The sequence below is a fragment of the Serinicoccus profundi genome (assembly GCF_008001015.1).
Lineage (GTDB): Bacteria > Actinomycetota > Actinomycetes > Actinomycetales > Dermatophilaceae > Ornithinicoccus > Ornithinicoccus profundi.
Genome location: NZ_CP042862.1, coordinates 2670405 through 2724840, shown reverse-complemented (window position 1 = coordinate 2724840; position 54436 = coordinate 2670405). Strand labels below are relative to the sequence as shown.

Below are 54436 nucleotides of genomic sequence, written 5' to 3'. Positions count from 1 at the left end.
TGCTCGGGGGCGTAGACGCGGGCCAGGGCGGTCTTGAGGGCCTTGTCCTTGAAGTCGTTGCTGACCGAGGCGTAGATGGCGGTGGTCGAGGCGTAGGCGTGCCCGACCTGTTCCTGGACGAACCGTTCGGGGTAGCCGAACTCGATCAGGTGCGTCACGTAGGAGTGGCGCAGGCAGTGCAGCGACAGCGCAGGGTCCAGGCCCACCTCGTGGCGCACTGCGGCGAAGCGGGCGTCGAAGTGGCGCAGCGAGACCCGGGTGTGCCGTTCGGTGACCCACAGCGCTTGATGGTCGTCCGCGCGGAACCGTGGCCGTGCCTGCTCCACCCACTGCCTCATCCCCTCGATGGCCCAGTCGAACTCGGGGACGGCCAGGACGGTGCGGCGGCGCGGGGTGCCGCCGCGCACGGACTTGCCGTAGCGCACGTGGATCGACCCGTAGGTGCCCCATCGGGGCACGTGCGGGTTGGGCCGCAGGTCGGCCAGATCGAGGCGGCACAGCTCGTTGCGTCGTAGCCCGAAGGCGTAGGCGGTCTTGAAGACCTGCGCGTCGCGCAGCGCGCTCAGCGCGCCTTTGCGGCCCGAGGACGCGGCCCGTTCGACCTGGGCGTCGAGGTGGTCGAAGAGGTCCTGCAGCTCCCCGTAGGTGAGCGGACGCCGTGCGGGTCGGCCCTCGTACTCGTTCAGGTGCGCCACCGTGTTCCACTCGTGGCAGACCTGCGTGGGGACCGAGGCGAACCGGTCGCGGCACTGCGTGGTCCACCCGTAGCGGGCGTCGGTGAGGTAGTCGCAGAACATCCGCAGCCCGAGGTGGTAGCCGCGGATCGTCGAGGGCGAGCGACGAGCCTGCCCGGTGGCCAGGGAGACGGTGAAGTCCTCCACGTCGCCAGGGCCCCAGGCCCACGGGTAGGAGCCGGCGAACTCGGTGAAGCGGCGTACCAGCCGCACCCTGTCGGTGATGGTCTTCTCACCCAGCAAGCGCGACTGCTGCTGGCGTCCCCACCCGGTGAGCATCGCCTCGAAGACGGCGCCCTCCTCGTCCAGGTGGGCCACCCCGGCGACGAGGACCAGTCCGGCCGAACCCGGCACTTCGACCATCAGGACCGCCGATCTGTCGTTGCCGTAGAGGCTTGGATGTTGCGCCTGATGTTACACCCAACCGCGCGTCCCTGGTCAAGAACCACACCTGGGGGCTTGCGGGCGTCTACTAATCCGCAGACCACCCCCCCCCGTGTGACTTCTGACGCGATAATGCCCGCTTGGCCCGGCAATGCAAGAGGTGTGTGGGACATGAGCGGGGCGGATTTGGTCAGCTTCAGGATCGCTGAGCTCGCGTGGAACGGGCTCGGCTCAAGATCGATGAGTCTGCGCGAGGCGTGCTGGGCACGTGAGCGTCGGGGAGGGTCGAGTCGGCGCGGGCGGTGAGTCCCTGGGGCAGGGGCATCCGCTTCAGGTGTGCAGAAGGTGCCGAGTAAGTCGATGAGGAGGTCCGCGGTGCAGAAGCAGGCGCGCAGGCAGCAGGCGCGGCTCCGGGCTCGGCAGGCTCGAGCGAAGGCGCGCGAGGAGCAGGCCGAGAAGGAGCGGCGGCTGGCCCGGTTGGGCGCGGCGGTGGTCGCGGCTCTGGCCGAGCGTGACGCTGCGGTAGCCGAGTACGAGCAGCGAGCAGGGCGAGCTCTTCGGTCGTTGACCGCGGAAGAGGGACTGCAGACGCAAGTGGCGCTGGCATGGTGCGGTTCCGAGAAGCTAACGCTACGAGAGGTTCGCCGGCTCATCCGAGGGGCGGTCGACGGCGCCGAGGGCGACCACCTAAGCCAGGACGAGCACCCGCACCCGGACATCGGTAACCCGGGCTGATCGCACGGAGCCTGAGCCGGCGGGGTGAGCTCGCTACTCAAGGCTCCCGTCGAGAGTTGGCGCGGATCACGTAGGCCCCTGATGTGTAAAGAGCGACGCGCAGAAGCCTGCATGTGAGCCAATGGCTAGGCTGGCGACCAGTGAATACCGGTAATGACGACCCGAGGCTGGCGGCGGAGCAGCGTGCGCGCGTGCTCATCGATCGCCAGCTCGATGATGCCGGTTGGTCGGTGCAGGACAGGAAGGCACTCAACCTTTTCGCCTCCGAGGGCGTCGCCTGCCGCGAGGTCGTGATGAAGCAGGGGCATGGCAGGGCCGACTACCTGCTGTATGTCGACAAGCAGGTCGTCGGTGTCATCGAAGCCAAGCCGGCGGGTATGACCCTGTCTGGGGTGGAGTGGCAGTCTGCGATGTATGCGTCAGGCCTCCCAGCCGAGACACGTTTGCGCGCGGTGACGGTCGACGAGCGTCTGCCGTTCGTCTTCGAGGCCAGCGGGACCGAGACGCACTTCACCAATGGCTATGACCCTGAGCCGCGGGCCCGGCGCCTCTTCAATTTTCCCAAGCCTTCCACGCTGGCCCAGATCGTCCGTGATGCCGAGGCCGACCCGGACAAGCCCACTTGGCGAGCCAAGGTCCACCATCTCCCACTTCTGGACGAGCGCCCGCTTCGACCTGCGCAGATCACTGCGATCAAAGGCATCGAGAAGAGCTTGGCTGACCAGCACTTCGACCGGTCGCTTGTCCAGATGGCCACCGGTGCAGGCAAGACCTTCACGGCTGTCACCACGGCGTACCGGCTCCTGAAGTTCGGAGGTTTCCGCCGCGTCCTCTTCCTTGTGGACCGCAACAACCTGGCCGAGCAGACTATCGCCGAGTTCCAAAACTACCGCACGCCGGGCGACGGACGACGCTTCACCGAGCTCTACAACGTGGACAAGCTCACCAGCGCGGGGATGCTCGGCTCGTCGGATGTCGTGGTCTCGACCATCCAACGTGTCTACTCGGTTCTCGGTGGGAAGGACGTCACGGAGGGTGACGATCAGAACCTGGACGACTTCGTCCCGGATGCTCCGGTCTCCGTCACCTACTCGGCGGCGTTGCCGCCGGAGGCGTTCGACCTGGTCATCGTCGATGAGGCGCACCGCTCGATCTACGGGGTATGGCGAGGCGTACTGGAGTATTTCGACGCCCACGTCGTCGGGCTCACCGCAACTCCTGGCAAGCAGACCTTCGCGTTCTTCCGGCAGAACCTAGTGTCGGAGTACACCTACCCGCAGTCCGTCGCCGACCGCGTCAACGTCGACTTCGACCTTTACCGGATCCGCACGCAGATCAGCGAGCAGGGCGGCAAGATCGAGGCGGGAACCATCGTCCCCAAGGTGGATCGGCGCACCCGTAAGCAGCGGCTCGAGGCGATCGAGGAGGACTTCGAGTACACACACAAGCAGCTCGACCGCGCGGTGACCGCGAAGAACCAAATCCGGCTCGTCTTGGAGACCTTCCGCGACAGGCTCTTCACCGAGATCTTCCCAGGCCGTTCCACCGTCCCCAAGACGCTGATCTTCGCTAAGGACGACCCCCACGCGGAGGAGATCGTCACCACCGTGCGCGAGGTCTTCGGAAAGGGCAACGACTTCGCCGCCAAGATCACCTACACCGCCCGTGACCCCAAGAGGCAACTACAGGCGTTTCGCACCTCGCCGTCTCTGCGGATCGCGGTGACGGTGGACATGATCGCAACAGGTACCGATGTGAAGCCGCTGGAGTGCGTGATGTTCATGCGGGACGTCCGCTCGGCTCAGTACTTCGAGCAGATGAAGGGCCGTGGTGCCCGCACTATCGCTCCAGCAGACTTTCAGTCCGTCACCCCTGACGCGTCGGCCAAGACCCGCTTCGTCATCGTCGACGCGGTCGGGGTCACTGAGCATGACTTTGTGGATCCGCCGCTGAACCGCGAGAAGGGCGTGTCGCTGAAGAAGCTGCTCGACAAGGCCGCCACGCTCACGCTCACCGAGGACGAGACCGCCACTTTGGCCTCGCGCTTGACCAAGCTGGAGCTCCAGCTCACACCGGAAGAGCGGGAGGAGTTGGACGAGGTCGCTGGCGGCTCCGTGCGAGCCATCGTCCGCGGGCTCGTGGACGCGGTGGATCCGGACACCCAGGCCAAGGTGCTGGAGGGCGCCGCTGACCCAGAGTCCGCACGCCGGGAACTGATCGAGCGTGCTGTCGAGCCAGTTGCCGCGAACCCCGAGCTACGCAACCGCATCCTGGAGCTACGCGCCACGCACGACCGACTGATCGACGAGGGCATCGACGTGCTCCTCGATGCACATGGAGTCGTCGACCCGAGCCGAGCGAAGTCCGTTGTGGAGTCCTGGATGCAGTACCTGCTCGACCACCGCGACGAGATCACCGCGATCCAGCTCGCCACCGAGGCGAAGGAGCGCCGGATAGCCTTCGCCGACATCCAGGAACTGGCCGACCGCATCGCTCGCCCCCCGCACAACTGGACACCCGACATCATCTGGCACGCCTACGAGGCCGTCGACGCAGACCGGGTGCGACGCAGCGACCGGCACACCCTCACCGACCTGGTGTCACTGCTCCGCTATACCGTCGGCCTCGACAACGAGCTGGTCCCGTATGCTGCCCGCGTCCAAGAGCGGTATGCCGCATGGCTGGCTCAGCAGGAGCAGGCAGGTACCGAGTTCTCGCCCTTGGAGAGGTGGTGGCTGGACCGTATGGTTGGCGTGATTGCGTCGTCTGCCGGTATCTCCGTGGACGACCTCGACCGGACGCCCTTCACTGACAGGGGAGGCCTCGACGGTGCCATCCGCGACCTCGGAAACCGCGCTGGCGATCTTCTCGACGAGTTGAACTCGGAGCTCACCGCGTGACTGTTGCACCACCTGAGTGGGAGACGTCTTCCATCGGGGACGTCACAACTAAACCGCTGAAGTGCGAGCCGGCGAACACCGGTAGAGAGACTGTCCAGTATGTCGACATTGGTCTGCTCGACGGACCAACGGAATGCCTCACCCAGGCTCCCGAGGTCCGTATTGAGTCGGCCCCGAGCAGGTGCCGTCAAGTTATAGCAGTCGAAGACACCCTGTACTCGACAGTCAGGCCGTACCTACGCAAGATCGCTTTCGTGCACGGGGGTCTCGACGGTGAGTTCGCTTCCACCGGCTACTGTGTTCTGAGGCCCTCTCAGAAAATTCATCCGCGCTTTCTGTATTACTTTACCCTCTCGAAGCAGTTCGAGGACCAGATCCTTCCACTTCAGAAAGGCGTGAGTTACCCAGCAGTCTTGGACCGCGAGGTTCGCGCCCAACGGATCTGGTACCCCGGTTTGGCCGAGCAACGGCAGATCGTCGAGATCGTTCAAGAGCACCTCTCCCATCTGAACAGGGCCGAAGCCGCTCTAGCCCAGTCACGCCAGCGTTCCCGTTCGATGGTGGCCTCCGCAAGGCGGCGGCTAGTCGACCAGGCGCGTGAGGGGTCCAAGACCTGGAGGATCGGGGACGTCGCAGCGGTTAGCACTGGGACGACACCATCGCGAGCGCAGGCGCGCTATTACGAAGGCGGGACGATTCCGTGGATAACCAGTGGTGACCTGGCCTCCGGGTTCGTCCAAGAGGCCAGCCAGTTCGTGACCAGCGCTGCGCTGACCGAGACGAGCCTCAAGCTGTATCCCCCAGGAACCTTACTCGTCGCGATGTATGGCGAGGGCAAGACGCGGGGCACGGTCGCAGAGTTGGGCCTCGCTGCAACGACAAACCAGGCGTGTGCAGCGGTACAGGTGCGTAATCCGGAGCTTCGTTCGTGGGTGCGGATGCTTCTGGAGGCGAATTACATAGCGATGCGACGGCTTGCTGCCGGCGGCGTGCAACCGAATCTGAACCTCGGGCTCATCCGGAACATCGAGGTGCCGGTGCCCGAGGAAGCTACTCGTTTGCGTCTTATGGGTGAAGTGGAAGCTGTACTAAAGGCGGCGCGGGCGCTGGCTCTCGAGACGGACGGGGCCGTCGCGCGCTTGACTGCCTTGCGCAAGACGGTCCTGAAAGCAGCGTTCCAGGGGAAGCTGACCGGTCGCCATACGGACGCAGATGTGATCGAGGAAATGGCCCATGTCTGACCTGAAGTTGTTCCGCATCGTTGAGGGGTTGGCGACCGAGCTGCCCAGCGCGTCCGTCGCGCTGGAGAAATCCCTGCAGCACGTCATCGAACACAACATGGAGACTCTGTTCGGTGTGCGTCTGCTCGCGTCGGAGTACTCGACCGGCACCAAGCACGGCGGACGGATGGACTCATTAGGGCTCGACGAGAACTACAGCCCAGTCATCTTTGAGTACAAGCGCGCTACAAACGAGAACGTCATCAACCAAGGGCTCTTCTACCTTGATTGGCTGATGGATCATCGCGGTGACTTCAAGATGCTAGTTCTAGACCGGATGGGTCAAGAAGCAGCCGCTTCGATCGACTGGCGCAATCCGCGGTTGATCTGCGTCGCTAGTGGCTTCACCCGCTACGACGAGCACGCCGTCCAGCAGATGCACCGCAGCATCGAGCTTGTCAGGTACCGCGACTTCGGCGGAGTATTGCTCGCGTTGGAACTCGTCAGCGGCACCAGGGTGGAGGCCTCCACGTCGTATGACGCCCCAACGACGCCAGGTCCCAGCGGGACGAGCGCAGGTGGCGCAACATCGAAGACGGTGAGTGAGTACCTGGAGCAGGCCTCCCCTGAGCTGAGTGATCTCTACAGCGAGTTGGAGGCCTTCTGTGAAGCGCTCGGAGATGACGTCACCAAGAAGACTCTAAAGAACTACTTTGCCTTCCGCAGGCTCAAGAACTTCGCGTGCGTGGAGGTGCACCCACAGACGAAGAACCTGCTCGTCTACCTCAAGGTGAACCCGGAGACAGTGACGTTGGAGGAGGGGTTCAGTCGAGACGTTCGCACGATCGGACACTTTGGCACCGGCGACTTGGAACTTCGGGTGCGGTCCCGGGCTGATGTACAGAGGGCTCTGCCGCTGATCGAACGCTCCTACGAGGTGAGCTGATGGGGACAGTGCCTGTGAGGGGCGGTATGACGACTGACTCCCGACGTCTGGTCGACAAGCTCTGGTCCTACTGCGACGTCCTCCGGGACGACGGCGTGGGTGTCCTGGAGTACACAGAGCAGCTGACCTACCTCCTCTTCCTCAAGATGGCGCACGAACGGGCGACCAGGCCGCTGAAGCCCCAGCAGATCGTGCCCGAGGAGTACTCGTGGCAGCGGCTGCTAGACGCTCAGGGCACCCAGCTCGAGATCGAGTACACCAAGATCCTCGTCGGCTTGGCTCGACAGCCAGGCGTCATCGGCACCATCTTCCGCAAGGCGCAGAACCGCATCCAGGACCCGGCCAAGCTCAAGCGTCTGGTCGTCGACCTGATCGACAAAGAGCACTGGAGCAGCACGGGCACCGACATCAAGGGTGACGCCTACGAAGAGTTGCTCAGCCGCGGCGCCTCCGACAAGGGATCCGGCGCCGGCCAGTACTTCACGCCCCGTGCCTTGATCCAGGCGATCGTCGACGTCATCCGGCCCACAGTCGAGGACACCGTCGTCGACCCAGCGTGCGGCACAGGTGGTTTCCTCCTAGTTGCCCACGAGCACGCCGAGCAAGGCTCGGAGTCGATGACCCCGACCCAGCGCGCCAAGCTGCAGAACGACCTCGTCCGCGGTTACGAGCTCGTGGACGGCACCGCCCGCCTGGCCGCGATGAACCTTCTGCTCCACGGCATGGGGACCGCCGACGGTGACTCACTGATCGAGGTTCGTGACTCCCTGATCGCCGACCCAGGTGGACGGTGGTCAGTCGTCCTGTCCAACCCACCCTTCGGCAAGAAGTCATCCCTGACGATGGTCGGTGCCGACGGCCGCGAGGTGCGCGAGGACAGGGAGATTGAGCGCCAGGACTTCGTGGCGACGACGAGCAACAAGCAACTCAACTTCGTGCAGCACATCATGACGATCCTGGACACCAACGGTCGAGCTGCGGTGATCCTGCCTGACAACGTCCTCTTTGAGGGAGGCGCCGGCGAGACGATCCGCCACAAGCTCCTGACCGACTTCGAACTGCACACCATGCTGCGCCTTCCTACAGGCATCTTCTATGCGCCGGGCGTCAAGGCCAACGTGCTCTTCTTCGACAAGAAGGTCGCCCGCCCAGGCCAGCCCTGGACCGAGCGCCTCTGGGTCTACGACCTTCGGACGAACAAGCACTTCACCCTCAAGCAGAATCCGCTGCGACGCTCAGACCTCGACGACTTCGTCACCGCCTTTAAGGCAGGGAACCGTGACGCACGGGAGGGGGGCGAGCGGTGGAGATCCTTCACCTACGACGAACTCGTCGCCCGCGACAAGGCCAATCTCGACATCACCTGGCTGTGCGACGAATCGCTCGAGGACCTGGACAACCTGCCGTCCCCTGACGTCCTCGCGCGCGAGATCGTGGAGGATCTTGCCGCGGCCCTCGCCGAGTTCGAGGTGGTGGCCACCGCCCTCGAAGAGCAGCTCGGCCAGGACCCTCACTGAACCCGCTGGCGTCACGGCGCCACTTGTGCGCTCATGGCACGAGGGGGCAGAACGGGTCACGAAGGGGCAGGCCTGATGCACGTATGTTGCACGGAACGGCCCAGACGACTCTGTTACGTGCGATATCCGCAGGTCAGCGCGTTCCACCCGGGTGTCTTGTAAACAGGTCGTCGAGGGTGGGGCCTCTGTCGCGGGGATCATCGGAGCCCTCCGAGCGCGGCAAGCTACGCGGGTAGCGCAGTCGCCCCCGAGCCAAGGTCACCCAGTCCCGTGACGAGGATGTCGGACAGGAGCCGCGCATAGTCCTCGTCTGGATCCAGGTCGGGGTCGAAGCAGGCGACCTCCGCGCCGAGCGCTCCGGGGGCCACGGTGGCGAGGAGGGTGGTGAATTCGTCGGGGCTCAGGCCTCCTGGACTGGGGCTGTCGACGGCTGGCATGAAGGTGGGGTCGAGGACGTCGACGTCGATGTGCAGCCAGTAGCCGGCCACGCCGGGGCGTGAGACGACGTCGAGTGCACGCTGGGCCGCGGCGCACGGTCCGAGGGCGTGCAGTTCTGCGGCGGTGATGACGGACGCGACCACGTCGCGCACCTCGTCCAGCTGCTCGTCGTCGTCCCGACATCCGATGTGGACCACGTCCTGAGGGGCGATGTAGGGCCCCATGCCGTCGACGTCGGCGATCGACGGCCAGTGCATCCCGACGGCGGCGGCCAGGTCCTCACCGGCCAGGCTTGCGCAGGACGTGCTGTTGCCGGGGTGCCGGAAGTCGGTGTGACCGTCGATGTGGACCAGACCGTGCCGGCCCCGAAGGGAGAGAGCGAGCCCGGTCCCGGTCAGCAGGCTGCAGTCGCCGCCGATGACCAGTGGGGAGTGGCCTGCTGCCAAGGCCTGCTCGATCCTGACGGCGAGGCGCTGGCTGTGGTCCAGGATGGCCTCCTGGTTTCTCAACCTGCCGGCGGGCAGGTCCGGGTCGGCGACGTAGCGCCCTGCCAGGACCGTGCCCAGCTCGACGCCCCCTGCGTCCACCAGTCGGCGGTTCAGCCCGGCTTCACGCAGCGCCTTGGGAGCCTTGGAGGTCCCGGGTGTGCCGCCCGGGACCGGGGGTCGCAGACCCAGATTGGTCGGAGCGCTGATCAGGCCGATCATGAGTCACCGGCGCCGCTGCTCGTCGGTGGTGAACCCCTCGCGTTGCGACCTCTCCTGAAGACTCTCCAGCTCCTGGAAGAAGGTCACCTGCCACCCGGCGGGGCCCTGCACGCGCGCGTTGATCGTCCGGAAGGGTGTTTCGGTGGCCGGCGCGATCGACGCGGCGCCAGTGGCTGCGGCCTCCTCCACGGCCTCCTGCGTGCTGTCGACCTCGAGGGCCAGACGGAGGACGGGGCCGTCGGAGGGTGGCGCTGCCTCCACCTGGTCGATGGCGCGGGCGTGCTCAGGGGTGGTCAGCTCGATCGTGGCCAGGCCCGCGTGCAGGATCGCGACCCGGTCGTCCCCTTCGGTGGCGAAGGCGGGCTGCTCGGGCATACCGAGTGCGTCCCGATAGAAGGTCAAGGCCTCATCGAAGGCGTCGGTCTCGATGATCAGTCGGAGCTGGCGGGGCGGGTTCGTCATCGTCATGGGAGGCATCATGTGCCCTGACATGCACGTGAGGTGCAACCCCGAGCCGGGTGCCCACCCGCTCGAGCTGCTCGAGCTCCCGCTCGATGAGACGAAGCTCACGGCGCAGTCGGGCCTGCGCCTCACCGAGGTGTGCGCCCAGTCTCACCTGATCACGCTCCCGCGGGTCCAGGACCCCGGGGAGGATCTCCCGGATGACCGTGCTGCAGAACCCCGCCGAGTAGAGCTCCTGGATGGCCAGCACCCTCTCGACGTCCACCGCGTCGAACCGCCGATGACCGGAGGCGTCACGGCAGGGGTGGAGCAGGCCCTGGGTCTCGTAGTAGCGCAGCGAGCGCACGCTCACGCCCGACCGGGACGCGAGGTCACCGATCTTCATTGTGGGCGTGTCCGGAATCACGGTGCACCACCCTCAGGTGCCGCAGTAGGTCTGGTAGCGCCCGAAGTCCGTCGGCGCGGGCTCGGCATACCGCTCGAGGCCGGGGCGCTCACGGTAGGGGTCGGTGACGGCGTCCAGGAGCCGAGCCACAGGATCCAGGTCGCCGTCGCTGCCGGCTGCCAGGGCCTCCTCGACCAGGTGGTTGCGAGGGATGTAGACGGGGTTGACCCGGTCCATCAGCTCGGGCTGCGGGCCCAGGGCGAGCCACCGTCGGACCCAGGCGTCGAAACCTGCCAGGTCCATGAAGAGACCCCGGGTCGGCTCGGCGTCGCCGCGGGCCGCGTCGCTGAGGCGGCGGTAGAAGGAGGTGTGGTCGACGCGGTTGTCCTGCAGGAGGGTGGACAGCTCGCCGACCAGGGGGTCGACGAGATCCGTGCTCACCGTGTCCGCCAGCCCGAGCTTGGCCCTCATGCCGACGGTCCAGGCCGACGCGAACTGTGCGGAGAAGGTGCCGAGGGAGTCCACCGCCAGCGCGACGGCCTGCTCCTCCTCGGTGTGCAGCAGGGGAAGGAGTGCCTCGGCGAGGCGAGCGAGGTTCCACTGGGCGACGCCCGGCTGGTTGCCGTAGGCATACCGTCCGCCGGTGTCGATCGAGCTGTAGACCGTCGCCGGGTCGAAGGCCTCCATGAAGGCGCACGGGCCGTAGTCGATGGTCTCGCCGGAGATCGTCATGTTGTCCGTGTTCATCACGCCGTGGACGAAGCCGACCAGCATCCACCGGGCGACGAGCTCGGCCTGGCCGGAGATCACCGCCTCGAACAGCGCGAGGTAGCGGTTGTCGGCCTCGGCCACCTCGGGGTGGTGGCGGCTGATCGCGTGGTCGGCGAGGCGGCGCAGGAGGTCGATGTCGCCCGTGGCGCGGGCGTACTGGAAGCTGCCGACGCGCAGGTGGCTGGAGGCGACCCGCGTGAGGACGGCTCCGGGCAGCGGCGTCTCGCGCTGCACCGACCGTCCGGTGTCCACCACCGCCAGCGAACGGGTGGTCGGTATGCCGAGGGCGTGCATCGCCTCGCTGATGAGGTATTCCCGCAGCATCGGACCGACCGCGGCCAGGCCGTCACCACCGCGGGCGAAGGGTGTGCGACCGGAGCCCTTGAGGTGGAGGTCCAGCCGGTTGCCTGACGTGTCGGTGATCTCGCCCAGCAGCAGCGCGCGCCCGTCGCCCAGACGAGGGGAGTACCCGCCGAACTGGTGCCCCGCGTAGGCCTGCGCCACCGGGGTGGCGCCCTCCGGGACGTTGCGCCCGACCAACATGCGCACGCCCTCGGGACCGCGGAGCCAGGACCGCTCGAGGTCCAGCTCGGCAGCCAGGGACTCGTTGAGCAGCAGCAGCCGGGGGTCGGGTGCCTCCTCGGCCTGCCACGGGACGGCGAGCTCCTCCAGCTCTCGGGCGAACTGGTTGTCGAGGGACACAGTCTGCCGGGGCGCGACACTCACCCACCGAGCGTAGACGAGCCGGGTGGGGGAGGGAGTGCGGCGTGGCGCCCGCCCGGGGGTCGGGCTGCTCGGCGTGCAAGATTGCTTGGCGAAGCGGGAGCACGTGTCCTGCCTGTGCCCGCCCCCCCGGTGACCGAGATCGGTGGAAGTGCTTGATCACAGACGCCGACAGCAGATAGGGATAGACACCTAGATGTCTCCACGAAGGAGTAGACCCTTGCCCCGGACGTCGTACGCATCGGCGGGAAGGGCTCGCGGAGAGGGGCGGGCCCACATCCACGGACTCACCCCTCAGGGTCGACTCGTGGAGCCCGCTGGGGTCGCAGAGGCGGCTCGTCTCCTCCTTCGTCGGCGATGTGTACGCCTATGACGTCGAACTCACCTGACGGCTGAGCCACGCGGCTCCAGCCACTCGTCCCCAACGTAGGAGTGACCCCATGACCTCGACGACCGAGTCACCGATCCCCGCCACCATGCGGGCCGCCGTCTCACGAGAGGCGGCGGGGCCGCTGGTGCTGGAGACCATCGCCACCCCGCAACCCCTCGAGGGCGAGGTCCTCGTGCGGGTCGGGGCCTGCGGCGTCTGCCACAGCGACCTGCACGTCCTGGACGACGCCATCCCCTTCCCACGCCCGACGGTGCTGGGCCACGAGATCTCGGGGACCATCGCCGCCTTCGGCCCGGGCGCGAACCGGCGTGGACTCGCCATCGGGCAGCGCGTGGCCGGCGCCTTCCTCATGCCGTGCGGCCACTGTGAGCACTGCGTCAGGGGGCGCGACGACCTGTGCCTGCCCTTCTTCGAGCAGAACCGCCTCCGGGGGCAGCTCTACGACGGGACGAGCCGGCTCCACGACCTCGACGGCACCACGCTGGCGATGTACTCGATGGGTGGGCTGGCCGAGTATGCCGTCCTCCCGGTGACCTCGGTCGCGCCGATCCCCGACAGTATGGACGCCGTGCCCGCCGCGATCCTCGGGTGCGCAGGGCTCACGGCATACGGGGCGGTGCGCCGTGCGGCGGACCTCCGCCAGGGGGAGACGGTCGCGGTCATCGCGGTGGGGGGAGTCGGGTCGAACCTCGTGCAGATCGCGCGGGCCCTCGGTGCGGCCCAGGTCATCGCCATCGACGTCGAGGACGGCAAGCTCGCGGCCGCGGAGCGACTCGGTGCCACGATGAGCATCAACTCCGCGACGGTCGACGTGCGGGACGCCGTCATGAGCGCCACCGGGGGCAGGGGTGTCGACGTCGCCTTCGAGGCCCTGGGCCTTCCGCAGACCTTCGAGACCGCACTGTCGGTGCTGGCCCCCGGAGGGCGCATGGTGCCGGTGGGTCTCGGATCGGCCGGGTCGACCGCCGCGGTCGAGATCAACCTCATGGTGCGTCGGAGCCTGCGGATCATCGGCAACTACGGAGCACGCACCCGGGCCGACCTGCCCGCGGTCATCAGGCTCGCCGACGAGGGCGCCCTGCGCTATCGCGACGTGGTGACCAAGGTCTTCGCGTTCGACGAGGTCGGCGTGGCCTTCGACGAGCTGCGCAAGGGCGCCATCACCGGTCGCGCCGTCGTCTCCATCGGCTGAGGAACCCTCGCGGGGACGGAGCCCCGCGCCGTGTCCGGGTGCAGGCCGTGACGGCTCGGGTTGCCGGGAGAGGCCAGGTGCCCAAGTCTCGACACGTGGATGACGACACCCAGCCCTCAGCCCTGCCAGACCGTGCGCTCCTGCAGATCTACCTCGAGGACCACCTCACCGGGGCGACGGGGATCGTGCAGCGGCTGACGATGATGCGCGACTCCTACCAGGACCTGCCGATCGCCGCGGAGCTCACCCAGCTGCTGCAGGAGATCACGGAGGACCGCCAGACCCTGGTGGAGGTGATCCGCTCACTCGGTCTGCGACCCCACCCGGCCAAGCTCCTGCTCGCCAGGGGCGGCGAGCTGGTCGGCCGGCTCAAGCTCAACGGACGTCTGCGACAGCGCTCCCCGCTGACACCGCTCCTCGAGCTCGAGGTCCTCCAGGCGGGGATCAACGGGAAGTCCGGTCTGTGGCGGTCGTTGACCGTGCACGCCGACGCCCTCGGGCTGGACCCCGAGCAGTTCCGCGGCCTCGAGGAGCGGGCCCGGCGCCAGCAGGGCGACGTCGTCGCCGCGCACCGGCGGCTCGTGCGCGGGGCGTTCGGGTAGGGCACGGGTGGGCCCGCACATGTCACGAGTTCCTGCACATGCGTGGATCGGACGGCACAGGCCCGGGCGCGGCCTCAGCCAGGTGGGGGCGAGGCCGGACGAGCTGGGCCAGCACGGCGAGGACGGGCAACTCGACGAGGGGGCCGATGACGAGGGCGACGGCGATGAGGGGGCGGTCGGGGAAGGCGGCGACGGCGATCGCCAGGGCCAGCGGCGAGTTCCGGGCGGTGGTCGTCATGGTCAGCGTAACCCGCTGGTCGGGTGGCAGGTGCAGCAGCCGGGCGGTGGCGGTGGCGGCCAGGGGAGCGAGGACGAAGAAGACCCCGAGGGGGAGCAGCAGGAGCGCGAGCTCGTCGAGGTGGGCCACGACCGTGCGGGACTGCCAGGCGAACATCGCGAGGACCGCCAGGCACAGGAGCGGCAGCACCGAGCGCGCGAGCGGGTCGAGCACGACGCGCTCACGCCATACCTCACCGCCGTGCCGTCGCGCGGCCCAGCGCACGAGGACGGCGAGCGCGAGCGGCAGGGCGAGCACGAGCAGGACGGCCTCCGCCAGGGTCGAGACCCCCACCGTCGCGGCCGGGCCGCCGAGCAGCAGCACGTAGACGGGCAGGAGCACCAGCTGCAGGACGAGGTTGACGGGCAGCAGCGCGGCGGCGATGCCGGTGTGGCCGCGGGCCATGGCGGTGAAGACGAGGTACCAGTCGGTGCACGGAGTCACGAGGAGCAGCAGGAGGCCGACCCGCAGGTCCGGCGACCCGCCGAGCAGCCCGGCCCCGAGGACCCACGCCAGAGCGGGGGTGAGCACGAAGTTGAGCACCAGGCTCGCCGCGACCAGGGCGCGCGCCCCACGCACCTGCGCGACCTGCGCCGCGTCCATCTGCGCGAAGACGGCCACGAGCATGAGCATCAGGGCCGGGAGGACGACGTGCTCGGCCGCGGCACCCACCGGCCAGGCGAGACCGACCGCCAGACCGACCCCTGCCGAGGCGGCGACGAGCACGCCCTGCAGGCGCTCCCACGACGTCATGCGGTCAGATCATCCGCGCGGTGGACGGCTGGATCAGCGACAGGGTCGATCGCGGGGTCACTCACGCGCGGCGATCACGGGGTCTGGGGGCCGGCCTCGTCGTGCAGGTCGGTGATGGTGATCGTCAGGTCGGCGTCGGCGTCGGCATCGAAGGAGGGCAGTGGGCCGAGCTGCTCGGTGAGGATCCGGGCGGCCTCGCCGCGCGCCCAGGCTCCGACCTCGCGCAGGTCCTGCGCGTAGGTCGCCACGAGGTCCAGGTCGAGGTGGACGAGGTGGTCCTCCTCCACCTTCAGGTCGATGGAGACCGGCTCCACGGCGCCCGTCGTCAGCGCCTGGCGGAGGGCGTCACGCACGACCCGGCTGGACACGAAGGTCCGCGACCCCTGGGCGTCACGCTCCGCCTGCCCGTCCGGGTCGACCGCGAGGATGCGCGTCGCGGGCCAGGAGATGCCCCGCACGCGGGTCATGATCGCCTCGGAGAGCTCGAGCCACTGATGGCGCTCGGCGTCACGACGCAGCGCACTCGTCGCCCGCTCCAGCGGGTCTGACGGTTCTAGCGCCATCGCGACATCCTCTCGGCCAGCGTGGTTCGTCCTCGGTGCAGGTGACCCCTCACGCTACCGACCGGGAGACCGAGCGTGTCCGCGATCTCCTGGTACTGCATACCCTCCACCTCGCGGAGCAACCAGCAGGCGCGCTGCATCTCGGGCAGCTCGGCGAGGGCGCGGCGCAGGTCGGTGAGCATCTCCTGCCCCTCCGCCTGCCGCACCGGGTCGCCCGAGGCATCCGCGAGCAGGTCGGCGAAGGCCTCGTCCTCGACCGGGACCGGCCGACGCCGACGGTGGTGGTCCATGGCGCGGCGGTGGACGAGGCGGTAGAGCCAGGTCTTGAGCGAGGAGTCGCCGCGGAAGGTCGGCAGCCCCTTCCACGCCGACACGAAGGCCTCCTGCACCACGTCCCCGGCGTCCTGCTCGTGCCCGACGAGGGTGCGGGCATACGGGAACATGCCGGGGCCATACCGGTCCACGATCTACCGGTATGCGCCCTGGTCGCCGAGTCGCGCAGCGCGGACGAGCGAGCCGTCCGTCGGCGGGTGATCCGTCGGCGGACCGCCCTGCTCGGGATCGGCGGATCTGTGCACCCGCTCATCATGCGCCGTCGACCTGGATGGGGCCGACCGGGAGGAGGTGATGCAGGTCACAGCGCGAGCGCGTGACTCCTCGGGGCCCGGGCACGACTACACCCATGACAGATCAACCACACGAGAGGTTCACCATGACCGAGCAGAAGCAGTCCACCACCAACGAGGTCGCCCGCACGCAGGCCGACGGCCCCCTGGTCACGGACCAGGGCCGCACCTCCATCGCCGACACCGTGGTCGCCAAGATCGCCGGCATTGCCACCCGCGAGGTCAGCGGGGTCTACGACCTCGGCGGCGGCACCGCCCGCGCGGTCGGCGCCGTCCGTGACCGCATCCCCGGCTCGCGCACCAAGATGAGCCAGGGTGTCGCGGTCGAGGTCGGCGAGCGCCAGACGGCCATCGACATCGACCTGGTCACCGAGTACGGCGTCTCCATCGCCGACCTGGCCGCGGGCGTGCGCAGCAACGTCACCTCCTCGGTCGAGCGGATGACCGGCCTGGAGGTCAGCGAGGTCAACATCAGCGTCCACGACGTCCACCTCCCCGGCGACGACCAGGACGCCGAGCCGCAGGGGAGCCGTGTCGAGTGACGCGACCAAGCCGGTACTGGCCGAGCTGGTGTCCGAGCGTGTCCTCACGGTGCCCGGGGTGCACGAGCTGCACCCCGGGGTGATGGGCGAGGTCGGCACCTACCTGCCCGGCCGCCGGGTGCCCGGGGTCCGCCTCACCCAGGACGGGTGCGAGGTGCACGTCGTCCTCGACTGGGCGGCCCCGGTCGCGGGCACCACCGACGCCGTGCGCACCGCGGTGCGCACGCTCGTCGACGGCCCCGTCGACGTCGTCGTCGAGGACGTCGCCGGTCCGGCGGATGTCTGACCCGCTCAAGCAGCAGCGGCGCGAGGCGCGCCGTCGCATCGCCCGCGAGCACCACCCCGACCGGGGTGGCTCGGTGGACACCTACCTGCGGCTCCTGCGCCAGGTGGACGAGGCGCACACCGCGTCCCCGTCCGGCGGTGCGCCCACCCTCCGGCGCACGGCCTCAGGTCGGGTGTCCGGCTGGCTCCGCCGGGTCGGCGCTGGCACCCGTCGTCTGCGTTCTTCCCTGCCCACCCAGCTACCCGGTTCCCGTCGCTTCAGGAGCCTGTCATGAAGGAGATTCCCATGAACACTGCCACTCTCGGCCTTCTCATCGGCCTGCTGCTCGCCCTCACCGGCATCCTCGGCGGCCTCGGCGGCTTCCTGCTCGCCCTGGTCCTGGGTGGTGCGGGGTATGCCGTCGCCGGCCAGCTCTCCGGTGAGGTCGATCTCACCGCAGCCCTGCGCGGACGCCGTGGCTGAGGCTGCCGCGGCGACCCGCACCGAGCAGGACCGGGTCGCCGGCACGCTGACCGTCGCCCACAAGGTGGTCCGCAAGGTCGTCGAGGAGACGGCCCGCCAGGTGCCCGGCGTCACGTCGCGCTCCGGCGCCCTGGACTCGCTGCGGGGTGCGGGCAGCCCGCACGCCGACGTCCGGATGACCGGTCGCAGCGCCACCGTCCAGCTCTCGGTCGACGCCACCTGGCCCTGCGCGCTCGCCGACGTGGCGGCCGAGGTCAGGGACACCGTGCGCGCCGAGGCGTCCCGCCTGACCGGCGTGGACGTGCATACCGTCGACGTCGAGATCCGCGCCGTCGCTCCTGATGCGGACGCGCGGGAGAGGAGGGTGTCATGAGGACGCCTCGCCGCCGCCCCGCCGTGATCTGGCCGGCGCTGCTGCTGGCCCTGGCCTTCGTCACGCTGAGCGTGCTTGCCGTGCGCGAGCTGCTCGTGGCGCAGTCCTGGATCGAGGGCTCGCCGCGGCTCACCCCGCTGCTTACCGCATCGGGCACCGTCACCGCCGAACAGCAGACGGTTGCCGCAGGCGCCATCGCCCTGCTGCTCGGCCTGCTCCTCCTCGTCCTGGCGTTGCGGCCGGGATCGAAGACCCATCGCCGCGCCCCCGGTGAGGTCGACGTCTGGGCGACGCCCGACGCGCTCGGCCACCTGGCCCGGGACGCCGCGGAGCGCACCAACGGGGTCTCCGCCGTCGAGGAGGTACGCGCAACCCGCTCGAAGGTGCGCCTCGCGGTCCGCGCCCCCCTGGCGGGAGCCCGTGACCACCTCGTCGAGGAGGTCACCCGATCGGTGACCGAGCGCCTCGACGGCGTGGCCGACCCGCAGATCCACGTCACCGTCAAGGAGCCCGTCCGATGAGCCGCCGACTTGCCGCACTGGACCGCACCGTGGTCCTCCTGCTCGCCGTGGCCCTGCTGGCCGCCGGGCTGCTCGCCCTCGAGTGGCGCTTCCGGCTGGTCTCCAGCGACTACCCCGACCAGATCGAGCTCGGCGGAGCCGGTGCCCTCGCGGAGGCGCCGTGGTGGCCGTGGGCCGTGGCCGCCGTCGGTCTGCTCCTGGGCCTGCTCGGCCTCGTCTGGCTGGTCAAGCACCTCGACCGGCCCTCGGTGCCCGAGGTGGGTCTGCCGCTGAGCCGGCCCGACGGGCGCCTGCGGGTCGACCTGTCGAGCCTCGGGAGTGCCCTCGCCGACCAGCTCGGCACGCTGGCCCCGGTCGACCACGTCCGGGCCCGCTCGATCGGCACCCAGGACCACCCCGTCCTGCAGCTGCGCGCGGACCTCGCTCCGGGCGCCCGCGGGCGGGACGTCCAGGACGCCGCCGTCCGGTGCGCCGCGGACCTCCGGCGGGCGCTGCCCGACACCGACGTGCAGCTGCCAGCTGCTGCTGGACGCGCCTGCGCGCCGCCCGCTGCGCCGCACCGCGACGGCGCGGGTGGAGTGAGGGCGCCCGACGACAGCGCCGCTCGACACCGACGCCCCCGACCCCACCGGTCGGGGGCGTCGGTGCGTCCGGGTCAGCCTCGGCACCCCTAGTCTTGGGGCCATGGGACGCGCCGCATGACCTGGACCCGCCACCGGCCCAAGGCCCTCTCCTGGGCGCTGCTCCTCGCCTTCGTGCTGGTCATCGGTGTCACGGTGCACCGCTACACCGCCGGTGGCACGCCACTGACCGACGACCTCCTCGGCCTCGCCGTCCGGCTCGCCGTGCTCGTCCTCATCGCCCTGGCCTACCTCCGCACCGGCGGCAGCACCACTGCCTCCCGCGAGGGACTCGTCGTGCACAACGGCATCCGCGCGACGGAGGTGCCGGCCGCCGCGATCACGGCCGTGCAGGAGGATCCCCGCCGCGGGGGAGTCGTCGCCCTCCTCACCACCGGCCAGGGCGTCGAGCTGCCCGGCGTCCCGCTCACCGACGTCCGCCAGGTGCGGCGCGCGCTGGCGGGGCGCTGAGGCATACCGGCGGGGTAGCCGTTCACCCTGCGCGCCGGTCGGGCGTGCCGCACGATGGAAGACCCGGCGCCCTGGCAGGTCGAGCACCTCGCCCGGTGCGGCGCCCCTCACGAAGGAGACACACATGGCCATCCGCGTCGGCACGACCGTCACGTGGTCGTGGGGCAGCTCCCACGCGCAGGGCACCGTGACGGAGGTCCACCACGAGCGCGTGAGCCGGACCACCAAGGGGAAGAAGGTGACCCGCAACGGCACCGACGACGACCCCGCCTACGTCATCGAGCAGGATGACGACACCGTCGTGCTCAAGCTGCGAAGCGAGGTCGAGCGGGCCTGATCGCCGTCGGCGCGACGCCGGGCCCGGGGGTTCCTACGCTGGACCCGTGACCGGCGCTGACCTGCCCGACCTCCCCATGGAGTGGCTCATGCAGCCGCGCTGGCTGCCGACCCTGCGGGCCTCGATCGGCGTCGCGGTCGTCCTCAGCGCGATCGCGGCCCTCGCGGTGTCCTACCCGTGGCGCGTGCTCGAGGTGCTCCTCGTCACCCTCTGGGCGGGGTATGGCGTGTTCCTCGTCTGGGCGAGCCGCCGGGAGCACAGCAGCACCCGGCTCGAGGAGGACGCGATCGTGGTCACGTCGGGAGCGGAGGTGAGCCGCCTGACCCGGGCCGACATCCTCGACCTGCGCACCGACCAGCCGGGGGAGCGGGCCTGGCGCGTCCAGGCGGTGCGCCGCGACGGCCGGCTCATCACCCTGCTCGGCGTGCCCCCCGGTGAGCTCGACCGGCTGCGGCGCTGGCACGTCTCCGCCCCGCCGGGCAGGCGCTGAGGCCCGACCTCCCGCAGGAGCAGGGACGGTCCCGTGGAAGTGGGCGCATACCCCGACTCTCACGGGACCGACGGGAGGGTCCGGATGGACTGCCTAGGCGACCGGGGTCATCACTTCCACCCGGTTGCCGAAGCCGTCCCGGCAGTGGAAGCGCTCGAAGCCGGTGAAGCTCGTCCGCTCGGCCCAGCTGACCTCGAAGCCTGCCTCCGCGACCCGCGCGGCGAGGGCCTCCAGGGTCGCGACGTCCTCGACGACGATCCCGGGGTGTGCCTTGCGGGCGGGTGTGAACGGGTCCTCGACCCCGAGGTGGATCTCCAGCGTGGTGGCGCCGGTCGACAGGTCACGGAACCAGCAGCCGCCGCGCCCCGCGAGCTCGGCCGGCTTCTCCACCTCGGTCAGGCCGAGTCCCGCGCCGTAGAACCGACGCGCCTCGTCCTCACCTCCGGTCGGGATCGCGATCTGGACGTGGTGCAGGTGCATCGTGCCTCCTCTAGGTGTCTTGACATCAAGATAAATGGAAGCGCGCCCGGTCGCAACGACGGCCTCAGCGGCGTCCGGGTGACGGGGCAGCTACGGCGGGGCAGGATGCGAGGTATGGAGATCACCTCGCGCGTCGTCGTGTTCGACGCCTCCGACCCAGAGCCTGAGGCCGCCTTCTGGGCCGCACTCCTCGGTGGCACGGTCCAGCACGAGGAGGAGGACTGGTGGTCCGTGACCGTCGGGGACGAGGAGCCGGTCTGCGTCCAGCTCGCACCCGATCATCAGCCGCCGCAGTGGCCCCACGGGCTACCCCAGCAGGTGCACCTCGACCTCGTCGTACCGCAGATCGGGCCCGCGCACGAAGAAGCCCTCGCGCTCGGCGCCACCCTGCTGAAGGCCGCGGACACGGGGGCCGAGCACGGCTTCCAGGTCTACGCCGACCCGGCCGGCCACCCCTTCTGCCTGTGCTGGTGAGTCGGGATGATGGACGAGGTGCCAGCGGCGCCGCTGCCTGGCTACGCACAGGCGCAGAGACGGTCACGTGGGAGTCGGTGCATACCCCAACTCTCACGGGACCGACGGGAGACTCGACCCGATCGGTGCAGGGCATGAGCAGCGACGCGGACACTTCACGGGTGTTCCGCGCCAGGGGCAGGGTGTGGACCCGTTTCTGGTGGGCCTACCTCAGCTTCGCCGTGGCCTACCTCGTCGCGGTTCTTCTCATCGACGTCAGCTGGGTCGCCGGGGTGTGCAACCTTCTGGTCGGTCTCGGATGGGTGGTGGAGAGCCGGGGGAGCACCATCGCCGACGCGAGCGGTCTGCGGCTCCGGAGGCTTCGCGAGCGGGTGATCCCCTGGTCCGAGGTGGCCGCGCTGCAAGTCTCCGGCCCCATGCCGGGAGCGTCGGCGGCGGTGCGGCTCCACGACGGTTCGACCGTGCCGCTCGTCGGTGTGCGCCGCAGGGACCTGGACGACCTCGAGCATCTGCGCCGCCGCGCACAGCCGCCCCTCTCCGAGCGGGACCGACCGATGTCGACATAGCCTGACGTGATGTCCGAGCGCACCGCACCTCCGATCTCCACCGCCTTCCTCGACGAGCTCGAGCGACAGACCCAGGCCACCGTCGCCGCCGCCGACCCGCCGAGCAGCCCCTTCGACGGCGCGCCGCAGGCCGACCTCGACCGGCTGACCTCGCTGGTCGAGGCGGGTGCCGAGGACCTGCGCGGCGTTGTCCGGCAGCTGCACGCGGACCCCGAGCTGGCCTACGAGGAGCACCGCTCCGCCGCCCTGCTGGCCGACCTCATCACCCGGCGCACCGGCATACCCGTCGAGGTCGGTGCGCACGGCGTCGAGACCGCGCTGCGCGCCGAGATCGCCACGCCCGGCTTCGACCCCGAGCGGCACCGCACCGTCGCCGTGCTCAGCGAGTACGACGCGCTCCCGGGCATCGGCCACGCCTGCGGCCACAACGTCATCGCCGCGACCGGCGTCGGCGCTTTCATCGCGCTCGCCGGGCTCGTCGCCGACGGCTCGAGCGGGGTGGAGGGCCGCGTCGTCTTCCTCGGCACCCCCGCCGAGGAGGGCCACACCGGCAAGGAGGTCATGGCCCGCGGCGGGGCGTGGGACGGTCTCGACGCCGCGGTGATGACCCACCCGTTCGGGTATGACGTCGTCGACACCCTCTTCCTCGGCCGCCGCCTGCTGCGGGCCACCTTCACCGGCCACCCGGCGCACGCCTCGGCCCAGCCGTTCCAGGGCCGCAACGCCCTCGACGCCGCCGCCCTCGCCTACCAGGGCATCGGGCTGCTCCGCCAGCAGATGCCACCCTCGGACCGCGTGCACGCCGTCATCACCGAGGGGGGCACGCGACCCTCGATCATCACCGGGTCGGCGACGATGCAGCTGTATGTCCGCTCGGCCTACCCCGAGACGCTCGTCGACCTCTCCGGCCGGGTCGAGCGGGTCATGGACGGCGCCGCCCTCATGACCGACACCACGGTCGAGCTGGAGTGGGACCACTACCCGCCCTCCCTGCCGGTGCGCGGCAACGCCGCCCTCGGCGGTCGCTGGGTGCGCAGCCTGGGGGAGCGCGGCCGCCCGGTCCTTCCCGCCCAGCACCGTGCCCGACGTGCTCGCCGGGTCCACCGACTTCGGCAACGTCAGCGTCCGCGTGCCCGGCATCCACCCGATGATCGCGATCGCCGGGCCGGACGCGGCACTGCATACCGAGGAGTTCGCCGCCGCGGCAGCGACCGAGGCCGCCGAGCGGGCGGCCGTCGACGGAGCCGTCGGCCTGGCCCACACCGCCTGGGACTTCCTCGCCGACGACGACCTCGCCGCCGCCGCGCGCGCGGAGTTCGACGCCGCCGGCGGACCCCTCGACCCCGCCACCTACTTCGACTGAGCCCGCCTCGGGACCAGCCCCACGCCTACGGGAGGGACACCATGACCGCCACCACGCAGCAACGCCGAGGCATCGGCGACCGGCTCCTCACCACCATCGAGCGCTGGGGCAACAAGCTGCCCGAGCCGTTCACCCTCTTCCTCATCCTGCTGCTCATCACGGGAGTCATCTCCACCGCGATGGCGCTCGCCGGCGTGGCCGTGACGGTCCCCGGCACCGAGGACGGCCCCATCGAGATCCGCGGGCTGTTCACCGGGGAGGGGCTGGCGTGGTTCACGAGCAACCTCGGCGCCAACTTCATCGGCTTCCCGCCGCTGCAGACCGTCCTGACGATCCTGCTCGCCGTCGGCGTCGCCGAGAAGACGGGCATGCTCGCGGCGGTCGTGCGCAAGTCGTTCGGCTCGGCTCCGCGCTGGATGCTGCCGTATGTCGTGGGCATCGTCGGCGTGACCGGCTCGGTCATGGCCGACTCGGCGTTCATCATCATCCCGCCGCTCGCGGCGCTGGTGTTCAAGGCGGCCGGGCGCCACCCGGTGGCGGGGCTGCTCGGCGGCTTCGCAGCGGTGGGCGCGGGCTACTCCACCGCGCTCGTGCCGACCTCGCTGGACGCGCTCTTCGCCGGGATCACCACCGGCGTGATGGACTCGCTGCCCGGCATCGAGACGACACCGGTCAACCCGGTGTCCAACTACTACTTCAACGTCGTGGCGGCGCTGCTGCTCGGCGTGGTGTGCGGCTTCATCATCGACCGCATCCTCGAGCCGCGGATGGTGCGGCAGGGGGTGACGACCGAGCAGGTGGCGGTCGAGGAGGGCGACACCCCGGCGCACGAGCGCACGTCGCGCACCGAGGGCTCGGACGACGCGGGCGCGGCCCGTGAGGCGCGCGGTGACCAGGCCGTGGACGTCGAGGCGCCCAACGACACGGGCCCGCCCGACGACACCGTCGACCCCGAGCTGTCCGCCGTCGAGACGCGCGGCCTGTGGTTCTCCCTCGCGGCTGCGGCGCTGCTCACCGTCGTGGTGCTCACCGCGCTGCTGCTGCCGGCCTCTCCGTGGCGCAACGAGGAGGGTGGCTTCCTGCCGACCTCGCCGCTGCTCGACTCGATCGTCTTCCTCGTCTTCGCCTACTTCATGACGATGGGCATCGTCTACGGCCGGGTCGTCGGGACGGTGCGGAGCATGACCGACGTCGTGCGGATGATGAGCTCGGCGGTCCGCGACATGATGAGCTTCCTCATCCTGGCCTTCGTCCTCGGCCAGTTCATCGCGCTCTTCAACTGGACCGGCATCGGCGCGTGGATCGCGGTCAACGGTGCCGCCGGGCTCGAGGCGAGCGGGCTGACCGGCTTCCCGGCGGTGCTGGGGTTCATCCTGCTGGCCTCGGTGCTCAACCTCTTCATCGTCTCCGGGTCCTCGATGTGGACGATCATGGCGGCGGTCTTCGTGCCGATGTTCGCCCTCATCGGTCTGGAGCCGGCCTTCACCCAGGCGGCTTTCCGGGTCGGCGACTCCGCGACCCAGGTCATCACCCCGCTCAACCCCTACATGATCGTCATCCTGGGGCTGCTGCGCCGCTACGAGCCGGACGCCGGGCTGGGCACCGTCATCGCCCGGCTCATCGTCTTCGTCGTGCCCTTCTGGGTGTCCTGGGCGACCCTGGTCGGCATCTGGTACTTCTTTGACCTGCCGCTCGGGCCGGGCAACGGGATCTTCCTGCCCTGACAGGTGACGCCACCGGGTGCCGTGGGACGGCCTCGGGTCCGGTGCTGCTGCCTCGGCCGGCTGCGGGAAGCGGGTGCCGCGGTCGTGGTCCGTCGGCGGTGTCGGTGCCTCGGCCTAGGGTGTGCCCATGAACCCAGATCACCTCGCCCGCGCGGTCGGACGGGTGCTCCTCGGGGCCTTCCTGACCTTCGCCGGCACGGGGCACCTGACCTTCGGCCGCGCGGAGTTCCAGGCCCAGGTGCCGGGGTGGGTGCCGTTGGAGGCGGATCTCGTCGTCGTGGCCTCCGGCGGCGTCGAGGTCGCGCTGGGGCTGGCGCTCATCCTGCTCCCGCGCTGGAAGGTCCCGCTTGGCTGGGTCACGGCGGCCTTCTTCGTGGCTGTCTTCCCCGGCAACATCGCGCAGTATGTCGAGGGCCGGGACGCCTTCGGGCTCGACAGCGACACAGCCCGGCTCGTGCGGTTGTTCTTCCAGCCCGTCCTCATCGCCTGGGCGCTGTGGGCGACCGGTGCATGGCGCGACTGGCGGCGAAAACGCCGTGACCCGGTAGGCCGGTGAGCACCCCAGCGCCCGGTCTGGTGTGACGGCTGGGCCGTCGTGCGATCAGCGGCGGTCGATCGCCAGAGCTGCCGTGTTGAGGGCGGCCCAGACCAACGGCACACCGACGAGCTTGGCGCGCTCGGACCCCGGTCCGGTAGCGCCGAGGATGGCGGCGTCGCCCAGGTCGCCGGTGATCCGCAGCACGCCGGCGAGGGGCGCCAGGCCAGGTACGAAGGCCAGGGCGGAGGTGCTGAGGTCGCGCACGGCGTACGTCAGCGCGAGCCGGTCGGTCGCCCGGGCCGCGGCACCGTGCTCGTCGAGCGCGGAGGCCATGTGGCGGGGGCGGACGACGGCGAAGACGGCATACCCGGCGGTCAGCGCGGCCATCGTCTTGGTGAGGGGGTAGCTCATCCCTCGACGATAGGTGGCACACCGGGGCCTCGCGCGGCGGACCGCCGGGCGCGGTCGGTGGCTCGTGGAGGGCTACTTGCCCATGCCGTCGGTCAGGCCCCGGAAGAACTGCCGTTGGCCGAGCAGGAACAGGCCGATCATGGGCACCGCGGCTAGGGTCAGCCCGGCGAACTGCACCGGCCAGTTGGTCAGCAACCTGGACTGCATGTCCATGAGTCCGACGGGCAGCGTCTTGAGATCGCCGTCGCTGAGGAAGACCAGGGCGAAGGCGAACTCGTTCCACGCGAAGAGCGCCTGCAGAAGGGCCGCGGACACCAGGATCGGCCGGCTCATTGGCAGGATGATCAGCCAGAACGTCTGCCAGAGAGAGGCACCGTCGATCCGCGCAGCCTCGTCGACCTGTCGGGGGATGTCGATGAAGTAGGCACGGATGAGAAAGGTGGTGAACGGAATGCGGTAGGCCGTGTAGAGCACGATCAGCCCCCATAACGTGTCGAAGAGGTTGAGTCGCTGCAGGAGGCCGAACAGTGGCACGAGGGCCACGGTCGGTGCGACCATCAGCCCGCCGAGGACCAGGGTCGTGCCCACCCGCTCGAAGGGGAGGTTCGTCCGGGTCAGCCCGTAGGCCGCCCACGCGCTGATGAGGGTCGTGGTGACGATGGAGACCGCGGTGACGAAGACGGAGTTCAGGAAGTAGCGGCCGACGCCGGCGTCGAGGGCGGCTCGGTAGTTCTCGGTCCGCCACTCGCCCGGGAAGCCCCACGGGTTGGCGAAGACCTCGCTGTTGCTCTTGAACCCGCTCAGGACCATCCAGGTGAGCGGGTAGATCACCACGAGGGCGAGGACGGTCAGCAGGAGGTAGACCCCGATCTGCCCCAGCACCGGAACCACGCCGCCACCGCGCATCCTGCGGCGCTCAGGGGCATTGGTGGTTGAGGTGGGCAGGGCGTCCCTCGTGATCATAGTTCTACTCTCCTGCGGCGCGCGTAGGCCAGCTGGATCATGGCCAGGACGAAGGTGATGGCGAAGATGACGGTCGCGATGGCTGAGGCATACCCCATGTCATCGGCCATGAACGCGTTGAAGTACAGCCACGTGCCGAGCACGTGGGTCGAGTTGGCCGGTCCCCCTGCGGTCATGACCATCACCTCGTTGAACACCAAGAAGGCTCCGGAGAACGTGAGGATGATGAGCAGCGTGGTCATCTCGCGGACGAGTGGCACCGTCACGGTGAAGAAGGTCCGCACCGGCCCGGCCCCGTCGATCTTGGCCGCCTCGTAGAACTCACGCGGAATGCGCTGGATGGCTACGATGAACAGGACCGACGTGTAGCCGAAGTTCTGCCACTGGCTCATCGCGATGATGGACCCCATCGCGGTCGACCTGTCGCCGAGCCACGCTCGTTGCCACTCGTCCAGTCCTACGGCGTTGAGCAGTTCGTTGAGGAGGCCGAACTCCGGGTTGTAGATGAAGCTGAACAGGATCCCCGCCACCGTGATCGAGATGACCGCCGGGATGAAGTAGAGCGTGCGCAGGACGCCACGCAGTCGCTGATGCACGGCCTCCTCCAGGATGGCCGCAAGGGCCAGGGCGAAGGCAACCTGGAAGATGAGGGACACGATGGCGAACAGCGTGTTGTTGCCCACCGCTCGCCAGAAGACCGGATCTGCCCAGGCCTCCCTGTAGTTGTCCATCCCGACGAAGGTCGGCGTGGAGGTGAAGGCGTTCCAGCTGTAGGTGCTGAGCTGGAAGTTCTGGATGATGGGGTAGTAGACAAAGGTGCCCAGCAGGACGAGACCTGGCAGCAACCACCACCACCCGGCCCACCGTCGCGCGACTGTTCTCATCCCGGCTCCTGACTCTGGTCTGGGGATTCGGCCCCCGGGCCGTCGCGGTGTGCGCCGACCCGGGGAGGTGCTCACTGCACCTGCTCCTGCGCCTTGGCAGCCGCGTCCTGGACGTCGGAGATGACGTCCTGCGGGGAGGCGGACCCGTCGAGCAGACCCTGCACCCCGGCGAGGTAGGCGGCGGCCACGTCAGCGTCGACCACGGTGTCCAGCCAGATCGCGAACGACTCGGCCTCACCGATGTCCGCCAAGCCCTCCTCCAGCTGTGGGAAGGTCTCGTCGGCCCGCTCGGTGGCTCCCTCGACCGAGGAGAGCCAGCCGATGTCGGTGGTGAGCTTCGTGGCGTTCTGCTCGTTCGTCATGAACTTCAGGAAGTCCAGTGCGAGACCGGCGTTCTCGCTGTTCGCGTTCACCATGAAGCCGTCCGGTGCGCCGGTGAGCATGTCTGCGCTGCCGGAAGCGCCCTCGGCCTGCGGCAACCGGAAGAACGACCAGTTCTCCGTGAAGGAGGGATCGACGTCCTCGCCCATGAGGTTCGGGAACTCGACGATCTCGATGTACTGCATGGCGGCCTGGCCGGACATCAGGTTGGCCTGGGCCACCTCGTGCGACAGTCCGTTGGCGCCGTCGTTGAAGCACGTCTGAGCGAGCTCGTCGAACTGCTCCAGTGCCGCGACATACCCAGGGTCGGTGAACTCCCCGCTGGCGGGGTCGTAGTCCGTGGCCAACGTCTCGGCGGGCACGTTGTAGGCGTTCAGCTGGGTCAGGTAGTGGATCGCTGGCCAGCCGTACTGGTTGCCCATCGAGATCGGGGTGTACCCGGCATCGTCCAGCTTGGTGCAGGCGTCGAGCAGCTCTTCGAAGGTGGCCGGGGGTGTGTCGATCCCGGCCTCCTCGAACGCAGTCGTGTTGTAGGCGAGGTACTTCGCGTCCAGGTTGATCGGCACGCCGTAGGTGGCGCCGTCCAGGGTGAAGGCTTCCAGGGCGGCCGGCGTGAAGGTCGAACCCCACTCCGTGTCCGGCCCGATCTCGGAGCTGAGATCGGCGGCGAGATCGGCACGCACGAACTTGTTGGCGAAGTCGCCGGCCCAGGAGAAGTAGATGTCCGGCAGTTCGTTGGAGGCCGAGAGCACACGGATCTTGTCCTTGTAGGGCTGGTCTCCCACCTGTTGCAGATCGATGTCCACGTCCGGGTTCTCAGCCTCGTATGCCTCGACCACCGACTCGAAGTAGGGCGCGTACTCAGGAGCAGCGAACTTCGTCAGCATGGTGATGGTGCCGGATTTCTCCTCCGGGACGGTCAGGTCGGTCCCTGCATCGGCGTCACCCCCACCCGAGTCCGGGGCGCTCGGAGGCCCGCAGGCGGCGAGGGTTCCGAGGCTCAAGGTGGCGACGATGGTTGCGACGCGGTGTGTTCTCATGCTGTCTCCTTGGGTGTTGCCGGCGTCGTTGCCGGTGTGAGGTGGGGAGTCGAGAGGGCCGTGCGATGTCCGAAGGCGCCGTAGTCGGCACAGGTCGTCGTGGCGTAGCGGGTGGCGGCATCAAGCGCCAGAGGTGGCGCCTCCCCGTCGAGGACGCCAGCCAGGAATCGGGCGGCCAGCGCATCTCCGGCACCCAGCGTGTCGACCACCTGGACGTCCGGGGCAGGGGAGTGGTGGGCCTTCCCGTCGGCGAGGACCAAGGCCCCGTGCTCGCCCTGGGTGACCACCACGATCCGCGGGCCGAGCGCCGCGATCGTCTCAGCGCGGTGGAGGGCGGAGTCGTCATCCGGCATCGAGCAGAAGGCGATGTCGACATGGCCCGCCAGGGATTCGATGTAGTCCCACGGGCGCTCGGAGAAGTCGAAGCTGAGTCGCCTGGCTCGATGCTGCAGCGCCGGCACGTGATCGTCGAGCATGGAGCACTCACCGGTGTGGACGATCTGTGCTCGGGAGAGCAGGTCCAGGTGCTGCGGGGTCGGGTCGAAGCGCGAGACTCCGACGAGACCAGAACCGAAGACCCGGTTGCCCTCGACGACATGGACCACTGCCCGAGCCGTCGGCCCGTCCGCGACGGTCACCGCGCTGGTGCTCACGCCTTCCGCCCTGAGAGCCTCCATGATGCACCGGCCCTCGGCATCGCTTCCGACCACCCCGACATATGCGCCGGGAACCCCGAGCCGCGCGGCGTGGACTGCGACATTGACCGTGTTGCCGCCCGGGTACATCCACCCGAGGTCGACGTAGCAGTCCACGACGTTGTCGCCGATCGTGACCAGCTGAGGTGCAGGGACACCCATCAGTAGCTCACCCGCCGGTAGTAGCGCCGGGTGGTGAGGGGGTGGTCCCGCAGCACCTCCAGGTGGGCGCTGACGCGTTCCAGTGCGGCCGCGAGGACCACGTGGGAGAGCAACCCCCGATCGAGCTCGGTGAGTCCAGCGAGCTCGAAGCGGGCCGCGTCGAGCACGAGCAGGTCATCGGTCACCCGAGCGGCGAAGCGCTCCACGCGCTCGGCGATCTCGCGCGTGGGTCCCTCGCCCTTGAGCAGCACGAGGCTCACCCCTGGTTCCAGCAACTCCAGGGTCCCGTGGAAGAAGTCCGAGGCGTGCACCGGGCGCGTCCGGATCCACTGCATCTCCTCGAGGATGCACATCGCGTAGTAGTGCGCCTCGGTCCACGAGGAGCCTGCCGAGGTGAAGATGTGCCAGTCGTGACCGGCCAGATGGGCCGCCAGTGCCGGCGCGTCGGACTCGATGTCCCGCTTCACCGACAGGAGTGACTCGGGAAGGGTGCCGAGCGTCTCGAGATGGGTCGCCGCGCTCTCCCACTCCTGCCGACGCTCCAGGAGGGTGACCGCGAAGATGTGCGACTGGAGGTAGAAAGACTCGCTGCTGGTGTCGTCAGCGGCGGGGTTGACGACCACCTCGTCGGCGAGCCGCGCAACGGGTGAGTCCCCGTCACCGACCATTGCCAGCACCCTGGCGCCGGCATCCTGGACCGAGGCGATGTGCTGCAACGCGTCGGGAGTCGTGCCGGACAACGACGGCACGATCACCAGCGTCCCAGGACCGAGATCAGCAGCTCCACGAGCGGCCAGCTCGGCTCCCACCATCCGGCGGGTCGGCAGGGTGGAGTGTTCCGACAACAGCTCGTGGGCGGGGGCCATGAGCATGCCTGCTCCGCCGGCACCGAGGAAGAGCACATTGCTCAGCCCTCGATCGAGCTGCCGATCCAGGATCTCCCCCAGGCGCGGGGCGGTCTGGACCGCCCCGTCCTGGATGCGCCGGTAGCGGTCGGCGTCGAAGTTCAACATCGTGCGACGTCCTCAGTAGTCGACCTTGAACATGTAGCGGCGGGTCTTCAGGTCGTGATTGCGCACCGCCTCGTAGTGCTGGGCCAACCGGGAGGCGAGTGCGGCCACCACCAGAGGTGTGACGTGCGGGCGCAGCCGCTCGTCGATACCCACGAGATCGAGGTCCCTGGTGTCGATGCACTCGGCCCGCGCGGCGTACTTCTGCAGAAAGGTGCGGGCTCGCTCAGCCATCGGACGCGAGCCGTCCTCGGCCAGCCAGAGGATCACGGCGGAGCTGTCGTCCACCACCTCGAAGGCGCCCTGGAAGAACTCTCCGGCGTTGAAGCCTGCGGCGTGCTTCCACTGCATCTCCTGCAGGAAGCACATGGCCATGCCGTAGGCCCAGGCCTGGTTCGGGCCTGACCCCAGGACATAGGTGATCTCGTCGTCCTTGAACTTCTCGGCCACGGCGGCGAGGTGGGCATCCGCCTGCTCGGCGGCAGTACGCAGGGCCTGTGGCAGGGCGTCCAAGGAGGCGTTGACCGCCTCCGTGTCGTCGACCTTGCCCGTCGCCGTGAGCACGGCGTAGGCGAGCATGAGCTCGAAGATGTCGCTCTTGGCGACGAAGTTGCGGTCGGCCTCGGTCGCGAGCGGGGTGCCGTCCTTGGCCGCGGTCACCACGGTGGCGCCGGTGGACTTGGCCGTCCGAGCGGCTGCGACGGTCTCCTTCGTCGTCCCGGTGTAGGACGCGAGGACCACCAGCGACCCCGGGCCCATGAGCGCGGGCTGCACGCAGTTCAACTCATCGGACTGCACCTGGAAGGTCGGGACGTCGGAGCTCGCGGTGAGCAGGTAGTGGGCCGGGTAGCTGCAGATCAGCGATCCGCCAGCGCCGACGAAGTAGATGTTGCGCACACCCTGGGCCATCAGATCGGTGACATAGGCGTCCAGATCCTCCCGCAGGGACACCGTCGACGTGGCGCGTTCGAGGTCCTGCGGGTCGATGGGCTTGACGGCTGCAACTGTCATGTCTGCTCCTTGTGAGATCGTTCTCAAATTCGGGTTTGAGAACGATCTCACTAGGATGAGAAGCGTGTCAAGAGGCATCTTGAGGAAGTTTCAGACCTGTGTTGCTGGGTCGGGTACCCTTCCGAGGGGTTTCGACCAGGAGGCAGCCGACGCACCATGAGTACGGACGAGGAGCCATCGACGGCTCGGCGTGGATCCCCGGCCACGATCAACGACGTCGCTCGCGAGGCAGGCGTCTCCCGAGCCACGGCTGCGCGTGCGCTGGGCGGCTATGGCTCGGTCAGCGCGAGCGCCGCACACGCGGTCCGCGAGGCGGCCGCTGCGGTGGGCTACCAAGCGAACGCGGTTGCGCGCAGCATGATCACCGGTCGGACCAAGACCCTCGGGATCATCCTGTCGGACATCGAGAACAACTTCTTCGTCCGTGCCCTCCGGGGGATCTCCCACATCGCTCGGGACAAGGGCTATGACGTCCTTCTGGCGAACACCGACGAGGACGTCGCCCTCGAGCGACGAGCGCTGGAGATGATGCGGAGTAGGAGGGTCGAGGGTCTTGTGCTGTGCCCTGCGGATCTGGACGAGATCGACCACCTCCACGCGGTGGCGTCCGGTGGTCAACCTTTGGTGCTGCTGGACCGCGAGGCTCGAGAGATCGACGCTGACTCGGTGGGCATCGACAACAGGCGTGCTGGTTGCGAGGCCACGTCGCTGCTGCTCGACGCTGGGCATACCCGCATCGCGGTCGTCTCCGGCTTGCGTCGTGAGCTGAATGACCGCGCCCAGCGCAACGCGCTGGCGGGGCCGCAGCCGGGTGAGTCACCGTCCGAGGGGCGGGTCGCCGGTCATTACGAGGCACTTCTCAGGGCGGGTCTCGGTCCGGACCCCCGGCTGCAGGTGTCCGTCGGCCTGGATCTCGCGGCGGCCTCCGAGGGTGTGGCCACCATGCTCGCGTCCGGGGCGCAGGCCAGCGCCATCCTCACCTCCGATTCCCTCCAGACTCTAGGCGCCTTGCACGCGCTTCGGCGAGCAGGGCTGTCCATACCTCACGACATCTCGCTGCTCGGCTTCGACGACTCCGATTGGGCGCCCATCGTCGAGCCGCCACTGTCCGTGATCGAGCAGCCTGCCTACGACATCGGGCTGCGCGCGGCGGAGCTGCTCGTGGCGCGCATCGAGGGGGGAGGAGACGTGAGAGAACGCATCCAGCTGCCGACTCGCTACCTCGCCCGCGGGTCGGTCGCCGCGCCACCCTTCCCCGGCAAGAGCTCCTGAACGGCCGCGGGTGCACATCTAGGCCCGCCCGTGGGCGGACCGCAGGGGTGGGTCAACGCGGCGGCATCCGCAGGGCGCCGTCGAGGCGGATGACCTCGCCGTTGAGCATGGGGTTCTCAACGATGTGGGCGACGAGGGCGGCATACTCCTCCGGCTTCCCGAGCCGTGACGGGTGCGGCACGAGCGCCTCCAGCGAGCTCTTCACGTCCTCGCCCAGACCCGACATCATCGGCGTCTCGAAGACGCCGGGGGCGATCGTCATGACCCGGATGCCCTTGTCGGCGAGGTCGCGGGCCGCGGTGAGGGTGAGGCCGATGACCCCGGCCTTGGAGCTGGCGTAGGCCGCCTGGCCGATCTGCCCGTCGTAAGCCGCGACGCTGGCGGTCATGACGATCACGCCGCGGTCGCCGTGCTCGGCGACATCGGGCTCGTTGGCGGCCATCGCCTCGGCGGCGAGACGGAGCACGTTGAAGGTGCCGATGAGGTTGATCTCGACGACGGTGCGGTAGGCCTCGAGGTCGGCGACGCCCCGGCGGGAGAGGATCCGGCCCGGCGTGGCGACCCCGGCGCAGTTGACGACGATGCGCAGCTCGCCGAGATCGGTGGCGGCCCGCACGGCCGCGGCGACCTGTTCGCCGTCGCGCACATCGGCGGCGGCGAAGGCGACGCGGTCTGCGCCGTGGCTCGCTGCGAGGTCGGTGGCCAGCTCCTCGCCGCGGCCCCCGGGCAGGTCGACGAGCAGGACGCGCGCCCCGGCCTCGAGGAGGCGGCGGGCGCTCTGCTCGCCCAGGCCGCTGGCGGCTCCGGTGACGAGGGCGACGGTGCGCTCGGTGATCTGCATGGGTGGGTCCTCTCAAGAGGTCAGGCGCGGTGGGCCAGCAGCTGGCGGGAGATCACCAGGCGCTGGATCTGGTTGGTGCCCTCGAAGATCTGGGTCACCTTGGCCTCGCGCATGAAGCGCTCGACCGGGAAGTCCGTGGTGTAGCCGTAGCCGCCGAGCACCTGCACGGCATCGGTCGTGACCTTCATCGCGGCGTCCGTCGCGACGAGCTTGGCGATCGAGGCCTCCTGGGTGTGCGGCAGGCCGGCGTCCTTGAGCCGCGCCGCGTGCAGGTATGCCGCCCGGGCCGAGCCCACGGCCGCGCCCATGTCGGCCAGCAGGAACGCCAGACCCTGGTTGCTCGCGATCGGCCGACCGAACTGCTCCCGCTCGGCGGCATATGCCGTCGACACCTCGAGCGCGCGCTGCGCCAGCCCGGTCGCCGCGGCCGCGATGCCGAGCCGGCCGGCCTCGAGGGCGGCGAGCGCGATCGACATACCCTGCCCCTCCTCGCCGATGCGGTGACGCGCCGCGAGTCGGACGCTGTCGAAGATCACCTCGCCGACCGTGTCGCAGTGCAGGCCCATCTTGCGCTCCGGCTCGGCGAAGGTGAGGCCCTGCGCGTCGGCGGGCACGTGGAAGCAGGACAGTCCGCGGCCACCGTCGTCGGAGGTGCGTGCGAAGAGCGTGTAGTAGTCGGCGTGACCGGCGTGGCTGATCCACGACTTGGTGCCCATGATGACGTAGTCGGCGTCGTCACCACCGCCGTCGCGGACGGCGCGGGTCCGGATCGAGGCGACGTCGGAGCCGGCCTGCGGCTCGGAGAGGCAGTAGGCCCCGAGCTGGTCACCGGAGAGCATGCCGTGCAGCCAGTCCTCCTGCTGCTCCGCGGTGCCGAAGGTGGCCATGGGGAAGGCGGTGAGGGAGTGCACGGAGACCCCGACCGCGACCGACATCCAGCCGCGGGCGATCTCCTCGACGGCCTGGAGGTAGACCTCGTAGGGCTGGGCGCCGCCGCCGAAGTTCTCCGGGTAGGGCAGCGACAGCAGGCCGGTCTCGCCGAGCATCGTGAAGACCTCGCGCGGGAAGCGGGCCTGCGCCTCGGCCGCGTCGACCTGGGGGAGCAGCTGCTCGTCGGCGATCTCACGGACCAGGGCGATGAGGTCCTCAGCCTCCTCGGTGGGGAACACGCGCGTCACTGGCACCATGCCTGGGGACGATAGTTCCGGACGTCGCGTCACCTCCTAACCGAGCCGCCTCAGGCGGGGTAGGCGTGGATCTCGGTGGCCTTGACCGCGGCCCACAGCTCGCGCCCCCGCTGGATGTCCAGCGCGGCCACGGCGCCCAGGGTGACCTCCGCCACGAGGGCCACCTCGCCCACGAGGTGCACCCGGGCGCGCTGCCCGGTGACCGTGACCGAGTCCACGCCCAGCCGCCAGAGGTTGCGGGCCGAGGTCTGCGGCCGCTGCGTGAAGAGGGCGACGGCCTCCGGGTTGATGCTCGCCCACACCTCCTCGCCCGCGGCGGCGCCGTCGGGAGGGTCGGCCAGCACCAGGCGAGCGGCTCCGGCCCCCTCCCGCGTCCCGGCCAGGGTGAGGGTCCACCCGCCACCGGGGAGGGTGGACTCGTCGGTCGCCCCGGCGCCGGGGGCGTCGGGCCCGTCGTGCGTGAGAGTCCCGCGCAGCAGGTTGAGCCCGACGAGCGAGGCGACGTATGCCGTGCGCGGGCGCGCGACCACCTCGCCCGGGGTGCCGGTCTGGGTGATCCGCCCGTCTTCCAGGAAGAGGAGCCGGTCGGCGAGGGTGAGCGCGTCGAGCGGGTCGTGGGTGGTGAGCAGGGTCACGCCGGGGTAGTCCCGTAGCCGCGTCGCGAGGTCGGCCCGGGTGCGCGACCGGGTCTGCGGGTCCAGCGCCGACAGCGGCTCGTCGAGCAGCAGCACCTCGGGGTCGGTCGCCAGGGCCCGGGCCAGCGCGGCCCGCTGCGCCTGCCCGCTCGACACCTGTCCCGGGCGCCGGGAGACCAGGTCACCCAGCCCGACCCGGTCCAGCTCATCCGGGCGCGCGCGCGGGCGGCGCGGCGCGGCATACCTCGGGAGCGTGGGCCGAAGGCGACGTTGTCGAGCAGGCTCAGGTGGCCGAAGAGGACCGGATCGGCCAGCACGAGGCCGACGCTGCGCCGCTCGGGCGGCAGGTCGACGCCCGGGCCGGCCCAGGCGCGACCGCCGACCTCCACGTCGGCGCGGTCGGCGCGCAGGAGGCCCGCGAGGGCGAGCAGCACGGTGGTCTTGCCCGAGCCGTTGGGGCCGAGGAGCGCGCTCACGCCGGTCGGCGCCTCGAGCTGCACCTCGACCGAGAACTCGCCCCGGTCGAGGCGGAGGTCGGCGCGCAGCCCGCTCACCGCAGCCACCTGCTGCGCAGCGCGCCGAGGACGAGCACGCTCACCCCGAGCATGACCACCGAGAGCGAGAGGGCGGCGTCGGGGTCCTGCTCGAGCGCGGCATACACCCCGAGCGGTGCGGTCTGGGTGCGCCCCGGGAAGCTCCCCGCGAAGGTGATCGTCGCCCCGAACTCACCCAGCGCGCGGGCCCACGCGAGTGCCGAGCCGGCGGCGATGCCCGGCAGGACGAGCGGCACGACCACGGTCGTAAAGGTGCGCACCGGCCCGGCCCCGAGCGTCGCGGCGATCTGGTCGACCCGGCGGTCGAGCCCGCGCATCGCGCCCTCGACGGAGACGACGTAGAACGGCAGGGCGACGAAGAGCTCGGCCATGACGACCGCCACCGTGGTGAACGGCACGGTCACGCCGAACCACTCCTCCAGCGGACCGCCGACGACGCCGCGCCGACCGTAGGCCATGAGCAGCGCCACCCCGCCGACCACCGGAGGCAGCACCAGCGGCACCGTGATGACCGCCCGCGCCCAGGCGGTGAGCGGGTGGTCGGAGCGGGCCAGCAGCCAGGCGAGCGGCGTGCCGAGGACCCAGACGAGCACCATGGTGACGCTGGTGGTCAGCGCTGACAGGCGCAGCGACTGGCCGACGACGGGGGAGGAGAGGTGGGTGGTGAGCTGGGGCCAGTCGGTGCGGGCGAGCAGGGCGAGCAGCGGCACGACGATGAAGGCGATCCCGACCAGCGCCGGGATCCGCAACGACCACGAGCGGGAGGTATGCCGCTCGCGGGTCTGGAGGGACCGGCGACGCATCGAGCGCGGGCTGCGGGTCCGGCCCGGTCTCGGCGATCGCTGGCCGGTGGTGTGCCGCTGCTGGGCCGTGTCCTGGCGCACCGGGCGTGGCGAGCCGGTGCTCACTGGTCGGGGACCGCGCCGAAGCCGGCCTCGGCCAGCCGCGCCTGGACCCGCTGCGAGCCGAGGTGGTCGACGAAGGCCTGGGCGAGCTCGCGGTCGGAGACGGCGAGGGCCGGGTAGGCGTTGACGACATTGCGCTCCGCCGGGATCTCGACGCCCGCCACCCGGTCGGCGGCCGCGGCGACGTCGGTGCGGTAGAGGATCCCGGCGTCCGCCTCGCCCAGCTCGACCTTGGTGAGGGTGGCGCGAACGTCGCTCTCGAAGGACGCGATCTCCGGCTGGATCGCCTCCTGCTCGAAGAGCCGCGTCGTGGCCTGCCCGCAGGGCACCTGCTCGGCGCAGACGACGAGGGTGAGGCCGTCCTGCGTCAGGTCCTCCAGGCCCTCGACGCCCGCGGGGTTGTCGAGAGGCACGGCGATCTGGAGCTGGTTGGTGGCGAAGAGGCTCACCGGTCCGTGCCGTCGCTCCTGGTCCAGAGGTTCCAGCGACGCCTCGCCGGCCAGGGCGATGACGTCGGCGGGAGCGCCCTCGTTGACCTGCTGGACGATGGTCGAGCTGGCGGCGAAGCTCGTCCGCACGGTCAGGCCGGGGTGGTCGCCCTCGAAGGAGTCGACGACCGGCTCCAGCACGTCGGTGAGCGAGCTGGCCGCGAGCACGGTGAGGGTGAGGGCGGCCTGCGGCTCGTCGGCGTTGTCCGGCTGCGCGGCGCCGCCCGCGCACGCCGTGAGGAGCAGGGCGAGAGCGGCGACGGCTGCAAAGGTCCCGGGGGTGCGGGTATGCCGTCGCCGCGCAGGGGCCGATGCGGCCCCGGCGCCGGGAGGCATACCGTGCTGGCTGGTGGCGTGACCGTGGCCTCGGCTCACGCGGGCACCCCGACGCTGACGTTGGTGGCCTTGACCGTCGCGATGGCGACGGAGCCGACCTCCAGGCGCATCTCCCGGACGGCCTCGGTGGACAGCAACGACACGAGACGGAACGGGCCGGCCTGGATGTCCACCTGCGACATGACGGTGTCGCTGACGATGCGCGTCACGACCCCCCGCAGCTGGTTGCGGGCCGAGGAGGCTCCGACCGCGCCGACCTCTGCCGGGTGGGCCTGCTCCTGGGCGAAGGCGGCCACATCGGCCCCGGCGACGACCCGCCGCCCGCTGCTGTCGGTGCTGCTGGGCAGCCGGCCGGCGTCGATGGCGCGGCGCACGGTGTCGCTGGACACCCCCAGCAGCTGAGCCGCCTCAGACACTCGCATCTGCGTCATGAGAGACACCCTAGGGCCGCAGATGCCCCTTGTCAGCCCCTCTGGAGTGGTTCGTGCTGCACGCCAGCCCGACGCACAACCTCCCGCCCCCTGAGGACCGACCACGGTCTAGCACGACCGTCATCGGCAAACTCGCCGATGAAACCCGTGCTATCCCGTGGTCACTCCTGGCGGGGAGCCTCAGGCCCGATGGCCCCGCGGTCGCCGGCCAGGAGCATCTGCATACCGTGCCGCAGCACGGTCACGTCGGTGTCGAGGGCGACGAGGTCCAGGCCCGGGGGCAGGAGGGCATCGAGCTCGCGGTCGCCGGAGAAGATTCCCGTGAGGAGCCCTGCGGCGACCGCGGCCTCCCGCACACGCCCGATCGCCGAGACGACCTGCTCGTCGGTCACGCCGGGACGCCCCAGGGACAACGACAGCTCGTAGGGCCCGACGAAGACGCCGTCCACCCCCGGCAGCGCGGCGATCTGCTCCACGTCGGCCAGCGCGCCCGCCGTCTCGACCATGGGGAGCAGCAGCGGACGTTCTGGCCCGCCGGTGAGCACCGCTCGCGACAGCCCGGTGCTCCGCGCGCTCTCGGGCGGGAAGCGCGCGGCCTGGACCAGCGCCGCTGCTTCCGCTGCCGAGTTCACCCCCGGCACGATGACCCCGGCCACGCCGGTGTCGAGCACCTGCGCGAGATGCGCCGCGTCCTGGGAGGCGGCGTGCGCCAGCAGGGGGACGTGGGCGACCCGGAGGAGCCCCGGGAGGTCGGCGACGGTATACCGGCCGTGCTGCAGGTCGACACCGAGCCAGCCCAGGCCCGCGGTCGGCAGTGCTTACAGCTGGTCGGGTGCCAGCACGGTCAGCCAGAGCCCGGCGGGGTGCTCGATCATCATGTGCTCCTCAGTCCTCGGCGATCTCTTGCGTCAGCGGTCCTGCCCGCGCTCGGCGCCCGGGCCTGACCGACCACGGTCTAGCACGACCGTCATCGGCAAACTCGCCGATGAAGCTCGGGCTATCCCGTGGTCACTCCTGGTGGGGCTGGGGGTCCGCGCCCGGGTTCACACCCAGGACCGCACCCGGCACCGGCCCGAGCGTCGGGCGCTTGGCGACCACGTTGTCCCCGGAGGAGCGGCCGGTGAGCCGCCGCTGGACCCAGGGCGCGGCATACTCGCGGGCCCACTGGGCGTGCCCGCGGATCGTCTCCACGGTCCCTGCCGGCGCCTGCGGCGGCAGCGGCGCCCGCCAGTCCGCGTCCTGCGCGGAGTGCCCGAGCGCGACGTAGGCGGTCAGCGCGACCCGGCGGTGCCCCTCCGGGGTCATGTGGATCCGGTCCTGCGCCCACATCCGCCAGTCCTTAAGGAAGTCGCACGCCCACTGGTTGAGCACGAAGCACCCGTGGCGTTGGGCGATCGACCAGATGTGGGCGATGTATGCCGCAGCGCGCCCCCGCGTGCGACCGATGATCGGCGCCCCGGCGGGGTCGGTGGGGGTGGCCATGAGCACGTCCGCGCCGGTGGCCCGGATCCTGGCCACCGCCGCGTCGAGCTGGGCGGCGAGGGCGTCCACGTCGGCCTTGGGTCGCAGGATGTCGTTGCCGCCGCCGACGATGCTCACCAGGTCGGGCCCGAGGGCGAGCGCGGCGTCCAGCTGCGGCCCCGCGACGTCGTCCAGCTTGCGCCCGCGCACCGCGAGGTTGGCGTAGGCGAACTCCTCGGCGTGCGTCGAGAGCAGGGCCGCGAGCCGGTCGGCCCAGCCGACGTAGGCGTTCGGCGTCGAGGGGTCGGGGTCGCTCATGCCCTCGGTGAAGGAGTCGCCGATCGCCACGTAGCGCGTCCACGCGCGCGGGACCGGGCGGATGCTGCCGGCCTCCCCGTGGACCGTCGGGCCGGCGTCGCCGTGCACGAGGAGCAGGGGGTGGTTCTCCTGAGACCGCGCGGCGGTGGCGTCGGGCTCGGGGCGGGACGAGTGTGCGTCGGGGGTCTCGCGGTCGTCGGTCACGGCAACCTCCAGTCGATCGGCTCCCCGCCCTGCTGACGCAGCAGCTCATCGGCCCGGCTGAAGGGCCGGCTGCCGAAGAAGCCGTTGCGGGCGGACAGCGGCGAGGGGTGGGCGCTCTCGACGCGGGGCACGTCGCCGAGCCGCGGGGCGAGGCTGCGGGCGTCGCGGCCCCAGAGGATCGCGACCATCGGTCCACCGCGGCGAGCGAGCGCGTCGATGGCCAGGTCCGTGACCTTCTCCCAGCCCTTGCCGCGGTGGCTGGCCGGGGTGCCCGGGCGCACGGTGAGCACCCGGTTGAGGAGCATGACGCCGGCGTCCGCCCAGGGGGAGAGGTCGCCGGTGCTCGGGCGCGCGACCCCGAGGTCGTCGACGAGCTCGGTATAGATGTTCTGCAGGCTGCGGGGGACCGGCCGGACGTCCGGCGCGACGGAGAAGCTCAGACCGACGGCGTGACCCGGCGTGGGGTAGGGGTCCTGCCCGACGATGAGCACGCGCACCTCCTCCAGCGGCCGGGTGAAGACCCGCAGCACGTGCGGCCCGCCCGGGAGGTAGCCCCGCCCCTCCTCGACCTCCGTCCGCAGGAACTCACCCAGGCTCGCCACGGTCTCCTCGGCCGGCGCCAGCGCGTCGGCCCAGCTCGGGTGCACGAGGTCACGCAGGGGTGTCGGGGTCACGCCGTCCAAGGTATGCCGTGCCCCACCGGGCGCCGCGGATGGTCGCCATACGACCGACCGAGCGCCGCACATGGTCGTCCTACGACCCACCGAGCGCCGCACATGGTTGCTGTGGGGTCGACCGAGCGTCGCAGATGGTTGTTCTACGACCGACCGAGCGTCGCAGATGGTCGTTGCGAAGGTCTGAGGGCCATTCACGACGCTCGGTGGCTCAGAGGGAGCGGGACGCGCGCGCGGAGAATGACACGGGTGTAAGTCGCGTGCCGTAGACTGGCCGTCGTTCCGTCCCGATCGCCACAGGAGAGGACGTCACCCATGGGTGCTGCCAGTCACGTCCAGCAGGTCGAGCCTCCCGTCGGGCTGTCCGAGCGCGACCAGGAGATCCTGGACTTCGAGAACCGCCACTGGACCTACGCCGGCTCCAAGGAGCAGGGCATCAAGGACCTCTTCGATCTCAGCTCGACGCGCTACTACCAGCTCCTCAACCAGCTCATCGACAACGAGGCCGCGCTCGCCTACAAGCCGCTGCTCATCAAGCGCCTGCGCCGCGACCGCTCGCGTCGTCAGCGCGCCCGTTCGATGCGCCGCCTCGGTATGCAGAGCTGACCGACCGCGCAGGATCGTCCCGCCCGTCGCACCGTCAGGTCGGCGGGCGTTCGCGTGTGCGCACCGCCCGCTCGTCACGCCCGGGCAGCCATACGCGGCGCTCGGTGCTCCTCGCAGCGACCATGTGCGGCGCTCGGTCGGGCTCACAGCGACCATCTGGGACGCTCGGTCGGCCTGGCAGCGACCATGTGCGACGCTCGGTCGGGCTCACAGCGACCATCTGGGACGCTCGGTCGGCCCCACAGCGACCATCTGCGGCGCTCGGTCGGGCTCACAGCGACCATGTGCGGCGCTCGGTGGGGTCTCCCGCGCGCTGCATACACGCGCGCCTCGTCCCGTCGGCTCGTCGCCGGCTTGTAGGTTGTGCTGGTCACGAGTGATCGCCGGCTGCGAGGAGGCAGACAGGGATGTTGAGCGACGTGCAGATCGCGCAGGGGGCCACGCTGGAGCGGATCGGCGTCATCGCCGAGCGGCTGGGGCTCAGCGAGGAGGAGTACGAGCCGTACGGCCACACCAAGGCCAAGATCTCCCTCGACGTCCTCGACCGTCTCGCGGACCGCCCGGACGGCAAGCTCGTGCTCGTGACCGCGATCAACCCGACGGCCGCGGGCGAGGGCAAGACCACGACCAACGTCGGTCTGTCGATGGCCCTCAACCGGATCGGTGCGCAGACGATCACGACGCTGCGCGAGCCCTCGCTCGGCCCGTGCTTCGGGATGAAGGGCGGCGCCGCCGGGGGCGGGTATGCCCAGGTCGTCCCGATGGACGACATCAACCTGCACTTCACCGGCGACTTCCACGCCATCACCTCGGCGCACAACCTGCTGGCGGCGCTCGTCGACAACTCGCTGCACCAGGGCAACCCGCTGGGCCTGGACCCCAAGCGCATCGCCTGGAAGCGGGTGCTCGACATGAACGACCGGGCCCTGCGCAACATCGTCATCGGCATGGGCAAGAAGGGCGATGGTGTCGTCCGGGAGTCCGGCTTCGAGATCACCGTGGCCAGCGAGATCATGGCCGCGCTCTGCCTGGCGACCGGCCTGGAGGACCTCAAGGAGCGCTTCGGCCGCATCGTCGTCGGCTACACCGCGGACAAGGAACCGGTCACCGCCGGCCAGCTCCAGGCGGCCGGTGCCATGGCCATGCTCATGAAGGACGCGGTCAAGCCCAACCTCGTCCAGACCCTGGAGAACACCCCGGCGATCATCCACGGCGGGCCCTTCGCCAACATCGCGCACGGCAACAACTCCGTGCTGGCCACCCGGACGGCCCTCAAGCTGGCCGACTACGTCGTCACCGAGGCAGGCTTCGGCGCCGACCTGGGCGCGGAGAAGTTCTTCGACATCGTCTGCCCGGCCGGCGGCCTGAACCCTGACGCGGCGGTCATCGTCGCCACCGTCCGCGCCCTCAAGCTCAACGGCGGCGCCGCCAAGACCGGCCTCGGCACCGAGGACGTCGAGGCCCTGCGCAGCGGCCTGGCCAACCTCGAGCAGCACCTGGAGAACCTCCGGAAGTTCGGGGTGCCGGTCGTCGTCGCGCTCAACCGCTTCCCCACGGACAGCGACGCCGAGCTCGATCTCGTGCGCGAGCGCTGCGCCCAGCTCGGTGTCGGGGTCGCTCTCTCCGAGGTCTTCACCCGCGGCGGCGAGGGCGGCGAGGATCTCGCGAGGAAGGTCGTCGAGCTCTGCGAGCAGGGCAGCGACTACGCCCCGTTGTATGCCGCTGACGCCGGGCTGCAGGACAAGATCGAGACGATCGCCACGGAGGTCTACCGCGCCGACGGGGTCGACTTCGCGCCGGCCGCCCGGACCCAGCTCGCCGAGCTCACCGAGGCGGGCTACGGCGCGCTGCCGGTGTGCATGGCCAAGACGCAGTACTCCTTCTCTGACGACCCCGCCCTCCTCGGTGCGCCGCGCGGCTTCCGGATCACCGTCCGCGAGCTCGTCGTCAACGCCGGCGCCGGCTTCGTCGTCGCCCTCACCGGCGACATCATGCGGATGCCGGGGCTGCCCAAGGTCCCGGCGGCACTCGGCATGGACATCGCCGAGGACGGCACGATCACCGGGCTGAGCTGACGCGGGTCACGCCCGGCCGGTCCGGCGCGGCCGGTCAGGCCCAGGTGACGACGATGACCGCCGTGAGCGCGAGCAGCACGACCGAGATCACCCGGTAGTTGGCCCAGACCGCGGTGCCCTGGAGTGCCTGCGACTCCTGGGTCCAGTACTCCGACTTCCACGTCAGCTCGGCCGTCTTCGACTCGTCCGGGGCCGGCCCGACCAGGCTGATGACCACGAGGAGCAGCGCCGAGAGGGCTGTGCTGATGCCCGCGGCATACAGGAACTGGATCGAGGGCTCCTCGGGCAGCACCTGGGTGAGGATGAAGGCTGCCAGTCCCACCGGCTGCATGATGACGAGGGTGAGGAAGGCGGCGGTGCCGCTGATCCGCTTCCAGGCGATGCCGCCGAGGAAGACCACCACCACGGGCGGGACGAGGAACGACAGGACCGACTGCAGGTAGTTGTAGAGCGTGTCGAACTGGGCGATGAAGGGTGCCCAGACGATGGCCACGACCAGCGCCACCACGGTCGCCACCCGACCGGTGAAGACCAGCGCCCGCTGCGAGGTGTCGGGTCGCAGGGTCTTGACGAAGTCCATGGTGACGATCGTCGAGGCCGAGTTGAGGATCGAGTCCACGGTCGAGGTGATGGCCGCGATCACCGCCGCGAGGATGAGCCCGCGCAGGCCCACCGGGAGCAGGTCGAACACGAGCGTCGGGAAGACGGTGTCCGGGTTCTCCAGGTCGGGGTAGAGCGAGATCGCCATGACTCCGGGGAAGATGAACAGGAAGAGGAAGGCCAGCTTGATGAAGCCGGCGAGCAGCGATCCCCACCGTCCGTGGTCGAGCGACTTGGCGCCCAGCGTGCGCTGCACGACGAGCTGGTTGGTCGTCCAGTAGTACAGCCCCACGACGAGGACGCCGGTGAGCAGGCCCGGCCACGGCAGGTCGGCGTTGTCGGCGGGCAGGATGAGGCTCATCTTCTCGTCGCCGGCGGCCTGAGCCATGGAGTCCCAGGACTCGATGGCGTTGAACGTCGCGATGAGGACGATGACGCCACCGATGAGCGTCACGGTGGCCTGGATCGAGTCGCTGATCATCACCGCGCCGAGCCCGCCGATGACGGTGTAGATCGCCGCGAGGATCGCCAGCACCGCCACCGAGACGATCATGGGGATGTCGGGGTAGAGCACCTTGACCACCACCGCGCCGGCGAAGAGTGCGGCGGCCATGTCGATGAACATGTTGGCGAAGAGGTTGAACCCAGCGAAGGCCATCCGGGAGCGCCGGTCGTAGCGCTGCTCGAGGTACTCCGGCAGCGTGAAGACCTGGGAGCGCAGGTAGAACGGCAGGATGAAGAAGATGAAGACGACGAGGATGATCGCCGACATCCACTCGTAGGCGAAGATCGAGATGCCCTGCTCGTATGCGCCGCCGGCCAGCCCGACGAAGGTCGCGCCGGACATGTTGGTGGCGACGAGGGAGAGGCCGACGAAGGGCCAGATGAAGTTGCGGCCGCCGAGGAAGTAGTCCTCCGAGGCGTTGCTCTCCTTGCCGCTCGCCTCGGCCTGGGCCCGTGCCTTCTTCTGCATACGGGCGCCGGCGACGAGCGGGATGATGCGGCTGAGGACGAGGTAGCCGATGATCACCGAGAGGTCGAGGGCGCGGACGGTGAAGTCCGGCATCCCGCCGCCGGCGGCGCCGGAGAGGGGGAGCAGCACGTCGGTGGTCATCGGATCTCCTCGCTGCGGACGACGAGCACGGCACACGGGGCGTGCCGCACGACGCCCTCGGCGTCGTTGCCGAGCAGGACCCGGACGAAGGCGTTCTGCCCCCGGCTCCCGATGACGATGAGGTCGGCGTCGATCTCGTCGCGCAGTCGGAGGATCTCGTCGGTGGCCCGCCCGGAGCGCAGATGGGCGCCGGTGACGTCCACCCCCTCGGCCTCCAGGGCGGCGACACCGGCCTCGAGCACCGCTCTGGCCTCGAGCTGGAGGCGTTCTCGCTGCCCGGGACCGAGCGGGTGGGGGTTGGTCCAGGGAGACACCAGCGCCACGTGCACGACGTGCACCGCGGCATCGGTTCGCCGGACGAGGTCGACCACCCGTGACCGTGCCAGATCGGCGGTCGGTGACCCGTCGGTGGCATAGAGGATGCGGGTCGGGAACATCGTTGAACCCTTCAGGTACAGCAGGCAAAGCGATCGCTCACCACCCTGCCTGGACCGCGCCGTCCTCGCATCTCGAACGTGACGCTGCGGCAACTGGCCGGTCAGTGACCGGACCCGCCGCAGTGCCCCGGACGCGGGCGGCGGGGGCGGGGCGCTGGAGCCTCTAGACTTGTGCGGCATGAGTGAGGCGATCTGGCGAGAGGTGGCTCCCGGGGTCCACGTCCGTCGGCACGAGGAGCTCAAGCTCAACTGCGGACTCGTGGTGGGACAGGAACGCTCCCTCGTCGTCGACACCCGCAGCTACCGCGCGCTGGGCCAGGACCTCTTCGCGTCGGTGCGCGAGATCACCGACACCGAGCTCGTCGTCGTCAACACCCACGCGCACTACGACCACTGCTTCGGCAACGTCGCCTTCCGGGACTCCCAGATCTACGCCCACGCCGGTGCCGCGGACGACCTCCGGCGGACGGGGGAGCACCAGCGACGGCAGGTCGTCGAGCACCTGAGGGCCACCGACCGCGACGCGATGGCCGTCGAGGTCGAGGACACCGAGATCGTCCTGCCGTTCTACCTCGTCGAGGACGACACCGTGCTCGACCTGGGCGACCGGCAGGTGGAGCTGCTCTTCGCCGGCCGGGGGCATACCGACCACGACCTCGCCGTCGCCGTCCCGGACGCCGGGGTCGTCTTCGCCGGCGACCTCGTGGAGGAGGGGGCCGACCCGGCGATGGAGGACGCCTACCCGCTGGAGTGGGCGCCGACGCTCACCGCCCTGCTGGACAAGCCCGCCTCCGGGCTCGCCGACACGTGGGTCCCCGGTCACGGTCGGGTCGTCGACCGCTCCTTCGTCGAGACCCAGGCCGAGCAGCTCGCCGCCATGGCCGAGCGCTTCAGCGAGGTGCTCGGCACCGGCATCGCCGGCGTCGACTCGCTGGCCAACGCGGGGCGGGGTCTCGGGCTCACCGACGACACGCTGCGGCTCGCGGCCGTGCGCACCCTCGAGCTGCGCCACTGACCGGCGGGCGGCATACCGGCCCCGTCATTTGCACTCGGGGCCGGGAGTGCCCATCATGGACTTAGCACTCTCACCACGAGAGTGATAATCCGACCGGCCTGTCGAGGGTCGGGGGCCGGGGAGACCAGATCCCCGCGTCTCTTGGCTCGTCCGTCGCGGGCGGCACCCGGTCATCCGTCCATCCACATGTGGAGGAAGCACTTCAGATGGCCAAGACCATTGCTTTCGACGAGGAGGCTCGCCGCGGGCTCGAAAAGGGTATGAACACCCTCGCCGACGCCGTGAAGGTGACCCTCGGCCCCAAGGGCCGCAACGTCGTGCTCGAGAAGAAGTGGGGCGCCCCCACCATCACCAACGATGGTGTGAGCATCGCCAAGGAGATCGAGCTCGAGGACCCCTACGAGAAGATCGGCGCCGAGCTGGTCAAGGAGGTCGCCAAGAAGACCGACGACGTCGCCGGTGACGGCACGACGACGGCCACCGTCCTGGCCCAGGCCATGGTGAAGGAAGGCCTGCGCAACGTGGCCGCCGGCGCCAACCCGATGGCCCTCAAGCGAGGCATCGAGGTCGCCGTCACGGCGGTCAACGACACCCTGCTCGACATGGCGAAGCCGGTGGAGACCAAGGAGCAGATCGCGCAGTCCGCGAGCATCTCCGCGGCTGACACCGAGATCGGCGGCATGATCGCCGAGGCCATGGACAAGGTCGGCAACGAGGGTGTCATCACCGTCGAGGAGTCCAACACCTTCGGTCTGGAGCTCGAGCTCACCGAGGGTATGCGCTTCGACAAGGGCTACATCAGCCCTTACTTCGTCACCGACACCGAGCGCATGGAGGCCGTCCTGGAGGACGCCTACGTGCTCGTCGTCAACTCCAAGATCTCCTCGGTCAAGGACCTGCTGCCGCTGCTGGAGAAGGTCATGCAGTCCGGCAAGCCGCTGATGATCATCGCCGAGGACGTCGAGGGCGAGGGTCTGGCGACCCTGGTCGTCAACAAGATCCGCGGCAACTTCAAGTCCGTGGCCGTCAAGGCCCCGGGCTTCGGTGACCGTCGCAAGGCCATGCTGGCCGACATCGCCATCCTCACCGGTGGTCAGGTCATCTCCGAGGAGGTCGGTCTCAAGCTGGAGACCGCCGAGCTCGACCTGCTGGGCACCGCCCGCAAGGTCGTGGTGACCAAGGACGAGACCACCATCGTCGAGGGCGGCGGCGACGCCGACCAGATCGCCGGCCGGGTCTCCCAGATCCGCACCGAGATCGACAACTCCGACTCCGACTACGACCGTGAGAAGCTGCAGGAGCGGCTGGCCAAGCTGGCCGGCGGCGTCGCCGTCATCAAGGCGGGCGCGGCGACCGAGGTCGAGCTCAAGGAGCGCAAGCACCGCATCGAGGACGCCGTCCGCAACGCGAAGGCTGCCGTCGAGGAGGGCATCGTCGCCGGTGGTGGCGTCGCCCTCATCCAGGCCTCCACGGCCTTCGACGGTCTCTCGCTGAGCGGTGACGAGGCCACGGGCGCCAACATCGTCAAGGTGGCCATCGAGGCGCCGCTCAAGCAGATCGCGATCAACGCCGGTCTCGAGGGTGGTGTCGTCGCGGAGAAGGTGCGCAACCTCACCCCGGGCGAGGGCCTCAACGCCGCGACCGGTGAGTATGGCGACATGCTGGGCTTCGGCGTGGCCGACCCGGTGAAGGTCACGCGCTCTGCCCTGCAGAACGCCGCCTCGATCGCCGCGCTCTTCCTCACCACCGAGGCCGTCATCGCCGACAAGCCGGAGAAGGCTCCGGCCATGCCGGCCGGCGCCGACGGTGGCATGGGCGGGATGGACTTCTGATCCTCATCGATCAGTCCTGACGCGCCTGCGTTCCTCGCGGGCGACCCACGACCGACGGGCGGTCCCTCCACACGGAGGGGCCGCCCGTCGGCGTGTGCCCGGGGAGCTGGGTGATGGCAGGGGCTGGGGACCCCTTCTGCAGACCGTGCGTCACAGGGGCACGGTCCGTCGGCATCGCCGCTCGCGGCGCGCCGCCGCCACACCCGCAGGGTGTGCGCGCTCGACCCGGGACATCCGGCGCCTCGTCCGCGCCCCCTGCGCGCGGACGAGGGCTCACCTCACTGGGGGGTGAAGCGGGTCCGGTTGGTCTGCTCGACCAGCTCGTAGTCCTGGCCCGCGGTCCGCAGCGTGGTCGAGATCTGCTGCAGCGACGTGCGGACCTTCTCCTGGGTGGCGCTCCAGTCCTGGGTGACGCTGTGGAAGCTGCCGGCCGCGGATCCTCGCCAGCAGTCCTGGAGCGCGTTGAGCTTGGCCATCATCGAGCGGACCTCCCCCTCGATGCTCGCGGCGATGCGCTCGATGTCACCGGAGGCGGCGGCGATCCGCGCCGTGTCGACGGCAAAGGTGTTGCTCATGGGTTCCCTCCCTCTCCAGGCGGCCGGTCGGCCACCTCGTGGGCACGACGCTAGCCCTCCGGTCGAGGTCCGCGCAGAAGTTGTCCACAGGTAGGGTCCGGAGCATGACCGTGCTCGTCGACCCTCCACGCTGGGAGGCGCACGGACGACTCTGGTCCCACGTCGCGAGCGACACGTCTCTCGCCGAGCTGCACGCCTTCGCGGCGGGTGCGGGGATCCCTCGCCGCTCCTTCGAGGGCGACCACTACGACATACCCCAGGAGCGGTATGCCGAGGTCGTCGCCGCCGGCGCGACCGAGGTGAGCGGCACCGAGCTGGCCCGGCGGCTGCGGGACAGCGGCCTGCGCTTCCGCAAGCGCAAGGGCGAGCGGCCGCTGGCCCGGGTGGTCGACGGGCTGTCCGCGGCGGTGTCCGTGCCGCACGTGCTGGACGTCGTGGCCTCGCCGCACGAGCGTGCCAAGGCCGGCGCGGCGGTCGTCCTCATCCGCACTGCGGAGGCGGAGCCGCGGATGGTGCTGGTGCGCAACGCCTCCCGTGCCGGATGGGACGCCCCCGGGGGCAAGGGGGAGCCCGGCGACATCACGGCCCGGGAGACCGCCGTCCGCGAGGTCGCCGAGGAGGTCGGCCTCCAGATCGACCCTGAGGCGCTGGAGCCGGTCGGCTACGAGCGCATCACCGTGCCGCGCGGGCACGCGGCCGGCACCCTGGAGGAGGGGGACAACTACCTGCAGGTGTATGCCGTCCTCCTCCCGGAGGCGCTGCCCCTGCGCCCCGACCTGCGCGAGGTGCCGGAGGCGCAGTGGGTGACCCGGGAGGAGGCCCGGCTCCGCAGCGCGCACGCCGGGTGGTGGCCGTTGGCGGACTGGTGGTGGGAGCACTGGGGCTGACGGGCCACCCCTCCTGAGGCTCCGGGCGAGGTCGGCTCAGGTGCGGTGCAGGTGCTTGGTCGCCTCGCGCCGGGTGAGGCCGCTCAGCGCCGCCTCCTGGCGGTCCACGAGGGCGAGCACCCACGCGGGGTCGGTCCGGGCATACTCGCGCAGCGCCCACCCCAGCGCCTTGCGGATGAAGAACTCGTGCCCGAAGCGCGACCCCTCCAGGTTGGCGACCACGCACTCCTCGAGGAGGTCGGTGTCGGTGCCGCCGCGGCGCCGCAGCTGGCTGAGGATCGCCACCCGCCGCACCCAGAGGTCGTCGTCGACGGCCCAGTCGCTCATGAGTGGCGTCACCACGTCCGGGTATGCGGTGAGGATCGGGCCGACCAGCCGGGAGGCGATCTCGTCCACGACGTCCCACCAGGCGCCCGTCACGACGAGATGGCGGTAGAGGGGCAGCGTCCCCGGCTCCTGCCACGCCCGCGCCGAGCGGTGCCGGGCCAGGGCGAGCGCGGCATACCACTGCTCGCGGTGCGTCGCGCCGTCCCACAGCTCACGGACGGTGGCCTCCCAGGTCTCCCGGTCGGACGGCGCGCCCTCGCGCAGGATCGGGTCGACCATGCGGCGCAGCTCCGGCGCGGTCAGGCCGTGGAAGGGCAGGGTCGACTTCATGTAGACCTGCTGCCCGGCGGCGCGCTCGGGGTCGCCGGCCTGCGCCAGGGCGGCCCTCAGGCGCGCGACGAGGGCGCGGTCAGCCGGCACGGAGCTGCTCGATCTCGCGGGAGAGGTTGGCCCGGGCCGTCGCGGTCCAGCGGGTATGCGCGTGCTCGGTCCGGTAGAGACGCTCGCGCTCGGCGAAGGGCGCCATGACCGCCAGCCGACCGGCGCGGAACGCCTCGTCCGGCACGTGGGCATACTCCTCGCGCACCTGCTCGCGGTATCGGGCGTACCGCTGCTCCGGTGCGGAGAGGATCCACAGGTCGGCGTCGTGCACGGCGTCGAGGGACGCGCGGTGCCGGTCCTCGGCGGTGGAGGTGGTCTCGTGGTCCAGCGTCATGAGCACGCCGGCTTCCACCGCCTCGACCACGTGGTCCTCGACCCCGAGCCGGTGGAGGTGGTCGCGGGCCAGCGTGGCGCTGCGGTGCTCGTTGCTGCCGGAGGCGGCAAGGGGGTCGTAGGCGAGGTCGTGGTACCACCCGATCGTGCGCGCCAGGAGGGCCTCGTCGGCGTCCAGCGACCCCGCTGCCTGGAGCTCGTCGAGCGCCTCGAGGACCTCGGCGAGGTGCTCGGTCGTGTGGTAGCGGCGCTGCGGCTCGGACCACCCGCGCAGCAGCAGCGAACCCTCCGCCAGCCACAGGTCGCGGCCCGCGGTCGGCGCGAGCAGGGCGGCGTCGGCCAGCCAGCGGTCGAGCAGGGCCTCGGAGGGATGGGTCACACGCCCACTGTGGCACGCGCGAGGGACGCGCCGAGGGGCAGCCCGAGGGTAGCGGGGGTGCCGGGGTGACGTGCTGGAGGAGCGGGCGCGGGCGTGCCTGCGGGATGGGACGTCCGTCGTGCGACGATCGGCCGGTGCTGCCGACCCAGCTGGACGCCGAGGGCGTCGCCGACCTCGTCTCCGACCACCCCGAGTGGTGGACCGTGGTGGGGTATGCCGTGCCACAGGGCCGACCGAAGGTGCGGCTCCTGGGGCAGGGGGAGTCCTGCACAGTGTGGTTGGTCGCGCCCGGTCTCGCTGTGCGGGTGCCGCACCGGCCGGTGCACGAGCTGCCGATGGGTCTCGACGCCGAGCTGGACCTGCTCGCGCGGGTCCCCGAGGGGCTGGCCGGGCGCCCGGTGGCGGTGCAGCTGCCGACCGAGGGGGACCCCACGGCATACCTCGTCAGCAGCGCGGTCCCGGGCAAGGTGCTGGCCCCGGAGGCCTGGACCGACGACCTCTTCGCGGCGCTCGCCCGTGCCCTGGCCCGCCTGCACGTCCAGGGCCGCACCGCCGGTCTCCCAGCCTCGACGTCTGCGGACCCGGTAGCTGACGCGCACGCCGCCCGCGACTGGTGGCGCGAGCACGAGCCGGGCTCGGCGGCGGTGCTGGAGCCGCTCTGGCCGGCGGTCCTGCGCCGGATGGCGCACGCTCGGCCGGCTTTCGCCTCTGTCGAGCCGACCCTCGTCCACGGGGACGCGTGCCTGAGCAATGTCGTCGTGGACCGAAGAGTCCCGCGGCTCATCGACTGGGAATGGGGCCACGTCGGTGACCCCGCGCGGGACCTGGCCTTCTCCGGCGGGCCGGTCCACACCGCACCGTGGTACGCACCGATGAGCGCGCGGCAGATCCAGGCCCAGGCACGTGCCTACGGCGCCGAGCGGGAACGCCTCGGGTCACCGGTCGACCTGGGGCCGTTGCTGGTGCGGCGCGAGGTCCGGCTGCTCCACGAGACCTTCTTCATCCGGCCGCATCTGCACCGCATGGCGGCGCTCGCCACCGACCGGGAACGGCGCTCGACATACCTCGAGGCCGCCACACAGCTGCGCGACGGCCTCGAGAGGTGGCTCGGCTGAGTCAGCGCTTGCCGAGCATCGACTCCGCGAGGTCCGTCAGGGCCTCGGCGAGGTCCTCACGGGCACCGTGAGCGCCCTTGCGCAGGCCACGGATGGTGCCCTTGCCCTTCTTGCCACCACCGGGGACCGCGCCCGCGATGCCGTGGCCGACCGAGCTCGCCGCGCCGGTGACCCCGGCGGCAGCCGCACGGCCGCGCCGGTCACGCCGCCGGCGACCGCACCGGCGGCGTTGCTCACGCCGTCAGCGACGGAGTGCGCGGCGTGCCGGGTGCCGGAGAGGAAGGACTGGGTCGCGAGGGTGAGGCCTGCGCCGACCAGCCAGACGTCCTTGGCCAGGCCGATGCCGTCCGCGGTCGGGCGGATGCCGTCGTCCTTGGTCATGCCCGGGGTGTTGAGGTAGAGCCCGGTGAGGCCGGCGCCGAAGGCGGCCAGACCGGCGCCGGCGACGGCGGAGGGCACGGTCGGCAGCAGCAGCGCCGCGCCGAGGCCGATCTCGCCGTAGGCCAGGGCCTTGTGGAAGTCGCCGGACTTCATGTCCTTGAGGAAGGGGTAGACGCTCGAGGCCCATCCGTGGGCCTGCTCGGCCTCCTCCTCGGTGGCCTTGAGCTTGCCGATGCCCGAGTTGAGGATGTAGGCGCCAGTGGCGATCCGGAGCGGGACGTGGGTGGGGTGCATGCTGTCTCCTCGTGTGACGTGACCTGTTGCTGCCTACGGTATGTCGTCCGCCGGGGTGGTGCGAGGCGGGTCCGGTCACGCGCCTCCTGGCGGCGTGGTGGCGGCAGGGTTGTCGGTCGGGATGCCTAGGGTAGCGGCATGGCATCAGGGGTGGGGTCGTCGTCGGGCGTGGGCCGCGTGGTGGGGCGGGTGCTCCAGGTCGCGCTCGCGCTCGGGCTGCTGGCCGCGGCCGGGGTGGCTCTCGTGGCTCCGCTCAACAGCTGGATCGCCTTCCGCCGACCGGTGGTGTGGGTCGCGACCGCCGTGGCGCTGGCGCTGCTGGTGTGGTGGCTGCGGAGGTCTGGTGGCGGGGCGCGGGGTTCCGGGAGGGCCGGGTCCTCGGGCAGGGGTGAGGTGTCGAGGCGGACGGTGTGGCTGGGCGTGGCCCTCGGGACGCTGGCCAGCGCGGTGCACGCCGGCCTCGCGCTCATCCCTTTCGGTTGGGACGCCCGGCGCATCTTCGCCAGCGCGAGCAGGCTCGGGGCGGGTGGGGTGCTGCCGGAGGAGGCGCTCGCCTACTTCGCGCGCTATCCCCACAACGTGCGCCTGCTGGCCCTGGAGCAGGGGGCGGTCGAGGTCGGCGGAGCGGTGGGCCTACCCGCGCTGGGGG

At 70.3% G+C, this 54436-nt stretch carries 60 protein-coding genes and 2 pseudogenes (2 of these 62 only partly in view); 30 read left to right on the top strand and 32 right to left on the bottom strand.

Annotated features, from left to right (window positions below):
• A protein-coding gene (locus tag FA582_RS12640) for a tyrosine-type recombinase/integrase (protein WP_010147085.1) crosses the window boundary here: on the bottom strand, positions 1-1097 show its 5' portion. Its footprint begins 34 nt before the window's first position; the window shows 1097 of its 1131 coding nt (coding positions 1-1097); its start codon is at positions 1095-1097; its stop codon lies off the left edge, out of view.
• 396 nt (positions 1098-1493) lie between these two features.
• Between FA582_RS12640 and FA582_RS12635 the strand changes: the two genes are divergently transcribed.
• From FA582_RS12635 to FA582_RS12615, 5 genes are all read left to right on the top strand, one after another.
• On the top strand, positions 1494-1853 hold the full coding sequence (locus FA582_RS12635) for a hypothetical protein (protein ID WP_010147086.1): 360 nt from the start codon (positions 1494-1496) through the stop codon (positions 1851-1853).
• A gap of 140 nt (positions 1854-1993) precedes the next feature.
• Entirely contained in the window at positions 1994-4753 is a 2760-nt protein-coding gene (locus FA582_RS12630; protein WP_010147087.1) for a type I restriction endonuclease subunit R, read from the top strand.
• Positions 4750-5994: a restriction endonuclease subunit S gene (locus tag FA582_RS12625; RefSeq protein ID WP_081480518.1), complete on the top strand. Its 1245-nt coding sequence runs from the start codon at positions 4750-4752 to the stop codon at positions 5992-5994. Before FA582_RS12630 ends, FA582_RS12625 begins: the two co-directional genes overlap by 4 nt.
• A complete protein-coding gene (locus FA582_RS12620) occupies positions 5987-6919 on the top strand; it encodes a DUF5655 domain-containing protein (protein WP_010147089.1) in 933 nt (310 codons plus the stop codon). Before FA582_RS12625 ends, FA582_RS12620 begins: the two co-directional genes overlap by 8 nt.
• Positions 6919-8436 carry an N-6 DNA methylase gene (locus FA582_RS12615; protein ID WP_081480519.1) on the top strand — a complete coding sequence of 506 codons (1518 nt, stop codon included), beginning with the start codon at positions 6919-6921 and terminating at the stop codon, positions 8434-8436. Before FA582_RS12620 ends, FA582_RS12615 begins: the two co-directional genes overlap by 1 nt.
• Before the next feature lie 224 nt (positions 8437-8660).
• On the opposite strand, the gene FA582_RS12610 is transcribed toward FA582_RS12615, so the two are convergent.
• The 4 genes from FA582_RS12610 to FA582_RS12595 are packed head-to-tail and all read right to left on the bottom strand — an operon-like array spanning position 8661 to position 11925.
• Positions 8661-9581, bottom strand: a complete 921-nt coding sequence (locus FA582_RS12610; RefSeq protein WP_010147092.1) for an arginase family protein — start codon at positions 9579-9581, stop codon at positions 8661-8663.
• 3 nt (positions 9582-9584) lie between these two features.
• Positions 9585-10049, bottom strand: coding sequence for a VOC family protein (locus FA582_RS12605; RefSeq protein WP_010147093.1), 465 nt, complete (start codon positions 10047-10049; stop codon positions 9585-9587).
• Positions 9988-10428, bottom strand: a complete 441-nt coding sequence (locus tag FA582_RS12600) for a MerR family transcriptional regulator (protein WP_051125126.1) — start codon at positions 10426-10428, stop codon at positions 9988-9990. Before FA582_RS12600 ends, FA582_RS12605 begins: the two co-directional genes overlap by 62 nt.
• Positions 10429-10461: 33 nt before the next feature.
• Positions 10462-11925 (bottom strand): protein adenylyltransferase SelO, encoded by a 1464-nt coding sequence (locus FA582_RS12595; RefSeq protein WP_010147095.1) that lies wholly within the window; start codon positions 11923-11925, stop codon positions 10462-10464.
• A gap of 437 nt (positions 11926-12362) precedes the next feature.
• On the opposite strand from FA582_RS12595, the gene FA582_RS12590 reads away from it, so the two are divergent.
• Both FA582_RS12590 and FA582_RS12585 read left to right on the top strand, forming a co-directional pair.
• Positions 12363-13505, top strand: coding sequence for a zinc-binding dehydrogenase (locus FA582_RS12590; protein ID WP_010147096.1), 1143 nt, complete (start codon positions 12363-12365; stop codon positions 13503-13505).
• 95 nt (positions 13506-13600) lie between these two features.
• Positions 13601-14107: a hypothetical protein gene (locus FA582_RS12585; protein WP_010147097.1), complete on the top strand. Its 507-nt coding sequence runs from the start codon at positions 13601-13603 to the stop codon at positions 14105-14107.
• 22 nt (positions 14108-14129) lie between these two features.
• On the opposite strand, the gene FA582_RS12580 is transcribed toward FA582_RS12585, so the two are convergent.
• The 3 genes from FA582_RS12580 to FA582_RS12570 form a co-directional block, all read right to left on the bottom strand.
• Positions 14130-15137, bottom strand: a complete 1008-nt coding sequence (locus FA582_RS12580; RefSeq protein ID WP_010147098.1) for an arsenic resistance protein — start codon at positions 15135-15137, stop codon at positions 14130-14132.
• A 74-nt stretch (positions 15138-15211) separates the two neighbouring features.
• Entirely contained in the window at positions 15212-15700 is a 489-nt protein-coding gene (locus tag FA582_RS12575) for a hypothetical protein (RefSeq protein WP_010147099.1), read from the bottom strand.
• Positions 15691-16164 carry an RNA polymerase sigma factor gene (locus tag FA582_RS12570; RefSeq protein ID WP_202798080.1) on the bottom strand — a complete coding sequence of 158 codons (474 nt, stop codon included), beginning with the start codon at positions 16162-16164 and terminating at the stop codon, positions 15691-15693. Before FA582_RS12570 ends, FA582_RS12575 begins: the two co-directional genes overlap by 10 nt.
• Before the next feature lie 248 nt (positions 16165-16412).
• Between FA582_RS12570 and FA582_RS12565 the strand changes: the two genes are divergently transcribed.
• The 10 genes from FA582_RS12565 (at position 16413) to FA582_RS12520 (ending at position 20428) form a co-directional block, all read left to right on the top strand.
• Positions 16413-16868, top strand: coding sequence for an Asp23/Gls24 family envelope stress response protein (locus FA582_RS12565; RefSeq protein WP_010147102.1), 456 nt, complete (start codon positions 16413-16415; stop codon positions 16866-16868).
• Positions 16858-17154, top strand: a complete 297-nt coding sequence (locus FA582_RS12560; protein WP_010147103.1) for a hypothetical protein — start codon at positions 16858-16860, stop codon at positions 17152-17154. Before FA582_RS12565 ends, FA582_RS12560 begins: the two co-directional genes overlap by 11 nt.
• Complete coding sequence (locus tag FA582_RS12555) at positions 17147-17428, top strand: hypothetical protein (protein WP_010147104.1); 282 nt, start codon at positions 17147-17149, stop codon at positions 17426-17428. Before FA582_RS12560 ends, FA582_RS12555 begins: the two co-directional genes overlap by 8 nt.
• An 11-nt stretch (positions 17429-17439) precedes the next feature.
• Positions 17440-17616 carry a hypothetical protein gene (locus FA582_RS12550; RefSeq protein ID WP_010147105.1) on the top strand — a complete coding sequence of 59 codons (177 nt, stop codon included), beginning with the start codon at positions 17440-17442 and terminating at the stop codon, positions 17614-17616.
• Entirely contained in the window at positions 17609-17989 is a 381-nt protein-coding gene (locus FA582_RS12545) for an Asp23/Gls24 family envelope stress response protein (RefSeq protein ID WP_010147106.1), read from the top strand. Before FA582_RS12550 ends, FA582_RS12545 begins: the two co-directional genes overlap by 8 nt.
• Complete coding sequence (locus tag FA582_RS12540; protein WP_141567559.1) at positions 17986-18510, top strand: DUF6286 domain-containing protein; 525 nt, start codon at positions 17986-17988, stop codon at positions 18508-18510. The genes FA582_RS12545 and FA582_RS12540 overlap by 4 nt, the downstream gene beginning before the upstream one ends.
• Positions 18507-19184 carry a hypothetical protein gene (locus FA582_RS12535; RefSeq protein WP_147899834.1) on the top strand — a complete coding sequence of 226 codons (678 nt, stop codon included), beginning with the start codon at positions 18507-18509 and terminating at the stop codon, positions 19182-19184. The genes FA582_RS12540 and FA582_RS12535 overlap by 4 nt, the downstream gene beginning before the upstream one ends.
• 24 nt (positions 19185-19208) lie before the next feature.
• Positions 19209-19601 carry a hypothetical protein gene (locus FA582_RS12530; RefSeq protein WP_010147109.1) on the top strand — a complete coding sequence of 131 codons (393 nt, stop codon included), beginning with the start codon at positions 19209-19211 and terminating at the stop codon, positions 19599-19601.
• Positions 19602-19725: 124 nt separating this feature from the next.
• Positions 19726-19938, top strand: coding sequence for a hypervirulence associated TUDOR domain-containing protein (locus FA582_RS12525; RefSeq protein ID WP_010147111.1), 213 nt, complete (start codon positions 19726-19728; stop codon positions 19936-19938).
• 46 nt (positions 19939-19984) lie between these two features.
• Positions 19985-20428 (top strand): hypothetical protein, encoded by a 444-nt coding sequence (locus tag FA582_RS12520; protein WP_010147112.1) that lies wholly within the window; start codon positions 19985-19987, stop codon positions 20426-20428.
• A 93-nt stretch (positions 20429-20521) separates the two neighbouring features.
• On the opposite strand, the gene FA582_RS12515 is transcribed toward FA582_RS12520, so the two are convergent.
• A complete protein-coding gene (locus FA582_RS12515; RefSeq protein ID WP_010147113.1) occupies positions 20522-20908 on the bottom strand; it encodes a VOC family protein in 387 nt (128 codons plus the stop codon).
• A gap of 114 nt (positions 20909-21022) precedes the next feature.
• On the opposite strand from FA582_RS12515, the gene FA582_RS12510 reads away from it, so the two are divergent.
• The 5 genes and pseudogenes from FA582_RS12510 (at position 21023) to FA582_RS12490 (ending at position 25591) form a co-directional block, all read left to right on the top strand.
• Entirely contained in the window at positions 21023-21382 is a 360-nt protein-coding gene (locus FA582_RS12510) for a VOC family protein (protein ID WP_010147114.1), read from the top strand.
• A 134-nt stretch (positions 21383-21516) separates the two neighbouring features.
• Complete coding sequence (locus FA582_RS12505) at positions 21517-21948, top strand: PH domain-containing protein (protein WP_141567560.1); 432 nt, start codon at positions 21517-21519, stop codon at positions 21946-21948.
• A 9-nt stretch (positions 21949-21957) separates the two neighbouring features.
• Positions 21958-22920, top strand: a pseudogene (locus FA582_RS17745) (amidohydrolase); the annotation flags it as partial.
• A gap of 432 nt (positions 22921-23352) precedes the next feature.
• Positions 23353-25035, top strand: coding sequence for an AbgT family transporter (locus FA582_RS17740; protein WP_029540609.1), 1683 nt, complete (start codon positions 23353-23355; stop codon positions 25033-25035).
• 127 nt (positions 25036-25162) lie between these two features.
• Positions 25163-25591, top strand: coding sequence for a DoxX family protein (locus FA582_RS12490; RefSeq protein ID WP_010147117.1), 429 nt, complete (start codon positions 25163-25165; stop codon positions 25589-25591).
• A gap of 45 nt (positions 25592-25636) precedes the next feature.
• On the opposite strand, the gene FA582_RS12485 is transcribed toward FA582_RS12490, so the two are convergent.
• The 7 genes from FA582_RS12485 to FA582_RS12455 form a co-directional block, all read right to left on the bottom strand.
• Entirely contained in the window at positions 25637-25984 is a 348-nt protein-coding gene (locus FA582_RS12485) for a hypothetical protein (protein ID WP_010147118.1), read from the bottom strand.
• 72 nt (positions 25985-26056) lie between these two features.
• Positions 26057-26947 (bottom strand): carbohydrate ABC transporter permease, encoded by an 891-nt coding sequence (locus tag FA582_RS12480; protein WP_081480521.1) that lies wholly within the window; start codon positions 26945-26947, stop codon positions 26057-26059.
• Positions 26944-27831: a carbohydrate ABC transporter permease gene (locus FA582_RS12475; protein WP_029540613.1), complete on the bottom strand. Its 888-nt coding sequence runs from the start codon at positions 27829-27831 to the stop codon at positions 26944-26946. The genes FA582_RS12480 and FA582_RS12475 overlap by 4 nt, the downstream gene beginning before the upstream one ends.
• A 71-nt stretch (positions 27832-27902) precedes the next feature.
• Complete coding sequence (locus FA582_RS12470; protein WP_010147121.1) at positions 27903-29252, bottom strand: ABC transporter substrate-binding protein; 1350 nt, start codon at positions 29250-29252, stop codon at positions 27903-27905.
• Positions 29249-30109: a PfkB family carbohydrate kinase gene (locus FA582_RS12465; protein WP_010147122.1), complete on the bottom strand. Its 861-nt coding sequence runs from the start codon at positions 30107-30109 to the stop codon at positions 29249-29251. The genes FA582_RS12470 and FA582_RS12465 overlap by 4 nt, the downstream gene beginning before the upstream one ends.
• On the bottom strand, positions 30109-31122 hold the full coding sequence (locus FA582_RS12460; RefSeq protein WP_010147123.1) for an SIS domain-containing protein: 1014 nt from the start codon (positions 31120-31122) through the stop codon (positions 30109-30111). The genes FA582_RS12465 and FA582_RS12460 overlap by 1 nt, the downstream gene beginning before the upstream one ends.
• 12 nt (positions 31123-31134) lie before the next feature.
• On the bottom strand, positions 31135-32130 hold the full coding sequence (locus FA582_RS12455) for an SIS domain-containing protein (protein ID WP_010147124.1): 996 nt from the start codon (positions 32128-32130) through the stop codon (positions 31135-31137).
• Positions 32131-32286: 156 nt separating this feature from the next.
• Here FA582_RS12455 and FA582_RS12450 point away from each other — a divergent pair, with 156 nt between their 5' ends.
• Positions 32287-33402, top strand: coding sequence for a LacI family DNA-binding transcriptional regulator (locus FA582_RS12450; RefSeq protein WP_010147126.1), 1116 nt, complete (start codon positions 32287-32289; stop codon positions 33400-33402).
• Between the two features lie 52 nt (positions 33403-33454).
• Here FA582_RS12450 and FA582_RS12445 read toward each other — a convergent pair whose 3' ends face one another.
• The 10 genes and pseudogenes from FA582_RS12445 to FA582_RS12405 form a co-directional block, all read right to left on the bottom strand.
• Entirely contained in the window at positions 33455-34243 is a 789-nt protein-coding gene (locus FA582_RS12445; RefSeq protein WP_010147128.1) for an SDR family NAD(P)-dependent oxidoreductase, read from the bottom strand.
• A 20-nt stretch (positions 34244-34263) separates the two neighbouring features.
• Positions 34264-35430: an acyl-CoA dehydrogenase family protein gene (locus FA582_RS12440; protein WP_081480523.1), complete on the bottom strand. Its 1167-nt coding sequence runs from the start codon at positions 35428-35430 to the stop codon at positions 34264-34266.
• A gap of 50 nt (positions 35431-35480) precedes the next feature.
• On the bottom strand, positions 35481-36221 hold the full coding sequence (locus FA582_RS17425) for a TOBE domain-containing protein (protein ID WP_275100814.1): 741 nt from the start codon (positions 36219-36221) through the stop codon (positions 35481-35483).
• A gap of 122 nt (positions 36222-36343) precedes the next feature.
• A pseudogene (locus tag FA582_RS17420) lies at positions 36344-36499 on the bottom strand (ABC transporter ATP-binding protein); the annotation flags it as partial.
• A 116-nt stretch (positions 36500-36615) separates the two neighbouring features.
• Positions 36616-37422, bottom strand: a complete 807-nt coding sequence (locus FA582_RS12430) for an ABC transporter permease (RefSeq protein WP_081480527.1) — start codon at positions 37420-37422, stop codon at positions 36616-36618.
• Between the two features lie 101 nt (positions 37423-37523).
• Positions 37524-38387, bottom strand: a complete 864-nt coding sequence (modA, locus tag FA582_RS12425) for a molybdate ABC transporter substrate-binding protein (protein WP_202798081.1) — start codon at positions 38385-38387, stop codon at positions 37524-37526.
• Entirely contained in the window at positions 38384-38779 is a 396-nt protein-coding gene (locus FA582_RS12420; protein WP_010147133.1) for a TOBE domain-containing protein, read from the bottom strand. Before FA582_RS12420 ends, modA begins: the two co-directional genes overlap by 4 nt.
• 161 nt (positions 38780-38940) lie before the next feature.
• Positions 38941-39492 (bottom strand): aldolase/citrate lyase family protein, encoded by a 552-nt coding sequence (locus FA582_RS12415; protein ID WP_275100889.1) that lies wholly within the window; start codon positions 39490-39492, stop codon positions 38941-38943.
• 295 nt (positions 39493-39787) lie between these two features.
• Positions 39788-40762 carry an SGNH/GDSL hydrolase family protein gene (locus tag FA582_RS12410; RefSeq protein ID WP_010147135.1) on the bottom strand — a complete coding sequence of 325 codons (975 nt, stop codon included), beginning with the start codon at positions 40760-40762 and terminating at the stop codon, positions 39788-39790.
• Complete coding sequence (locus tag FA582_RS12405; RefSeq protein ID WP_010147136.1) at positions 40759-41436, bottom strand: uracil-DNA glycosylase; 678 nt, start codon at positions 41434-41436, stop codon at positions 40759-40761. The genes FA582_RS12410 and FA582_RS12405 overlap by 4 nt, the downstream gene beginning before the upstream one ends.
• Positions 41437-41751: 315 nt before the next feature.
• Between FA582_RS12405 and FA582_RS12400 the strand changes: the two genes are divergently transcribed.
• The gene (locus FA582_RS12400; RefSeq protein ID WP_010147137.1) at positions 41752-42042 is read left to right on the top strand and encodes a DUF3263 domain-containing protein; all 291 of its coding nucleotides are present in this window, start codon (positions 41752-41754) and stop codon (positions 42040-42042) included.
• A gap of 407 nt (positions 42043-42449) precedes the next feature.
• On the top strand, positions 42450-44117 hold the full coding sequence (locus FA582_RS12395) for a formate--tetrahydrofolate ligase (RefSeq protein ID WP_010147138.1): 1668 nt from the start codon (positions 42450-42452) through the stop codon (positions 44115-44117).
• A 34-nt stretch (positions 44118-44151) separates the two neighbouring features.
• Here the strand turns inward: FA582_RS12395 and FA582_RS12390 are convergent, their stop codons facing one another.
• On the bottom strand, positions 44152-45831 hold the full coding sequence (locus tag FA582_RS12390; RefSeq protein WP_010147139.1) for a sodium:solute symporter family transporter: 1680 nt from the start codon (positions 45829-45831) through the stop codon (positions 44152-44154).
• A complete protein-coding gene (locus tag FA582_RS12385) occupies positions 45828-46268 on the bottom strand; it encodes a universal stress protein (protein WP_010147140.1) in 441 nt (146 codons plus the stop codon). Before FA582_RS12385 ends, FA582_RS12390 begins: the two co-directional genes overlap by 4 nt.
• A gap of 178 nt (positions 46269-46446) precedes the next feature.
• Here FA582_RS12385 and FA582_RS12380 point away from each other — a divergent pair, with 178 nt between their 5' ends.
• Both FA582_RS12380 and groL read left to right on the top strand, forming a co-directional pair.
• A complete protein-coding gene (locus FA582_RS12380; protein WP_010147141.1) occupies positions 46447-47283 on the top strand; it encodes an MBL fold metallo-hydrolase in 837 nt (278 codons plus the stop codon).
• A gap of 206 nt (positions 47284-47489) precedes the next feature.
• Positions 47490-49115 (top strand): chaperonin GroEL, encoded by a 1626-nt coding sequence (gene groL, locus FA582_RS12375; protein WP_010147142.1) that lies wholly within the window; start codon positions 47490-47492, stop codon positions 49113-49115.
• Between the two features lie 278 nt (positions 49116-49393).
• On the opposite strand, the gene FA582_RS12370 is transcribed toward groL, so the two are convergent.
• A complete protein-coding gene (locus FA582_RS12370) occupies positions 49394-49690 on the bottom strand; it encodes a WXG100 family type VII secretion target (RefSeq protein WP_010147143.1) in 297 nt (98 codons plus the stop codon).
• Between the two features lie 104 nt (positions 49691-49794).
• Between FA582_RS12370 and FA582_RS17575 the strand changes: the two genes are divergently transcribed.
• A complete protein-coding gene (locus FA582_RS17575) occupies positions 49795-50577 on the top strand; it encodes a DUF4031 domain-containing protein (RefSeq protein WP_010147144.1) in 783 nt (260 codons plus the stop codon).
• Positions 50578-50613: 36 nt separating this feature from the next.
• Here the strand turns inward: FA582_RS17575 and FA582_RS12360 are convergent, their stop codons facing one another.
• Positions 50614-51324 (bottom strand): DNA alkylation repair protein, encoded by a 711-nt coding sequence (locus tag FA582_RS12360; RefSeq protein ID WP_010147145.1) that lies wholly within the window; start codon positions 51322-51324, stop codon positions 50614-50616.
• Entirely contained in the window at positions 51314-51997 is a 684-nt protein-coding gene (locus FA582_RS17200) for an HD domain-containing protein (RefSeq protein ID WP_010147146.1), read from the bottom strand. The genes FA582_RS12360 and FA582_RS17200 overlap by 11 nt, the downstream gene beginning before the upstream one ends.
• Before the next feature lie 134 nt (positions 51998-52131).
• Between FA582_RS17200 and FA582_RS12355 the strand changes: the two genes are divergently transcribed.
• Complete coding sequence (locus tag FA582_RS12355; RefSeq protein ID WP_010147147.1) at positions 52132-53112, top strand: phosphotransferase family protein; 981 nt, start codon at positions 52132-52134, stop codon at positions 53110-53112.
• Positions 53113-53148: 36 nt separating this feature from the next.
• Here FA582_RS12355 and FA582_RS17570 read toward each other — a convergent pair whose 3' ends face one another.
• A complete protein-coding gene (locus FA582_RS17570; protein WP_338093007.1) occupies positions 53149-53787 on the bottom strand; it encodes a hypothetical protein in 639 nt (212 codons plus the stop codon).
• Between the two features lie 138 nt (positions 53788-53925).
• Between FA582_RS17570 and FA582_RS12345 the strand changes: the two genes are divergently transcribed.
• On the top strand, positions 53926-54436 hold the start of the coding sequence (locus FA582_RS12345) for a glycosyltransferase family protein (protein WP_141567561.1). It continues 1052 nt past the right edge of the window; 511 of the gene's 1563 nt are visible here — the first part of the coding sequence; it begins with the start codon at positions 53926-53928; its stop codon lies off the right edge, out of view.

Coding starts and splice junctions, on each gene's coding strand:
- FA582_RS12620 (WP_010147089.1), top strand. CDS start 5,987: ATGTCTGACCTGAAGTTGTTCCGCATCGTTGAGGGGTTGGCGACCGAG.
- FA582_RS12615 (WP_081480519.1), top strand. CDS start 6,919: ATGGGGACAGTGCCTGTGAGGGGCGGTATGACGACTGACTCCCGACGT.
- FA582_RS12610 (WP_010147092.1), bottom strand. CDS start 9,581: ATGATCGGCCTGATCAGCGCTCCGACCAATCTGGGTCTGCGACCCCCG.
- FA582_RS12605 (WP_010147093.1), bottom strand. CDS start 10,049: ATGACGATGACGAACCCGCCCCGCCAGCTCCGACTGATCATCGAGACC.
- FA582_RS12600 (WP_051125126.1), bottom strand. CDS start 10,428: ATGAAGATCGGTGACCTCGCGTCCCGGTCGGGCGTGAGCGTGCGCTCG.
- FA582_RS12590 (WP_010147096.1), top strand. CDS start 12,363: ATGACCTCGACGACCGAGTCACCGATCCCCGCCACCATGCGGGCCGCC.
- FA582_RS12580 (WP_010147098.1), bottom strand. CDS start 15,137: ATGACGTCGTGGGAGCGCCTGCAGGGCGTGCTCGTCGCCGCCTCGGCA.
- FA582_RS12575 (WP_010147099.1), bottom strand. CDS start 15,700: ATGGCGCTAGAACCGTCAGACCCGCTGGAGCGGGCGACGAGTGCGCTG.
- FA582_RS12565 (WP_010147102.1), top strand. CDS start 16,413: ATGACCGAGCAGAAGCAGTCCACCACCAACGAGGTCGCCCGCACGCAG.
- FA582_RS12555 (WP_010147104.1), top strand. CDS start 17,147: ATGTCTGACCCGCTCAAGCAGCAGCGGCGCGAGGCGCGCCGTCGCATC.
- FA582_RS12550 (WP_010147105.1), top strand. CDS start 17,440: ATGAACACTGCCACTCTCGGCCTTCTCATCGGCCTGCTGCTCGCCCTC.
- FA582_RS12540 (WP_141567559.1), top strand. CDS start 17,986: ATGAGGACGCCTCGCCGCCGCCCCGCCGTGATCTGGCCGGCGCTGCTG.
- FA582_RS12535 (WP_147899834.1), top strand. CDS start 18,507: ATGAGCCGCCGACTTGCCGCACTGGACCGCACCGTGGTCCTCCTGCTC.
- FA582_RS12530 (WP_010147109.1), top strand. CDS start 19,209: ATGACCTGGACCCGCCACCGGCCCAAGGCCCTCTCCTGGGCGCTGCTC.
- FA582_RS12525 (WP_010147111.1), top strand. CDS start 19,726: ATGGCCATCCGCGTCGGCACGACCGTCACGTGGTCGTGGGGCAGCTCC.
- FA582_RS12515 (WP_010147113.1), bottom strand. CDS start 20,908: ATGCACCTGCACCACGTCCAGATCGCGATCCCGACCGGAGGTGAGGAC.
- FA582_RS12510 (WP_010147114.1), top strand. CDS start 21,023: ATGGAGATCACCTCGCGCGTCGTCGTGTTCGACGCCTCCGACCCAGAG.
- FA582_RS12505 (WP_141567560.1), top strand. CDS start 21,517: ATGAGCAGCGACGCGGACACTTCACGGGTGTTCCGCGCCAGGGGCAGG.
- FA582_RS17740 (WP_029540609.1), top strand. CDS start 23,353: ATGACCGCCACCACGCAGCAACGCCGAGGCATCGGCGACCGGCTCCTC.
- FA582_RS12490 (WP_010147117.1), top strand. CDS start 25,163: ATGAACCCAGATCACCTCGCCCGCGCGGTCGGACGGGTGCTCCTCGGG.
- FA582_RS12485 (WP_010147118.1), bottom strand. CDS start 25,984: ATGAGCTACCCCCTCACCAAGACGATGGCCGCGCTGACCGCCGGGTAT.
- FA582_RS12480 (WP_081480521.1), bottom strand. CDS start 26,947: ATGATCACGAGGGACGCCCTGCCCACCTCAACCACCAATGCCCCTGAG.
- FA582_RS12475 (WP_029540613.1), bottom strand. CDS start 27,831: ATGAGAACAGTCGCGCGACGGTGGGCCGGGTGGTGGTGGTTGCTGCCA.
- FA582_RS12470 (WP_010147121.1), bottom strand. CDS start 29,252: ATGAGAACACACCGCGTCGCAACCATCGTCGCCACCTTGAGCCTCGGA.
- FA582_RS12465 (WP_010147122.1), bottom strand. CDS start 30,109: ATGGGTGTCCCTGCACCTCAGCTGGTCACGATCGGCGACAACGTCGTG.
- FA582_RS12460 (WP_010147123.1), bottom strand. CDS start 31,122: ATGTTGAACTTCGACGCCGACCGCTACCGGCGCATCCAGGACGGGGCG.
- FA582_RS12455 (WP_010147124.1), bottom strand. CDS start 32,130: ATGACAGTTGCAGCCGTCAAGCCCATCGACCCGCAGGACCTCGAACGC.
- FA582_RS12450 (WP_010147126.1), top strand. CDS start 32,287: ATGAGTACGGACGAGGAGCCATCGACGGCTCGGCGTGGATCCCCGGCC.
- FA582_RS12445 (WP_010147128.1), bottom strand. CDS start 34,243: ATGCAGATCACCGAGCGCACCGTCGCCCTCGTCACCGGAGCCGCCAGC.
- FA582_RS12440 (WP_081480523.1), bottom strand. CDS start 35,430: ATGGTGCCAGTGACGCGCGTGTTCCCCACCGAGGAGGCTGAGGACCTC.
- FA582_RS12430 (WP_081480527.1), bottom strand. CDS start 37,422: ATGCGTCGCCGGTCCCTCCAGACCCGCGAGCGGCATACCTCCCGCTCG.
- FA582_RS12420 (WP_010147133.1), bottom strand. CDS start 38,779: ATGACGCAGATGCGAGTGTCTGAGGCGGCTCAGCTGCTGGGGGTGTCC.
- FA582_RS12400 (WP_010147137.1), top strand. CDS start 41,752: ATGGGTGCTGCCAGTCACGTCCAGCAGGTCGAGCCTCCCGTCGGGCTG.
- FA582_RS12395 (WP_010147138.1), top strand. CDS start 42,450: ATGTTGAGCGACGTGCAGATCGCGCAGGGGGCCACGCTGGAGCGGATC.
- FA582_RS12390 (WP_010147139.1), bottom strand. CDS start 45,831: ATGACCACCGACGTGCTGCTCCCCCTCTCCGGCGCCGCCGGCGGCGGG.
- FA582_RS12385 (WP_010147140.1), bottom strand. CDS start 46,268: ATGTTCCCGACCCGCATCCTCTATGCCACCGACGGGTCACCGACCGCC.
- FA582_RS12380 (WP_010147141.1), top strand. CDS start 46,447: ATGAGTGAGGCGATCTGGCGAGAGGTGGCTCCCGGGGTCCACGTCCGT.
- groL (WP_010147142.1), top strand. CDS start 47,490: ATGGCCAAGACCATTGCTTTCGACGAGGAGGCTCGCCGCGGGCTCGAA.
- FA582_RS12370 (WP_010147143.1), bottom strand. CDS start 49,690: ATGAGCAACACCTTTGCCGTCGACACGGCGCGGATCGCCGCCGCCTCC.
- FA582_RS17575 (WP_010147144.1), top strand. CDS start 49,795: ATGACCGTGCTCGTCGACCCTCCACGCTGGGAGGCGCACGGACGACTC.
- FA582_RS17570 (WP_338093007.1), bottom strand. CDS start 53,787: ATGCACCCCACCCACGTCCCGCTCCGGATCGCCACTGGCGCCTACATC.